The organism is Enterococcus silesiacus (assembly GCF_001886225.1).
In the GTDB taxonomy this organism is placed as follows: Bacteria; Bacillota; Bacilli; order Lactobacillales; family Enterococcaceae; genus Enterococcus_L; species Enterococcus_L silesiacus.
On record NZ_JXLC01000031.1, the window covers coordinates 1 to 45810 of the forward strand.

Below are 45810 nucleotides of genomic sequence, written 5' to 3' on the forward strand. Positions count from 1 at the left end.
ACTTAAAAGGAAATTATAAAATACATTTATCGATATAAGTATAAAATCTATTTTCAGTTTTTAAATCGTATAACAAAACAGGTAGTCTAGAAATTTTCATTTCCAAACTACCTGTTTTGTTGGTTTAAGTATATTTACTTCTGTATCTTAATCAAATCCAAGACATCTCTTGGATTCCCTACATCGACACTAACAACTCTTGCTTGATCTAAAATATTCTGTGTCAGTTGTCTGATTTTCTCTGGATCATTCGCATTTTCTGCCGTCATTTGCCAATGGCTAGGAACAGGATAAACCGTTATCGTTCCATTATGATTACTACTATAAGTGACATTGCCATCCGCCATTGCGGCACCTGAAAGTGAAATAACATCGGTTGGATAACCTACACTCCCCTTATCATAAAAATCAATCGGTGATCCTGCAGCAATTTTATCTATATGTAACTCCGAAGGTTTCACACCGATCAATGTCAGCCATACACGAGCATATTCAATCTGATCATCTGAATAACCAAGCAATAGTTTATCGTCTCCTGTCGCTTGTTCTACGGCTTTATTTGTATCTGCTTTAGCTTTTTCTATTGCTTTATTGACTTCTTCTTCAGCAGCTTTTTGCTGGTGCGTTAAAGCGCTGATCTGACCTTGAGCATCGATCATGGCTTTCATTAAAATTAATTTTGCAGTAAATGTTGTTTTCAGTTCTTCGTTTTTAACCTTTTCAATTTCTTGATTTAAAATATCATAGTCGCTTTGTTGGACCGTTTCTTTTGGTATATTTCCGTCAAAGGATTCATTGAGTAATTTTTTGATTTTCTCTACTTGATCTACTTGCTCTGTGGCATTTTTAAGGATAGAGTCGATAGCTTCGTTCCATTTTCCTTTTAGCTCTTTATTTTCTGAAACTGTATCGTTGACTTCGGTAATTTTTCCTTTCGTCAAGTCTACTGTAATCGGCAGTTCATTTTTGATTTTGTCTCCTTTGATTGCGTGTTCTTTTGAGCTGAACAATTCATTTGTTTCAGTCTGTATCTCTAATTTAGTATTCGCCAAAGTAATCTTTTTCTTTAAATTTTGAATAGTCGTTTCTGCTGTATTGGCGTTTATTTTCTTGTCATATTCACTTTTTAATTTTTCGATTTCTGTTTGTTTCTTTAAAAGCTTATCTTTTATTTCTTTGATCGTCGCTGGTTTTATTTCTTTGCTTAGAAAATCTTCTTTTTCATCAAAAAGTGCAGTGACTTCTTTATAAAGAGCGCCATCTTTTGTTGTTTCTTTTTCAATAGTCGTTATGTTATCTTGAGCTGTGGCGATCTTTTTCTTTTCCTTTGCTTGTTGCTGAAACACAATGACTCCAATAACAATTCCTACAAGTGCTACTACTCCAATAGAAATCCCCAACACTTTTTTCTTCATTTTCTATCCGCTCCTGTTTATTATTTTTTATCCCTATAGTTATTTTAGCATATTTATCTATTCTGTCATTTTAAGTTCAAAAAAAATGTATAGATAATAAAAAATAAGAGCCATCATTAGATGATAACTCTTACTTTAATATAAAATGGATTGCTTATTGCTTAAATTTTATTGTACCTCTTCTTCAAAAGCGATATTACCACTCTTTAACTTGTTCAATGGACCAAACTTTTTTTCTGGAAACATTCTCTTGATATCCTCTTGATAAAACGAACCATCTCTTGGTTCTTCATAATGAATGACTTTGTATCCCTCCTTTTGTTTTTCAAGTGTATAGATCACAGGGAAATTCGAACCGTAAACATCTTGCCCAGATTCATCAAGTCCTAAAACTGTTTGATTGAGATAAACGGTTATACTGTCCTTATCAACATCTTGTCCATAAAAATCTATGACCAATTTAATTTTTTTAACCTCTAGACTAGCTTCTAATGTTTCAGAATTAAAATAGGTTTCTGCTTTCATATAATTAAAGATTGTTTCTCCGTATTTTTTTCGTTCTGATTTGCTAACTGAGTCAACATTGTCAGCTTTGGTTCGAAACATTAAGCCGATTAATACTAGAATAACGCATACCGCTACTTCCCCTATTATCTTTTTCATTGCCTTTTTCTCCTTCGTGTTTTTATCCCTTCATCCTATCCTTTCACTGCCTTTATCCTCAATCTTCGATAATCTGCTTCCCAATGATCCTCGTTCCACAATTTTGACTTCAAATCTCGCTCCATATTCTCAAGAACCTTGTCTTTCTGCTCTCCAGACAATTCCTCCAACTCAGCAGCATAAAATTGTTCCATCCACTCGTTCAAACCAGATTTCCCACCTTTAAGCGGAGTCGGCCGTTCATATTCTAAAATCTCCACAACCTCAAAATGATTCTTTTCTAGCAAAATCCGATAATCCTCAACAGACGTAAAGCAAAACGGCTCCTCAAAAGGTACACCTAATGTATTTAACTCACGCCCAAAAGCTTCTCTAATCATCTGAACATTTCCAACTGCACCAAACTCACAAATCAACTGCCCTTTCATGTTTAGATGTTCACTGATATTTTTCAATAACAACTCTTGATCAGGAATCCAATGAAAAACAGCATTTGAAAAAGCGACATCATACAGTCCAATTTGAGCCGAGGGATTTAAAATATCCTCCTGTAAAAAAATCAAATCAGGATAACTTTCTTTTGCTTGATTGATCATATTTACCGACTGATCAATTCCCGTCACTTCATGCCCAAGTTCCGCCATTTGACTCGTTAATGCTCCCGTCCCACAGCCGATATCCAACACTTTTTTCGATTCTTTCGGCAATAATTCCAACAAGCCAGCACCATATTTAAAAACAAAATCATGTGTCGTATTGTATTTTTTTGCATCCCATTCCATTGATTTCACGCTCCTAACGATGTAATGAAAAGAAGGATGTGGGACAAAAGTAAAAAGCACTTTTGTTTCACACCCTAAATATGAATAAACGGTGGGAGCAGAAGCAACCCCCTCGGAAATAAGCTGAAATTCACAAAAATTTGAAGATCAATTTTCGTGAATTTCTTCTTATTTCCGAGGGGTTAAACACTCCTGTCCCAACCTCACTCTTACTATTTCCTATTGCCAATACGCCGGAATCTTCGCTTCATAAGCCGCAATTTCAGCATCATGCGTCAAACTGATAGCAATATCATCCAATCCATTGACCAACTTATGCTTCCATGTTCCGTCGATCTCAAAAGAATATGTCCCATTTGGCGTGATCACTTGTTGGGCAGGCAAATCGATCGTGATCGTTTCATCCGCTTCAAGACCTGCCAAGGCATCCAACTCATCATGTTTCAACACGATCGGTAGTAAGCCATTTTTCGTGGCATTCATGTAAAAAATATCACTAAAACTTCCTGCAATAACCGCTCTAAACCCATAATCATCCAACGCCCAAGCCGCATGCTCTCTTGATGAGCCTGAACCAAAGTTATCACCAGAAATCAAAATTGTCGCCTCTTTGTATTGTGGTTCATTCAAGGTAAATTCTGGGTTTGGTGTACGGTCTGGCAAGTAGCGCCATTCATCAAATAAAAATTCGCCAAAACCTGTTTTTTCGATTCGTTTTAGAAATGATTTTGGAATGATTTGATCCGTATCGATATTGTCATTCATTAGTGGAACCGTGGTTCCTGTATGTTGTGTAAATGCCTCCATTATGCACCAAGCTCCTCTCTAATGTCTTTAAATGTTCCTTCGATTGCGGCTGTTGCCGCCATCGCTGGGCTGCAAAGATGAGTTCTTGCCCCTTTGCCTTGGCGTCCTTCAAAGTTTCGGTTAGAGGTTGAAGCACAGTGAACGCCTGCTGGTACTTGGTCTGGATTCATGCCTAGACACATCGAGCAACCTGGTTCTCGCCATTCAAAGCCTGCTTCGGTGAAGATTTTATCCAAACCGATTTTCTCTGCTGCTTTTCTTACTGGTCTTGAGCCAGGTACGACGATTGCCGTAATGCCTTCTTTGACTTTTTTGCCTTTTACGATGCGAGCCGCTTCTTCCAAATCAGATAGTCGACCGTTGGTACATGAACCGATAAAGACATAGCCGATTTCGATATCTGATGGACGTTGACCTGGTTTTAGATCCATGTAGTTATACGCACGTTCATCGTTCATATCTTTGATTTCTGGGAAAGTTCCCGTGATCGGGATGCCCATTTCTGGATTCGTGCCCCATGTAATGAAGGGAACCAATTCATCCGCGTTCAATTCTAGATCCACATCATAGGTTGCGTCTGGATCGCTTGGTAGTTTTTTCCAATCAGCGATTGCCGCATCCATATCTTCTGGTGCATATTCTCTGCCACGCACATATTCAAAGGTTTTTTCATCTGGCGCCATCATCCCCATTTTCGCGCCGCCTTCGATGGCCATGTTACAGATGGTCATGCGTTCTTCCATCGTTAGATTTTCAATCGTTTCTCCGTAAAATTCAACCGCATGTCCGACACCAAAATCAACCCCATATTTTGCGATCAAGGCTAAAATAATATCTTTGGCATACACGCCTTTGGCTAGTTTTCCAGTAATTTTAACACCCATTGATTTTGGCTTATTTTGCCAAATGCATTGTGTGGCAAAAACATGTTCCACTTCACTGGTTCCAATACCGAATGCCAAGGCTCCGAATGCGCCGTGAGTTGCTGTATGTGAATCTCCACAAACGATGATTTTTCCAGGTTGGGTTAAGCCAGTTTCAGGACCCACCATATGGACAATTCCTTGTCTATCACTGCCATTATCGCATAACGTTACGCCGAATTCTTCACAGTTTTTCTGTAAGGCTTCGATTTGTTTTTTTGCCACCAAGTCTGTGATGTTAAAGATATCTTGTGTGGGAACGTTATGATCCATTGTCCCAAAGGTTCTATCTGGTCGGCGAACTTTTCGGCCTGCTTCTCTTAGACCTTCAAAAGCTTGTGGCGAGGTGACTTCATGGATCAGATGAAGATTGACGTATAATAGTTGTGGTTCGCCAGCAACGCCTGATACCACATGTTGTTCCCAAAGTTTATCAAATAGTGTTTTTCCCATGTTAAGCACCTCTCAATTCTGTTATTACAGCTTCGGTAAAGTCTGTTGTTGTGGCTTTACCCCCTAAATCTGTTGTTAGGATTCCTTGATTCATGACACGATCACAAGCCTCCTCAATTTTCTTCGCTGAATTTTCTAAGCCAAATGATTGACGTAACATCATCGCAGCGGACAAGATCATCGACATTGGATTGGCGATATTTTGATTGGCGATGTCTGGCGCTGAACCGTGGATTGGTTCGTATAACGAAGGCCCTGATTCACTATGACTGGCGCTTGGCATCATGCCGAGTGATCCTGGAATCACTGATGCTTCGTCACTCAGGATATCGCCGAATAGATTTTCTGTGACGATCACGTCAAAGGCTTTTGGTTTTTGGATCATGACCATTGCCGCTGAATCGACTAATTGGTGTTCTAATGTACAATCTGGAAATTCTTGTGCCACTTCTTCTGCTGTTTGACGCCATAATTTGCTTGTCGCTAGTACGTTGGCTTTATCAACAGATGTGACTTTTTTATTTCTAGTTTGAGCGATTTCAAAAGCTTTTCTGATGATACGTTGGATCTCAGCTTTTGAATAGGTACATAGGTCTGAAGCTTTTGTTTCGCCTAGTTGTTTTTCGCCAAAGTAGATGCCACCTGTTAGTTCACGAACGACTACAAAATCAACGCCTCGAACGTTTTCTTCTTTTAATGGAGATAAATGAACCACTGCATCAGGTACGGAAATTGGACGAATATTGGCAAAAAGTCCTAAGGCTTTTCTTAGACCTAGTAAACCTTGTTCAGGTCGTTTTGGTGCATTGTCCCATTTTGGACCACCGATCGCACCTAGTAAAATTGCATCGGCTTTTTCACAGGCTTTTAAGGTTGAATCTGGTAAAGGCTCCCCTTGTTCATCGATGCCTGCGCCGCCAAAGGCAAAATGTTCAATATCAAAATCCAGATTATCTTGTACCATGATTTCTGCTACAATTTTTAGTGCGCTATCCATAATTTCTGCTCCGATGCCGTCGCCCGGCAATGCTACGATTCGTTTGCTCATTAAGCTTTCCCCACTTCTTTTTGAAATTGTTCACTGGCTTTGACATAGGCTTTCGCTGACGCTTGTAAAACATCAAAATCGATGCCGATGCCGTTGAATTGTTTATTATTTTCTGTATCGGCTAAAGTTACATGGACTTCAGCTTGGGCATCTTCACCGCCTGTAATGGCTTTGATGTAGTACTCTTGTAGTTCAGGTTTTTGGACGAAAATTTTATCGATCGAGTTATAGATTGCTTGGATACTACCAGAGCCGATCGCTGATTCTGTTTTGCTTTCGTCTGCTCCTGTATTGATGGAAACGATCGCTCCTTGGCTGCCGTCAGAAACGTATTGTAATTGGACACGTTCCAAACGATAATCTTCACTACATTCTTGGGATTGTCCAACCATTAGCGCGATCAGATCTTCTTCTGTGACTTGTTTCTTTTTGTCAGCTAGCGATTTGAAGCGTTTGAAGGCATCTTTTAGTTCGTCTTCGGTTAGTTGGTAGCCTAGAGCGTCCATTTTAGTCGCAAACGCATGGCGTCCTGAAAGTTTGCCTAGTGGCAATGAGTTTTCGTTTACCCCAACAAGTGACGGTGTGATGATTTCGTACGTATCTGGATTTTTCAACACGCCATCTTGATGGATGCCTGATTCGTGAGCATAAGCATTCGCTCCAATAATTGCTTTATTTCTTGGGACAGCCACGCCTGATAGACGGCTGACGAGATCGCTGGTTCTTTTGGTTTCATTCAATGTGATATTGCTTTGCGCTTCGTAAAAGTCTTTTCTGATATATAGTGCCAAGGCTACTTCTTCAAGTGCGGTATTGCCAGCTCGTTCGCCAATACCGTTGATTGTTCCTTCTACTCGACGTGCACCATTTTCGATGGCTGCTAAGGCATTGGCCGTCGCCATTCCTAGGTCATCGTGACAATGAGAAGAGAAAATAATTTCTTCGTCGCTTTGAATATTTTCGATTAGAAATTTAAATAGTCCGCCGTATTCTGTTGGGTTGGAATAACCTACTGTATCAGGAACATTGATGATCGTCGCTCCCGCATCGATGGCAGTTTGAACGGCTTTTAGTAGAAATTGTTTGTCAGTTCTCGTTGCATCTTCTGGTGAAAACTGGACTTTATCAAATTTGGTTTTAGCATAGCTGACATGTTCTTTAATAGAAGCAATCACTTCATCTGGTGTCATTTTTAGTTTGAATTCCATGTGAATTGGACTTGTTGCAAGGAACACATGGATTTGTGGGTGCTTGGCATTTTGCAAGGCTTCATGAGCGCGATCGATGTCAGCTTTTTGGCACCGTGCCAGACCTGCAACGGTCATTTTTTCGGCATTTTCTGCGATGGCTTTGACTGCTTCAAAATCACCGACTGATGCGATTGGAAATCCCGCTTCGATCGTATCAATGCCCCATTTTTCTAGTTGTTTTGCGATTTGGACCTTTTCTTTGGTGTTGAAATTTACACCAGGTGTTTGTTCGCCGTCTCTTAGAGTGGTGTCAAAGAATTGGATATTGTTCATTGTTCATACTTCCCTTCAAATTCTTCATTTTTTAATTACATTTAAATTTTTCTATAAAAAAAACACCCCACGATATGGGATGCTTTGTCATCCCGTTCATGCAATGCGAAAACAGGACTCTCAACGTCTGATAAGAAAAAGCTGTGTTACAGCTGGTTTCTAGAAATCAGTGTGATGAGTCCTTCAGTAATAATAAGAATGTAATTGTCGTTGTTTGCTTGTTCATCTTCTTCAACATCCTTTATTGTCAGAATTTTTGAATAATTCAAACTATAGTGTTAAAGATACAGAACTTTTAAATCAAAGTCAATAGTTTTATGAGAATTTTTTTAAGAAAAGCTGAATTTCACCATTCTAGACATAGAACAAAAAAAGAGCCTCAGGCTCTTTTTACCCGAATAAACGGTGGAAGCAGAAGCAATACCTTCTTATTTCTCGGGATTAGACGCTTCCGTCCCAACCTCCTTATGGGTTTAGTTTTCCAAACAAGCAAATTTTTCCAACAAACGAATCATCTGACAGACAAATCCATATTCATTATCATACCAAGCAACGGTCTTAACGAGCTGAACATCCCCAGTTGTTGTTACTTCCGTTTGTGTAGGATCAAAAATCGCACCCGCTGTTGAACCAATCACATCACTAGAAACGATTTGTCGATCATCATAGTTAAATGATGGGTTGTCTACTGTGTGTTTTTGAATAGCTTCATTTACTTGTTCAGCTGTAACGTTTGTTTTTAAAATAGACACTAATTCTGTCAAAGAGCCTGCAACAACCGGCACTCGCTGTGCATGACCTTGTAATCGTCCATTTAGTTCAGGAATAACTAAACCAATGGCCTTCGCTGCACCAGTGGAATGAGGAATCGTATTGACTGCGGCTGAACGAGCAGCACGTAAATCTCCTCCTCTGACTGGGCCATCTAACAACATCTGTGTTGAAGTATAAGCATGAATTGTCGTCATTGTGCCAACTTCGATACCAAATTCATTATTTAGATGATGCGCCATCAATGCTAAACAGTTGGTTGTGCAAGATCCTGCAGAAATAATCGTGTCTTTTGAAGTCAATAGATCATCATTGACATTATAAACAATCGTCTTCATATCTCCTGCAGGAGCCGAAACTAGGACACGTTTTGCCCCAGCGTCTAAATGTGCTTGTGCTTTTATTTCCGAAGTGTAAAACCCTGTGCACTCCAAAACAATATCTACGCCTTGTTCTTTTACCCAATCTAGCTGACGTGCATCTGCTTGTGCGTATATCTTAATTTCTTGACCATCCACGATGATTCCATCTTCTGTTGCATTAACTTTACCATTATATGCTCCATGAGTTGAATCAAACTGTAATAACTGAGCCAACATTTTAGGACTAGTCAGATCATTGATCGCTACTACTTCAATTTGATCCGATACCTCTTTGATTCTGCGAAACGCTAAGCGACCAATACGTCCAAATCCATTGATTCCTACTTTTATTGTCATATTCCTATTCCTCCTCTTTTTCTATTCAATTGCTAATTCAAAAAATTTATAACCAAAACGTTGGATATTTTCTATTATCATTTAGGTTATTTATAATCAAAGCAATTATTACTATAACCAACGAACCTACTAACACAGGTGTAAATAAAAAATTCCAGCCAGTCTGGCTCATCATAACAACTAACGGATCTGCTCCAGCTGGCGGGTGAGTGGTTTTCGTCAGCATCATGCACATTATCGCCAAACCAACAGCTACCGCAATCGAAGCCGCTGAATTGCCAAATAATGTCTGACATGCTAGTCCTATAAACGTTGAAATAAAGTGTCCCCCAATAATGTTTCTTGGCTGAGAAAGTGGCGCATCCCATACACCAAACGCCAAAACACAACTTGCTCCAAATGGGGCCATTATCCAATTCCATTCGGTTTTTTCAGTCAGAATGATTAGACTAAAAATAACAATAAAACCTCCTATAAAACCTAGAATTGCGGCTTTTAAATCCACTTTTAACGGTGAACGTTCAGCTGTGATTATTTTTTTTAATACTCTCAAAAAACTAACCTCCTTTAAAACCAATTATAGGTTAGTCATAACTAACCTGTCAACAACATTTTTATAAGTTAGTTATTAGCATTAATTTTTGACTTATGATAAAATCATATTTAGTTAAAGAGGAGGGAGTCTTTTGTCTCATCATTTTCCAGATGTATCTGATTGTTTGCTATTAGATTTCATCAACACAAAGATTTCAAAAAATGGAAAAATCACTGAATTAATTCACTCAAAAAATGATTTATCCAGCTGGTTTGATCATGAAATTAAAAAAAATAATCATTACTCTTATCAATTAATGTTATTTAAACACTATTTTGAGAAGGTCGATGATATTTCATCAATTATTGCTTTTAGAGATTCGCTTCATGAACAATTATCTACACTGATTATTGGGGAAAACATCCAAGATGAACTGTTACATTTAATTAAATCAACGACAAAAGCTCATCCTTTCAGCGTAGAACTCATAAATGATGCCTTATCATTCACACCAATAACGATCGATCGCCATTCGTTTGAATCACTGATTTTGCTAGATTTAGCTCAGTTTATTTCTAATGGCGATATTCACAAACTAAGTCGCTGTAGTAATCCAGAATGTGTCCTATTATTTGTAGATCGTACCGGACGTAGAAAATGGTGTTCAATGAAAATTTGTGGAAATCGTCATAAAGTGGAAGCATTTGCAAAAAGAAAAAAGCAAGCTTCAAATGAGGCAATATAGCAAAAAAAGTGAGACAAAACGTTTGTTTGTTTTGTCTCACTTTTTTGCTATATTTTTTCTAGTGCCTGCTCTAAGTCTCCCAGAATATCATCAATATTCTCGATTCCGATCGATAAACGAATTAATTCTGGTGAGGTTCCGGAAGCTTCTAATTCTTCTTCACTTAACTGTGAATGTGTTGTTGACGCAGGATGAATGATCAATGATTTTGCATCACCTACATTAGCTAATAGTGAAAATAGCTCCACATGATTGATCAAGTTTTTACCTGCTTCGGCGCCACCCTTGACACCAAATGTGAAAACTGAGCCCGCACCTTTTGGTAAATATTTTTCCGCCAGTTCATGATATTTATTATCTACTAATCCTGGATAATTGACCCATTCGATTTTAGGATGTTTTGCTAAAAATTCAGCAATGGTCAAAGCGTTCTCGACATGACGTTCTAATCGCAACGATAACGTTTCTAAACCTAGAATCAATAAGAAACTATTGAATGGCGAAATTGCTGCTCCTGTATCTCTTAATAATGAGACTCTTAAACGAGTGATATAAGCTGCTGCCCCGACATCTTTTGTATATGAAAGTCCGTGATAACTTGGATCTGGATCCACTAATTTGGGGTATTTTCCATTGGCCCAATTGAACTTGCCTGAATCAATAATGACGCCTCCCAAAGCAACGCCATGCCCGCCAATAAATTTTGTTGCGGAATAAACGACGATATCAGCGCCAAAGTCAAACGGACGGTTTAAATAAGCTGTTGCAAAGGTATTATCGACGATCAATGGCAGCTCATGTTTATGTGCGATTTCAGCAATGGCTTCTAGATCTGCCACATTCGTGATTGGATTCCCAATTGTTTCTACAAAAATCGCTTTGGTATTTGCTTTGATTGCTTCTTCAAAATTACTTAACTGATCTGGATCCACAAAGGTTGTCGTGATCCCAAACTCTGGTAATGTATGAGCAAATAAATTGAACGTCCCACCATATAACGTGGAAGCTGAAATGATATGATCCCCACTACTTGCGAGATTCTGGATTGCATACGTGACAGCTGCCGTTCCAGAAGCTACTGCTACCGCTCCAACACCGCCTTCTAATTCATTCAAACGATCTTCCAACACAGCTGTCGTAGGATTTGTGATCCGTGTGTAGATATTTCCTGCTTTAGATAAAGCAAACTTCTCGGCTGCATCTTGCGTGTCGTCAAATGTGTACGAGGTTGTTTGGTAAATTGGAACAGCTCTTGAATTCGTCTCTTTGTCTGGTGTGTGTCCACCGTGGATTTGGATCGTTTCAAATTGATAGTTAGTGTTTGTCATTATGCTTCATTCCTTTTCTATTTTTTATTTTATTTATTATTTTTGCGTTGCTGACGTACATGTCACCTTCTTGCATAATGACCCCCTCTTTCTATTATTCTCATTAAAAAGGAACAAAAAAAGTCGCCCCCTACTAGCATTATGCTAGCAAAGGGCGACTGTCGCGGTACCACCTTTATTGGAATAAATTTCCATCTCGATCCAAACGCCGAATTGCTTCTTGATTTGGTGCCTTGTTAACGGTAGCAGCCGTAAAAATCAAACTGATTTTTTCCTCTCCAAGATCATTTTCGACAAGGGATCATTGCTTCCTTTCACCAAATGAAAGCTCTCTGCTTCTGGCTGAATCAAAACAATCAGCTAGATTCTAATGTCTGCTTGTGTACTCTTCTTTTCAATGAGTTTTATTATTAAAACCAATATTAGAACATCCTCATTTTTTTGTCAACTTTTTTCTTTTATTTTCATTTTTTCTAAATATTTCTTGGTAATTGAGTGTCCTATTTCTCTTTCTTTCCATTTTTTATTATAATTAGAGAAATTGGAGGTCGATTTAATGTCAACGAATAATGAAAAAGTGGAATTACTTTTGTCTTATCTATCTGAGATTCACACGAAAAGCTTAACGTTATATGATTTAGTCACTAGCCGCCCACGCCCTGAGGATACGCGTATTCTTTTGAATATCAACGAAGTATTCACTTATTATCACAGTGTACGTGTTTTTTACTACAGCAATAGTGAGCTGAATGCATCAGAGGTTCACCCATTTTTTAAAGCCTTTGAAGACTTTTATTTTGAATTAAAACAAGTCTTTTTCCTTGAAGATGAAGATAGCATCCTACTTTATAATAAGTTAACTGCTATGAAAGATTCGTTTGAGCAGTTGACGAATGATTTTAATGTTTTATAATAGAGTAGACAACAGGTAAAGAAGGTGCCCAAATGGATCAAAGCGAAGTTGTAGATCGCTTGCGCGAAGAATTGGAAATTCCATTTTTTAATGGAACAATCGAAGAACGTGAATACACAGAAGCAGAATATCAAAAGATCAAAGCAGATCTTGTTCAGTATTTTGATGATTATGTTCGTAACGTGGAAAATTAACCCAAATGGTTGCAACACAATTTAAAGAGTTAAAACAGAACTTAAACGTTTTGTTTTAACTCTTTTTCGATTGTTTACAACTCTTTTTTTCTTTTTATGTCAATTAACAAATCATTTATTATTTGATAATTATTCGCTAATTGATAAAATAACCTAACAATCGATGCGATACAATTTTATAAAAAATATAATCCAAATAATAGCAATCTTCAATAATAAAAAACAAAAAACCACCGGCTGAAAAGGCCGATGGAAAAGGAGTATTACTCAATAAGAGTAAAATGAAAAATAAAAAGGTTGTTGTTGGTATGAATATATAATACAACACATTTTTTCCTTTGTCTACTAAAAATAACATTAAAATGAAATTAAACATTGCTTTTTTTTGTCATTATTTCATTTATTTTTTTATTTTTTCAATAAAAGATTGCTCATCCGTGTAATTGCGAATGAAATATCATCTGTTGCTTTATCTTGTTTTTCTTCTGAGTTATTGAACAATTCAACATCTATGCCTTTTTCAGGATCTAACGATAGTATCATTTCATTACATCCAGCTAAATATTCAATATATGAACGTTCGAATTTTTTATGAATCCCCATCACGCGTGCTGGCGGGCGTAATTGAGACACTTTTTCCAACATTGTTGTGTATTCTTTCGTTCCATCTTGGAAAATGCGTTGAATTTCAGCAATTCTTTCTGGTGCCAACTCAGTTACTTTTCCTTCATCGATCGCTTTACGAACTTCTTCGTAATAATCGTTCATTTTTTCGCCGACTTCTTCGGTTTCTTTTACAATATCATTGATGTTTTGAACATAATAACCTAAATTTGGTTTCACTGTCTTTCCTACTTTCTTTTAGTAATCACTCAATTTTACACTTTTTCATGGGTGGATGACAAGAAGAATCTGCAAAAGTAGCTTTTTCTGTCAATTTTAAGATAAAAAACGGCAAACATTTTTTCTGTTTGTCGTTTTTTTACCATTTTATTTAATTTCATCACTTGTTTGGATAATTTTAGAAATCATTCCATAATCTTTGGCTTCGTCAGCTGACATCCAGAAATTACGGTCTGTGTCTTTTGAAATTTTTTCATAGGTTTGGCCTGTCGCTTCAGCGATCAAACGGTTTACACGTTCACGCATGCGGATGATTTCTTTGGCTTCAATTTGAATCTCTGTGCTTTGCCCTTGAACGCCGCCAGCAGGTTGATGGATCATATAACGCGTATTTGGCAAGCTGTATCTGTTCTTCGCTTCAGCAGCTAAATAAATCGTAATACCAGCACTTGCAACCCAACCGGTTCCAATTACGATCACTTCTGGTTTCACAAATTTGATCATATCATGGATTGTATCTCCGGCTTCAACATGTCCGCCTTGGCTATTAATGAAAATCTTGATTGGTTCATCTCCCATTGCTGCAAGCAATAGTAATTGAGAAGTAACTTCTCGAGCTAGGTCTTGATTAATTTCACCGTAGATCAAAATTGTTCGTTCTTCAAAAAGCTTTTTCATAAACGCATTAGGTTGTTGTTTTTCTTCTGTTTCTTCATTTTCATCTAAATAGTTCATAATTGATAACCTCCATAGTTTAAAGCTACATATCTATATTAATAATACCGTAATTTGAAAATTTGTCCACTTTTTTGACTTGTTTTGACCTTAAAAAACCGATTTTTTTATTGCCTTGCTCTTCTATTAAAAAAACAGAAATGCATCCGTAGATACACTCCTGTTTTACTCTTATCTAACTTAGCTCTTACCCATTTTACGTTGAACAAATTTTACAATTTCAACGATTGGAATAATCGCAAATGAGGTTCCGGCAACGATAGCCCATTGGTAACCATCTAATGATGTTACGCTGAACAAGTCATTGAATCCTGGAATTAGAATCGTTGCTGCTAGTAACAAGAACGATACTAAGATAGCCCAGTTGAATGATTTGTTTCTGAACAAGCCAACTTTAAAGATTGATTGGTAAATAGATTTCACATTAAATGCGTGGAACAATTGGATCAAGCCTAATGTGGCAAAAGCCATTGTCAAGGCGTCACCGTGTTGTAAATCATACAAGGCTGTTGCAGATAAGTTTGGCATATTTGCTGCTGTATGAGCTGGGAATTCGATCGCCATTTTATATACGATCAGCGTCAACGCACCTTGTGTAATCCCTTGGTAGATCACACTGCTCAAGACACCACCAGAGAAGAAGTTTGATTTCTTCCCACGAGGAGCATGGCTCATGACGTCACGTTCGGCAGGCTCTACACCTAAAGCAATTGCAGGGAAGGTATCCGTTACTAAGTTGATCCATAATAAGTGAACTGGTAGTAAGGTATCCCACGCTAACATTGTTGCGATAAATAGTGTTAAGACTTCTCCTAAGTTGGCAGAAAGTAGATATTGAATCGTTTTTTGGATATTTGAGAAGACTTTACGACCTTCTTCAACGGCTACGATAATTGTTGAGAAATTATCATCTGCTAAGACCATATCAGAGGCACCTTTTGATACTTCTGTCCCAGTGATTCCCATACCAATACCGATGTCAGCTGCTTTCAAGGCTGGTGCATCGTTGACGCCATCACCTGTCATCGCAACAACTTTACCTTCTTGCTGCCACGCTTTAACGATACGTACTTTATGTTCAGGTGAAACACGAGCATAAACGGAATAATGTTCAACAACTTTAGCAAATGCTTCGTCAGATAATTCGTTTAGTTCAGCACCTGTAATCACGGCAGCGTCGTCGCCTTCTTTGATGATGCCAAGACGCGCTGCGATTGCTTCTGCTGTATCTCTGTGGTCACCTGTGATCATGATTGGACGAATACCGGCTTCTTTAGCTACTTTAACGGCTTCGGCTGCTTCTTTACGTTCTGGATCGATCATGCCAACAAGTCCTGCAAATACTAAGTCTTTTTCGACTAAATCAGAATCCATTTCAGCTGGCACTGCATCTACGATTTTGTAGGCCATTCCTAAGACACGTAAGGCTTGTTTTGCTAATTTTGTGTTAGTCGTTAAAATTTCTTGACGTTGTTTGTCATCCATTGCTGGTGTTTGACCATTTAATAAAACTTGTTTACAGCGTTTTAATAATTCATCTGGTGCACCTTTGACAGCAACTAAGAATTTACCATCTGCTAATTGGTGAACAGTTGTCATCAATTTACGATCTGAATCAAATGGAATCTCAGCCACACGAGGTTCAGCTGCCACTTTTTCAGTTACATTGAAATCGTGATCTAAACCGTATTGGACAAGAGCTGTTTCGGTTGGATCACCGATCAATGAACCGTCTTGGGCAATTTTTGTGTCATTTGTATAGTTCATGATTTTTAATGCCATGTTATCCATCGCAACAGCCTCTGTTGCAGGTTTTACTTCATTATCTGTATAAAGAGCTTCAACCGTCATTTGGTTTAATGTTAACGTCCCAGTTTTATCTGAACAGATAATGTCTGTGCTACCTAATGTTTCAACAGCAGGTAGTTTGCGGACGATGGCATTTTTCTTCGCCATTTTTTGTGTACCTAGCGCTAAAATAATTGTAACGATTGCAGGTAATCCTTCTGGAATTGCTGCAACAGCTAATGAGATAGACGTTAATAACATATCGATCCATGTACGACCGTTCATCATACCGACAACGAACATAATCGCTGCAATTATTAAGATAGCAATCGTCAGCATTTTTCCTAATTGGTTTAAGTTTTGTTTTAATGGTGTTTCTGTTTCTTTTTCGTTGGCTAACATGCCAGCGATTTTACCGACTTCTGTGTTCATTCCTGTTCCGACAACCACACCGATTCCGCGGCCATAAGTGACGTTACTGCTTGAATAAGCCATATTGATTCGGTCACCGATCCCAATGTCAGATGCAGTACCTTCTAAAATAGTCGCTTCTTTTTCAACCGGTACAGATTCACCAGTCAAGGCAGCTTCTTCAATTTTCAAGCTGGCTGCTTCCAATAAACGTAAGTCTGCTGGAACAACGTCTCCTGCTTCTAATAAGACGATATCGCCCGGTACTAATTCGTCACTTTTAACCGTTATTACATGACCATCACGACGAATATTGGCATTGGGTGAAGACATCTCTTTCAACGCTTCGATTGCTTGCTCTGCTTTAGCTTCTTGGATCACACCAAAGATCGCATTTAAGATGACCACAAGTAAGATGATGAATGAATCAACAAAATCACCTGAGAAGACCGCGGAAATCACAGCCGCAAATAGCAATACAATGATCATAAAATCTTTAAACTGTTCAAAGAATTTTACAACAATCGATTTCTTTTTCCCTTCATCGAGTGCATTGGCGCCGTAACTCTCTAACCTTTTTTTGGCTTCTTGATCTGATAATCCCTCGACTGTCGTATCAAACTTTTGTAAGACCTCTTCATCTGACTGCGTGTAAAATGCTTCAGATAGTTGAACCTTTTTTTCTTCTGACATGATATCCTCCTCATAATTTACAGCTACTTTAATCTATTTTACTTCATTATAGCGAAACGAACACGTTTTTGAACTTACTGGTTCGCAGCAAAAACGAAAAAAAATAGACCTCTGTATGCTAAATAGAACATACATAAGTCTCACCGTTTAAGACAACACCAGAAATTTCTTTCGGAGTTGGTGATGTTGCCGCAGCTAGCGCCGCCAGTTACTCCCTCATGAAATAATAGTGGTGACAGATTAATATCCTTCACCAATTATCATTGATGAACTAATTATACCTGTTCTTTTAGTGTTTTTCAAATGAAATCGTCTTGATTTTCAGAAAAATTTCTGTTTAGTTTGAAAAAGTTGTAGGTTATATAGATTAGCGTCCATCCTTACTTTCCTTTCTAACACTAACAAATAGAGGCATGCATTAAATTAAACGAAAATACCCCCAGATCATTATAGTATTACTGAACAATCTGGGTGTGGTGATTTTATAATCAAATAATTAGCGTTGTGATGAGGCATACTTGCCATGGTTTGTGAAGATTTCTAACCCCACAGCCACTCCAAATAGGAAAACAAACAGAGAAGCAAATAAAACTCCGCCTCCAAAAACACTAATAGTTCCTACCAAACCCAGCAGACTGATTAACATCGTTTTCACTTTTTCCATAATCACTCACCACTTTTCTAAAATAAGCTATTGCTTGATCTTCACCCCCATACTACCCCCGCTATACTGAAGTGTCAATGGAAAATGAAGCATTTAATTAGTAAACCTCTACTTGATTTTTTTGACTCACACTGTATTCTGCGTAGTCAGTAACTCTTTATATTTTTTCGGCGTATTGCCCCAAAAAGTTAAAAAATTCCGGTTGAAGGTGCGAATCGACTGATAGCCACAGGCTTCAGCGATCTCACTGATCTTTTTAGATGAGCTCAATAAAAGAGAACGGGCAAATAACATTCGATTATATTCTACCAGCGCATTAAAGGTCATTGAAAACTCATCCAAGACGATTTGATCGATTTTAGTTGGACTAGAATAAAAGTATTTAGCTGCAGTTTGAATTGAAATTGGTTCACTATAGTGTTGATTAATATACGTATAAATTTCAAAGGGGAGACTGTTTTGAAAACGAAACGAATTCATTTTTTTATCAGTTGTTCTAATGTTCCTAACTTCTGTAGGTGAATAACCTGTCATAGCCTTAAATTGTTTATTAAAACTAGGAACTGACCGATAGCCGATAAAATCAGCAATAAAAGCGATATCTAGCTCCTCAAACTTTAACATTGCTAAAGCATTGTTGATGCGAACGTCAATCAGATTTTCTACAAATGTTTTTCCCGTTAATTTCTTTAGTCCTCGATTGATCGTTTGCGGTGTACTTTTAAATTTATCTGCTATTTCGTTGAGTAGCAACTCTTCTCTATAATGAAAATGAAGATATAACAAAATTTTGGAGCTGATCTCACGAATTGGTTTTTCACGAGTCCATTGATGTCTTGCCGTTCGTTCAAACCAGACAATTACTTGATATAAATCCGCAAGCAACGATAGATCGTAGAGTCGCTCTTGTTGCTCATATTCTTGCAGTCCATGGGTAAAAATCGTTAATAAATACGTAAAGTCCTTCTCTTCACATTTAAGAACAGGTGTGTCCCAATATTCAAAAAAACTCATATGCTGTTCAACCGAACGGGTAGTCAAGGAGGACAACATTAAAACATTTAAAGAAAGGTCAAAAGTGATGGCTTGGATTTCTTCATAAATTTCAACAAAATGATACACATGATATGAAAATAGCCAAAGTACACTCCCCTTTTCCACTAGGTATTCTTGATTATTGATCTGAACTTTTCCAGAACCGCTTTTTATAAAAAGAAATTGAACAGTCATACGGCTCGTCTTAGCTGTTGCAGTTTTGTACCGTTCGTTTCTTACAATAAAATCAGCTTTTGTTAATTCAAAACCATAGTAACTAGTTCCAGTATAAGGAAGACTTGCTTTCATAACATCACTCCTTTATTCATTTAGGATAAGAATTGTATTTCTCGTGTCCAACATTTCCTTTTCATTACGATTATACTATAGTTGTACATGTGATTCATATCACAAATAGATTTTAGGAGGTTTTACTCATGAGTAAAAAAGTTTTTGTGTTAGGTGGAACTGGTTTTTTAGGGTATTATACAACGGAGGAATTGTTGAAAAGAGGCTATGAAGTCGCTACGATTTCATTACCGCCAATGCCGGCTGAGGATTTATTTTCTAGTGATGTTTCAGTCACTCTGGGAAATATCAATGATATGACGGATGAAGCAATCTTAGCCATGCTTGAAGGTTGTGTTGGTTTTATTTATGCAGCTGGAGCAGACGAACGTGTCGTTCCGAAAAAACCTGCGTCTAAATTTTTCTATGAAGCAAATGTATTGCCTACTCAACGTTTAGCTTACTTAGCTAAAGAAGCTGGTGTGAAAGATTTTGTTGTTTTTGGCTCTTACTTTGCTGAATTCGCTGAGCGTTTGCCTGAATCAAATTTAACACTTGAGGCTTACCCAATGATGCGCTTATTACAAGAGCAAGTAGCTTTTGCAGAAGGTGACGGCAGCATGACTGTAACCTCTTTACGTCTGCCTTATATTTTCGGGACAATGCCAGGCCGTGAACCGCTATGGAAAATGTTTACAGAACAAATCAAAGGACAAGATGTCTTTCCAGCACTAAAAGGTGGTACCACAATGGTGACTGTTGAACAAGTAGCTGAGGCAGCCGTTGGTGCTATGGAGAACGGGACACATCGCAGCACGTATGCAATTGGTGATACCAATATGAAATATCAAGAATTTTATCAAATGATGGTCGACGCTTTAGGGCAAGATACAGCAGTCCCTGTCGTTTCTTATGATGATGTCAAAGCCATTTACGAAGGTATCGATGCTGAGGCGGCAAAAGCCGGTTTGGAACATGGTATTCATTCGACTAAATCAGCGATGATGCAGGAATATGATTTGTATCTAGATCCTAATGATACCTTCCCTACGTTGAATGTAAAACATTATGATGTGATTGCCTCTATTAAGGAAACACTAGCAAAATGCGTCGATCCCTCATAAACACAAAAAGGCCATCTGATAGATATTCAGGTGGTCTTTTTGTGTTTCAATAGTTTGCAGTTCCTGCTATTCTTTGTAGATCAGTTCTTTTTCATATTCGCTTGTTTCATCACCAGTTTCAAAGGTATAAAAAACTGTCACTTTGATTTTATTGCTACCAATTTCTGACAGTTCTTTGGTAAGATCGTATTCGTACACTTCTTTACTTAACACATTGTACGTAATTGAAAGCGAACCTGAAATTTGATCGATCGTCTGCCATTTTCCCTTTTCTTCTATAGAAAAGGTTGTATCAGATTCTATCAATGTCATAATCTTTTCCGAGTGATTCGTAATGAGCAATTTTTTCCCTTTAAATTCAAATTCGACTTGTTTGCTTTCAATTGCTTTAGGGTTTACTTCTTCAGTTTTCGATGGCTCTATTTTCGAACAACCACCAAGTACCAACAAAAACAACACAATAATTTTTTTCATAGTACTCCTTTTTTCACTCAGGTGATAGCAGTGACTTTGTCCAAAAATTTTCAGATGTCCCTTGCTCCAACCCCATGATAAATTTCTCTCGAATATCAGGGTAACTTTGGGCTAACCCACTTACAAAATGTTTGATTTCTTCCCGTTTGGTTTTCTTATCAACAGGACATGGATTGAAAATCACAGGGAGCTCTTCTCTTTGAACAAACTGAATGATCTGTTTTTCTTCTAGATAAAGTAAAGGGCGAATCAAGGTGATATCTGTTTTGGATAAATAGCTCATCGGATCAAAGCTAGCCATTTGACCGTGAAATAGAAAATTCATAAAATACGTTTCGATAGCATCATCTAGGTGATGACCTAAAGCCACTTTATTGCAGCCAACTTCTTTGGCACGCTTATACAAAATTCCTCGACGTAATTTGGCGCAAAGCGAACACGGTGAGCGTTCTTCTCTGATATCAAAGACAACTTGGGCAATATTAGTCGGCACAATGTCCAGCTCATACCCTAATCCTTCCACAAATTCCTGCAAAGGGCTGATATCCATATCAAACCCCATAGCTAATGTGATCGGCACGATTTCGAATTCAAAACCTAAGCGTTTTTGCTTGCTGATCATGTCTAGAAAATACAACAAGCTTGTGCTGTCTTTGCCACCACTCATCCCAATTGCAACTTTATCACCTGGTTGAATCATTTGGTGGTTCAACACGGCACGACGAATCGGATTATAATACGTTTGATTATCTTTCTTTTTAAAGCTCATCGTTTACTCCTTTTCACCTCATTTGTTTCATTTAAAAAAATCTGTTTTTAAGCTATAATTTTCTCCAGAAACAATATCATATTGAATCAAGCGATAGTCTTCGTATAATTCTTCTTGTGCTTTATTTAGAGCAAGTGTTTTACTCCATTGTTTATCCTTATAATAGAAGCTTTTCTCAAAAGCTGGAACTTGTTTTTCTAATTCAGATAGCAATTGATAAAAACCAGTCATTTGCATGCCGCTTTGTTCAAATAATGAAGGCGCAAAGTAAAAAGGACTTGTAACTGCATCATGTATGTTTCTTTCGCTAAGTTTTCCTTGATTGTCATACATTAAGAATTCCGTTTGGTGTATTTTTACTTCATCGTTAGCCGATTTGATCTCATCTGAGTAAATACTAGGCAAATGATCACCCCAAAAAACAACTAATGTCCGTCTTTTGAGCTCCTTCAATGAACTTGTAAATTGTTTCAATGCTTCACTGCTATAGGCAACATCTTGCATGTAGCTATCGATTGCTTTTTTGTTTCCTAAACTTTGTGAAGAGTAATCTGAGCTCTTGTATTTATCGCTATATGGCATATGCGTTTGCATCGTTACCAAATGAACGAATTGCGGCTTTTGATCCTCTTTTAATAAATCGAATACTTCTTTATATGCCGACTCATCAGAAATATAAGGATTATTTTCAAGTGTTTCTGTGTATTTCATCGTATCTTCACTGATAAATTGATCGAAGCCCATCGTCTGATAGACATCTTTACGCTTATACATCGATGTATTATAAGGATGAATCGCGGTTGTTTGATAGTCCTGCTGATTCAATAACGAAACAATCGACGGAACTTCCTTCATTTTAGGGATCAGCATTGTGTATGGCGTTGTCAGTTGAGGATTGAATAATTCCATGGAGAAACTGGTCAGTGCCTCAAATTCAATATTCGCTGTTCCCCCACCATAATTCTGCGAGAGCATTTGACCACTATAGGTTGTTTTTGCAATATCATAATACTCTTTTAAAGGATCTTTATTGACGGTCACACCGTTTAAATTTTGCGGATTTGAAAAACTTTCACTCATCACAAAAATAATATTTGGCTTTTCTTCAGATAAACTGTTTGTTGCTTGAGCTGTTTTTGTGTATTTAGCCGTAATGTCTTCGATAGTCTTTTGGGAGTAGCTTTTTGGTTTGTCCATGGCCTCAACTTTTAAGTTATACAAAAATCCACCCATAAATCCAGTATTGTAATAATTCATTTTTTGACTATAGGGAATCCATAACGCTGTTTTGTTATAGGCTTTTCTTAATAAATTATTTGGGTTGTTAAAATCGCTGACATACAACAATAATGCTACTGTGATAACTATGCCTGAGATTCTTACGATCTGCCATTTTTTCGATAACAGACGGCTTTTATAAATGGCTCTGCCGAAAAAGAACAAACCGATTGCTGCAATCAATATAATAATAACAAAAGGAATCGTTCCAATCATTTCTCTTAATAAACCAAACTCCGTAATCATTTTTAAATCATCTGGATAAATCGGCTCAGTTCGGTAAAACATTTTTTGATAATCGGCAAAGCCTAAAATTCCGATCGTAATTGCATACAGGACACTTCCAAGTATTAGTGAACCTGCCACACTACATAGAAATAGTAAAAATAGCAACAAGACTAGACTACCTAAAATAAATTTTTCAGTATGCCAAGAAAAAGCAAATTTAGCTACTAAATCAAATGATAATTCGTTTTGACACCACTGTAAGTATAAGTTGCTGATAAAAACCAACAAAATCATTCCAACTATGATCAATGAATACTTAATTGGCTTTTTTTTGAATAATTGTAATTTTTTCTTCACAAATGCTCTCCCTTTTCTTCTTCCTAAACTCACTCTTTAATATTCTATGCTTAGTCTAAAAAAAAGTAAAGTACCCTATTTAGGCAACTTTACTTTTAGGATGAAGCTATTTCGTTCATTTGATTCATCTTTTTGCTGCTTTAAAGATTTCTTCGATCAGAACCATCACTTGACGGACTTCTTCATTTTTAACTACGGGTTCTGCTTGTTCTCTAACAACTTTATAAAAATTTTTATAAAACGTATCATATTCTGCAGAAACCTTTGGCAATGGTACTGTCTCGGTTGCTTCTTCTGATGGTGGTGCCATGGTTTTAGTCAAACCAACGCCTGCTTGAATTGGTTTTGGTGCTTGGATATTTTTCTTGCCTGAATCAACGATCATCTCACCAGAAAGATCCCAATCTTGGATGACGGCTGTTCCTTGGGTTCCTTTTAAATACCAGCGAGGTAATTTTGTATAATTAGTTGTCCCAACTTCGATAATTGCTCGGATGCCATTTTCAAAAATAATATACGTGATAAATCCATCATCCACCTCATCGCCAAGAATATAGCTTAAATCGGCAGATACTTTTTCGATTCGGCTATCCACTAAAAATAATAGTTGATCTAATAAATGGACACCCCAATCTAAAAGCATACCACCGCCATGTTTTAACTCATGACGCCAATCACCCGGGATGCCATTCGCTCCTTGAACCCGTGATTCGATTTGGAATAATTCTCCGATTTGTTGTATTTTGTATAATTCTCGTGTGATCAAAAAATCAGGGTCCCAGCGTCGGTTTTGATGAACCATAAAGGTTTGACCTGTCTCTTTAGCGACCTTTAGCACTTCGTCCAATTCTTCTACATTCATGGTGACTGGTTTTTCACAGACAACATGTTTTCCAGCTTTCAATGCTTGGACCGCTAGATCTTTATGTGAATCATTTGGCGTAGCGATCAACACTGCTTCGATCGTTTCATCGGTTAGGACATCTTCTAGTGAATGGTAAATTTTATGCTTGTGTTGACTGGAAATTTTTTGACGTTCGCCTGAAATATCGTAGGTTCCAACGACATGGATTCGTTCGTTTTCATTAGGCATAATATTATGGATATGGTATGATCCCATACCGCCATAGCCGATTACGGCAAAATTGATTGCTGTCATTTTTTGAGTCCTTTCTATAGTAGAATGTGAATGGTCTTGGGTAGTGAAAGAGTAGATTAGAAACAGTTGCGTTCTTCTCTTTGACGTCTAGCTTTGCAGGCTAGACTTTTCGACAGTAGATAAGAAAAATCCGCGATAAAAAGCATCGCTATATTTTTCTCATTCTACTGCTCAAAGTCTGAGCAGCCTACTCAGCTTTTGTTTCATCCAGCTTCACGAAGCAGCTCTCCAGGAAAATAGACAATCTTCATATGGAACAAAAAGCGTTCCACATTCAGATTCCTAATTGCTGTAAAACACAGTGAATGCAATGAACTGATGTTGCTCAGTACCTACTTGGTTTCTTGAGAGCTAAACGCTTCGTTCAGCTTTGCTGTGAACCACGAGGAACACAGTGAGTCGATGTTGAACAGTACAAGGCTACTTATGGAGCGTTGTTTCCTTAATTATACCCACCACATTTCCGCAGGTTGTTTTTTAATCATAATACTTTTCAAATTAGTAATCGCTCTGTTTAAGCCTTCTTCTGTTGACATGATCGGGTCTTCATGTTCAATACTTAAAACATAATCGTATCCATAAATTCTAAGTGCGCTAATAATGTCTGACCAAACTTTTAAATCATGACCGCATCCAACTGAGCGGAACGTCCACGCACGGGTTTTGACATTCCCATATGGCTGCATATCCGTTAACCCGTGCATATTGATATTGTCTTGATCTAAATACGTATCTTTTGCGTGGAAATGATGAATTGCACCCGCTTCACCTAAAATTTTCACTGCTGCAACTGGATCGATGCCTTGCCACCATAAATGACTTGGATCTAAATTACAGCCGATTGCTTTGCCTGTTGCTTCACGGAGTTTTAACATCGTATAAGGTGTATGACATAAGAAACCGCCATGCAATTCGATGCCGATTTTCACTCCAGCATCTTCTGCGATGGTATTGATATTTTTCCAGTAAGGGATCAATTTCTTTTCCCATTGGTAATTGTAGTTATCATCGTATTCTGTCGGCCAAGGTAAAACGGGCCAATTGACTTGTGTGTCGGTTGGGTTTCCTCCTGAGACACCAGAAAAGCCATTGACGACTGATACGTTCATTAAAGAAGCTAGTTTGATCGTTTTTTGCAATAGTTGATCTGCTTCTTGGGCCGTTTCTTTTAGTGGAGAAATAGGATTATTATGACAGCTTAATGCACTGATCGTTAAGCCTTTGTCCTCAAGTTTCGCTAAATACTCTTTTCTCGCATCTGAACTTGCTAATAGTTTATCGATATCTAAATGAGCATTTCCTGGCGAGCCGCCTGTGCCGATTTCAACTGCTTCTAGTCCTGCTTTTGAGACTGTATCGATCATTTCTTCAAAGCTTAAATTATTGAATAATGGAGTAAATACACCTAATTTCATTGTTCATTTCCTTTCTTGTTTGCAATAGATTCTAAAGGTTCATGGTGCCCGTAATTTGGATAAGCATTTTGCGTTGGTTGACACCAGCGGATACCGTTTTTGATTACTTTTTGGATTTCTTTATTATAATAAGAAGGATACGTTTCATGACCTGGCTGAAAATAAAAGATCTTTCCGTTGCCGCGATGGTAGGTACAACCACTGCGAAAGACTTCTCCGCCTGGATACCAACTGATAAAAATCAAGTCATCTGGTGTGGGAATATCAAAATGTTCGCCGTACATTTCTTCTTTTTCAAGCTCTATATACTCACCGATTCCTTCAACAATGGGGTGGCTTGGCGCTACAGTCCAGATGCGGCAATGTTCTTGTGCTTCTCGCCATTTTAAATCGCACGATGTGCCCATTAGTTTCATGAAAATTTTTGACATATGACCTGAATGAAGGACGACTAAGCCCATCCCTTCCAACACACATTGATAGACGCGTTGCACAATCTCATCAGAAACTTCTTGGTGGGCAACATGTCCCCACCAAATCAAGACATCGGTATTTGCTAGAACTTCTTCTGTTAAGCCATGCTCTGGTTCATCTAAGGTAGCGGTTCGTACTGAAAAATCATCTTCTTTTAAAAATTGTGCGATTTGTTGATGAATGCCATCTGGGTAAACCTTTTTTACAGCTTCATCTGTTTTTTCATGACGGAATTCATTCCAGACTGTGACTTGGATCATCGTTTTTTCCCCCTAATTTAAAAGCTGAATGAGCCGTTTAGCATCGACGAAAAATAGGAAAATATGACTGTGATGTTTTTTGTCACATTCATATTTTATCTTTTTTTACGAGATGCTGGCTCATGAAGCTAGATAATCTTGAGTTAATTGAAAAATACAGGTTGATTCGTTTCGGATGCTTTGTAAATTGCTTCAAGAATTTCTGTCACAACCAAGGCTTGTTCTGGTTTAACAACAGGTTCTGTATCATTGATAATTGCATCAATCCATGATTGTGCTTCTAACACTTCCGGCTTGTCGCCGGCTCCATCATAAAAATCAACACCGCCTGGTTCTAATTCGATTTTCTTTTCAAAAAGCGTACTGTGATCTTCTCCGTTGATCGTCAATCCATCATTCATATCAGCTCCGCCCTTCGTACCGTGAAGAGTTGTTTTTGCTTCTTTTACATCCAAACTATTCAATGCCCAGCTAGATTCTAAAAAGATTGTCGCGCCATTTTCCATCATGATAAAGCCGAATGCTGAATCTTCAACAGTGAATTTTTCAGGATTCCAAGAGCCCCAAGCATTGGCTGCATTTTCTGTTTCAGACAATTTATGATACGCTTTTCCTACAACATATTTGGGTTTATAATTGTCCATCATCCATAGCGTCAGATCCAGCGCATGAGTCCCGATATCGATCAACGGTCCGCCACCTTGGGCTTCTTCATCAAGGAAAACACCCCAAGTTGGCACTGCACGACGGCGAATGGCATGGGCTTTCGCAAAGTAAATATCCCCTAACTCGCCTTCATCACAGACTTCATGTAAATAGGTCGCATCTTTTCTAAAACGATTTTGATAACCGATCGTTAATTTTTTTCCTGTTTTATTTGCGGCTTCGATCATACTCCGTGCTTCAGCGGATGTTTTTGCCATTGGTTTTTCGCACATCACATGACAATCCGCTTCCATTGCTGCAATCGATAATTCCGCATGGGTGCTGTTTGGTGTACAAACATGAACAACATCCAAGTCCATTTCTTCAAGCATTTCTTGGTAATTGGTAAATGTCTTAGCTGTTAATGTCCCATAATGCATCTTCGCTTCTTCTGCCCGCTCACTGATTAAATCACAAAAAGCAACTAACTCCACTTCCTTAACCTGTGCAAGTGCTGGTAAATGTTTCCCATTCGCAATCCCGCCGCAACCAATAATTCCTACTTTCAACGTCATCAAAAAACCTCCAGTAATCTACTCATATTATTTTGTGGAAAAATAAAACGGTTCCACTTCTACACTATTACTATACAAAATTATGAAAGAGCTTTCTTCCTAGATTCCAGTTGAAAAGTTCCTGGATATTGCTGTTCATCACTGCGACTGGCTTCGCCAGAGCAGATGATGAACAGTACAAGGCGACTAAAAGGAGCGTTGTCTCCTTACTTGCGAATCACTCGACTGGCTTTGCCAGAGCTGATGTTGAACAGTACAAGGCGACCTAAGGGAGCGAAGTTTCCTTACTTGCGAATCACCAAACGCCTCACATAAAACTGACTTTAGACAGCGCTTAGCAATCTAAAGGAGAAAGGTTTCAATCACTCCAAATTAGCCACACCATAGAAATGGGACAGCTTAAATCAAAACAACTTTACAATCCTAATAATCTCAACAAAAACAAAAAAGCCCTTCCCTTCTATACTAAAAAGGAAGAACTTCATTTTCTCATTCGATTAGTAAAACACTTACCCAACACTACCAGAAGCCATCACTCGATGTCTTTGTTCCCGTTTATATTGCTGAATAATTTTTAATGCGCGTTTTCTTGTTTTTCGGTTCGTACACTTCAATCTTCTGCGTGCACTTGAAAGATCTTGTTTCTCCATCCTATCACCTCTTTGCGTCTATTTGTCGGTTACTAGTTAATCATTACCAGCTTGCTTTGTGTACACCAGGAATTTGTCCTTGATGCGCTAATGTTCTAAAATTGATTCTAGACATACCGAATTTACGCATGTATGCTCTTGGTCGTCCATCGATCAAATCACGGTTTTTCAAGCGATTTGGATTGGAATCTTTTGGTAATTTTGCTAAAGCTGCATAGTCTTTATTTGCTTTTAACTCAATGCGTTGTTCAGCATATTTTTCGATTAATGCTTGTTGCTGTTTTGCTTTGGCGATTTTTGATTTTTTAGCCATTTTTCCTTTCACCTCTTTCTAAATCGTAATCATTACTCTTTGATGGTGATAAGAATAACATCAAATAAAAGAAAATGCAAGTTTTCATCATAAAAAAAAGCCCTCAGTTTCGGGCTCTTCTGTTTGTTCTATTTTATATCTAACATGTATCCTTTAGAACGAACGGTTTTGATGAATCTTGGATTGGTTACACTTATTTCGATTTTATTTCGTAAATGGAACATAATATTGGCGACTCGATAGTTTTTATCTTCAACATTCATTTCAGAATTCCATAATTTTTCTTTAAGCTCATTATAAGAAATCGTTTGTCCTGGACTATTGTATAACATCTCTAATGCATTATATTCTTTTTTAGTCAAAGCCACCTCTATTATTCCATCGATCAGCACACTTAAATTTCTAGGGATTAACTCTATTTCTTTTTGCTTAGATGAGGTCGATGTCTTCGTTGATAGAGGGCTACTTTTATTTGAATAATGGCTAAGTAAATTCGTTAACGTATAGTAAAGTTCCTCTGCTTCCATCTTCATAGAAAAACAGGCTTGTGCTCCTAGTTGTAGATAGACAATGTTTGAACGAGACTCATCGATTGCTGATAATAAATAAATAGGTACGTTTACATTTTTTTTTAGTTCCATTAACCAAAAACAAGCCTCAGACATATTATCTTCACATATAATAATAGCATCAAAATTCTCTTGATACACGAATTGTTCTCTTATATTGATTTCCGATAAACTCCAGCCTTTAGCTGTCAAAAAATTTAAATGAGCATTTACCTCTTGTTCTTTTTCTATCAAGTATCCAATCGTATACATGATTTGCCCTCCCCATTCCTGATAAAATATATTTTTGGTTTAAATAATAACGAAACAACAACTCGAAATTATATTCTTTTTTTACCGATTTTTCATTTCATTATATGTATAATACTCTTAATCAAAGATAAAAAAAACAACAAGAATGCGCTTTCTAATCACAATTATATTTTTTAAAAAAAGACCTAAAGAAATAATTCTCTAGGCTTTTCATGATTTTGTATATTTTATTTTGAAATTGCAATAGCATTGTATTAATGCCCTATCCAAACTGAGATAAATGGATTAATTAAATAAAATATTTCAGTTTCTTTTTTCCAGCAACTCAATTATTACCCTGTTGGCGCGTCAACTATCTGCCATTCAAGCTTTCCAGCATATGCATCTTTATAATTACCAGTGTTCCCCTGTTTATAAAATAACCCCTGCTTGTCATTCCAATCTTTTGATACATCAATCGTACCTGTTGCTGGATCGCTCTTTCCACTTTCGATTGTTTTAAAAGAATTATCAGCTGGAATAGCTACTGTTGATCCAGTTGCTGATTTATAATAGAAACTCCCCGACATTGTTCTCGTTACACTTTTTAGTTCACTAGCTTTAACTTTTAATTGCCATTTGCTATTTAAACGATTATCAAAAATGCTTAGAGTATCTTTACTTGAAATTTTTATTGGTTCATAGTCCAACTCACCTAATTTTAGATCCAAGGATAAATTTTTTGGCACCCCGCTTAGTTTATATTCGCGAAGTTTTGTTTCAAATTCAGTGATATTATTTGGATTTTTATCTGCATTGTCCATCACAACTTGGTAAATTTCACCAGAGTCAACTTTTATTTCTTTAGTCTTTACTGCTAGCCCATCATACAATATTTTGCCACTCTTCTTGTGGATGATTTTGAAGGTATGTCCCGAATATAGTTCAACATTTGTCATATTCTTTTTTTGTGCCTGTAGGTTAAGAAAACCTCTATCAGTAGGATCAAATGGTTTTATAGTTGTTCCATTACTTGTAATTGCTAGATTTATATTACTAGTCAAAGATAAGCTGTCCGTTCCTACAACAAACGATTGTTTATACTGTGCTACCTTACTAATAAAACTTGGGCTTTTATTTTCATTATACGTTAGCTGAGTTTCTCCTATATCAAAGTTTGAAAATGGACCTAAATCAAATAATGGAATGCTGCCAATCAATTGATTTTTATTTAGATAAACCTGCTTTAGTGTAGCTAATTTCTCTAATCCTGGGGGAACCGTTCCACTCAAGTTATTATCACCCAGAGTCAGCGACTCAAGATTTTCTAATTTAGATAACGATCTAGGAATCTCTCCAGAAAAAGTATTACCAAATATTGATAGTTTTTTCAGTTTGGATAGTTGCCCTAATTCTTCTGGTAACGTTCCAATTAGACGTTTACTTCCCAAATCTATTACTTCTAAATTTTTAAGTGAAGCAATTGTTTTTGGAATGTGTTGTCCGTTAAAATCTGCTCCTGTTCGATTGACGATTGATTTAATTTCTAATAAGTCTCGCATATAGAGATTAACATCAATCTTCTTTCCTTTGCTCGCAAATTGTTTATTTATTTCATTAATTAGCCATGCTTGATTTTCAAAATACTCTGAAGTAATTGGTTCAGACACAACAGTCACTTTGGCAATAAATTCCTGCTCTACATTCAATAATGTGCTTTTTAGTATGAATGGAACATCAATTGGGCCTAAAGTATCAAATTTCAGTTGATTATTTTTTACGATTATTTTTGCACTATCATTAGGAAAGTTGCTTGATATATTATCAACAAATTCAGATATACCATAATCACTAATCGTAGAATCTAAGTTTACTTTGCCTTTTAAATCTGTCGCTTTTAGCTCTAAAGGATATGAGACAGTAACATTTTTAAAAAAATCTGCCTCCGTAGATTCAATAATACTTTGATTTGCTGGATTTATACTTTTAGATTTGCTATGAATTGGAAAGACATACTCAAAATTTTTACTATTGGACTGATGATGTGCCATTGTTTGTTTCGTGTTATAATCGATTTTACTAGTAAATTCTATGTTAAGATAACTATTTTTCTTCTCAGCGTCAGCATGATATTTCATTAAGAAAGTGTTACTAAAAATAAATTTCCCATTTTTATATTCATACTCATTGCGATTAATTTTCTTATCTTCGAAAGTAATATCTGGTTCTGTTAAACTTAAATCCGCCGTCTCTTTAGAATAATCTAAAACTAATTCTTGTGGAAAGTAGACATCTAGTGCTTGATACGGTAGATTCTGTTTTATTGTAAAATCTAACTGTCCTTTTTTATTATCAACATATTCCAGTTTAACATTGCTATAACTTTGTGCGCTAAAGTTCTCTACATTCGGATCAAAAAGTAAAAAATTTGTAGCGTACGGTGGATTCTCATCAGGATTATATAGACCGATAGCTATTGATTCACTTGCATCACTATATACACTAATACTGTTAATACTTGCCGGACCTTCACCGCCACCTTTAACATTTTGTTGAACAAAGTGAGTAGCAGAATCAGCTTTACTAGGCTTTCTATACAAACCAGCTAATCCCAAATCCCCTTCCTTCATAATAAATTTTGAATTCGGTGAAAACAAAGTCGCTGATCTATTTTTGCCGTCTGGTATTTTCTTATAACGGTCAGTAATATCAACAGGAAAGAGTACTTTTAATCCTGGTATGTTTTCTTTGGTTATTTGTTCAATCACGTGATAACTAATGTCATATGACTGTTGAATATTATTCGTGACACTATACTCTAATGGAGATATATTACGATCATTCTTTAGCCTCAAAAAAGATCTGTTACTTGCCTCAACCTTCATTACAATTTCTAATGCTTTGCCTTTATAAACACCTATATTTTTTACATGGATTATATCACCTTTATCCAAAGAATAACTACCCCTATCAGGTACTTTCCCAGCCACTGAGACATCTGCAAAAATATCACTTCCAAAATAGCCTAAGGTCACAGCATCACCAATATAAAATTCATCTTTAACCACTTGATTACTTGAATTTAAAATGTAGCCGTTAGCAATCCCATTATTATTCAAAAGATATTCTTTTGTCCTGAGATTATTTTGTGAAAGACCAAAATCATTCCCCCAGCCCCAAATACTTACAGAATCAAGTGCATATGTGTATTCAGGTACGCCAAATAAAAACAACAGATTTAATACAATGCCTATACTATACAAACATATTTTTTTCAAAAAACCACTCCTTTACTAAGCATTGGCAATTATAGGAATGAATGACACGATAAAATTAAATAGTATTCTTCTATCACCATACGTTCTTTTCCGCTTTAAGCTCTTTATAAAAATGAACATCTTAACTAATTTTTTAAATTATAGTCTTTCTACTATTACGGTAAGGAATTAACAATCATTTCATTTATGAATAGATGTAACGATTATTGAATTATTTATCCTCTTGTTTGTTTTCAACGAATCTGTTTATTAATTAAAATGAACTTACTTTTTACGACGCCACAGCAAAAATATAACTATCAACAAGAAAAATAGAACCGAACAAACTAATACAATAATAATTGTTTGGAAATTATTATTTGGCTTAGTCTCAATTTCAACAGCTTCTTCATTTAATCGCATCGCATCTTCTTCTGAAATTCTGAATTTTTTTGTGAATTTCCATTCGCCATTTTTTGAATTTGCACTAATTTCTAATTCATAACTACCTGCTGTCAATTCTTGGTTTTCTAATGAAATTGGAAAATCAAAGTTAGAATTAGGTGCCATCGCCATTTCTGATTTTTCTGCTTCATAGATTACCTTTTTTGACCCATTTTTTCTAATTTTGGCTTTTAGCGTTAATTCACTAACAAAATTAGGCTTAGTGTTTTGGATATTTGCAGTAATTGCTGTGCGATAATTGAATAAATCAGCTTTAACTGCATTTAGTTTGAGTTCGGGTTTAATTTTATCCAAACTCTCTCTTAATTGAATGCCAATCACAACTGAGAAGACATTCTTGATTTGAACATCATTTTTCTTTGATACTGAATCTTCTTTGCTATCGTTTGCTTCATCATATATATTAAAGCCTCCGACTATTTTTCCTTCAAACGCTTTTTTTGGCATTTTCAAACTAAAAGTAACTCTTTTGGTTTCTTTCGGTGCAAGTGAAACTTTTTGCTTTCCAGAAATCAATCTAGTAATTGGGTAAACCAACGTTGAATCATTTTTTTCTGGTTCAATGCTGTACTCTAATTCTCCATTTTGGTTCGTTGTGCCCATATATGGTTCTACCGCTAAATTTAATGTTTCTGAACTGCTACTTTTAAGTTCTAATTCTACATTTTGCTTTTGTCCTGGTGTCATTTTCAAATCAAAATAAGTTTTACTTTTATCAATTTGATTTTCTGGAATAATTGCTTTTGCTGAATAGCCCATGCCATCAGCAGCTGCTGCTTCGCCTACGTAAAAGAATGCAACAAGCAACAGTGCTCCAAAACAGCACTTTATCGTTTTAAAAAATGTCATTAATTACTCTCCATCTAGTTTTCTGTATTTGGAACATCCGCTAATTGCCAAAAAATGGTGGCAGTATAATCTCTTCCAGCCTTGGCTGCACCAGGTAAAACGTCTAATGTTATATAGTCATTTACCATTTTTTCACTTTTCCATCTGGTTGCCCAAACTCCTTGACCAGTGTTTTTATCAGCCGACATTACTTTTTGTTGATATTTATTTAGTGAAACAGAATGACTTTTGGGAGGTGCTGCATATTCAGAGTTGTATTCCTGAATATCACCTTTGTTTAAAGATAAACTAGCTCCACTTAATAAGTATTTTTTTTGATTATCTGTTGTCGGCTCAGAGACAAAATTAGATATTTTTGCATACAATGTCCAACCACCCAGACTTCCCCTTAAGTCTGATATTTGAATATATGGATTAGAATTGATTGCTTTTTCTTCTTGGTACAACCCACTTCTAACAACTTTACCGAAACTAAAATTCGGTACTCGATCAATTTTCAACAACCCAGAACTGTTCGTACCGTTATTGGTTGGATCTTCTGGATCTTGACCAAATAATGGCGGTACAGGATTTTCTTTCCCCTCGATAACTACAGCATCAACATCCGCTTTCAAAGCATCCGTGGTTACTGCTAAACTTGTTTTACCATCGTAGACTATTAATAAGAAAGCACCCGCCAAAGCTACTTTTAAGCATGTTGATTTCACTATTATCTATCCTTCCATATTTGATATAATAATTAAATTTTTCTTCCAATTTAGTTAGGTGTATTTGTTAATCTCCAATTTAATTTTCCAATATAAGATGCTTTACGTGCAGTATTAGGAATAGATAACTGAACCCCAGTCGTTCTCGTTGATTCTTGATTTTCTGCGAAACGTTCGAAAATATTTGTATATCGTCCCATTCCCTTACCCTCATCAGCTTTAAAAACTATGCTAGATAGCTCGCCAGATATAGTTGCTTTTTGTCCAGTTGGCGTATTTTCAGGACGGATCGACGCACTTTTTGATGTAACTTCAGCCGTAGGAATAGTTAATTCCCAGCCTTTTAAATCTTCACCTTCATTTTCTTTATCTTTAATTTTAAATGAATCCATCGATACACTTACATTCCAACCAGTCCCATTTCCCGTTACATCTACAACTTCAATCCCATAAGCTTTATCTTTCGCGATTGTTGCTGATCTTGTTTCACCTAAAGGAACAGAAGGGTAATTAAAATCAGAAACTGCTTTAATAATAAATTCTCCATCTCGTGCTGGTTTTTCTGATATATCTTCTTCTGTCGGCCCTTCTCCTGTTCCTCCTTGAACATTTACAGTTACATCCGATTTTAACTCATCAGCATTGGCTACAGCTGGTAATAAAGCTGCTCCAAAAGTCATTGTTACTACGATACTTGCTATTATTTTTTTATTCATAAAATATTCCTCCAAAATGTTTTTTTCAACAGTTTACTACGATAACTTCCCTCAAAGATAAAGTAGTATTTATTATGTTTTTTTATTTTTTCGTGTATTCTATAAATATGTTAGATTGTATCTTCTAAAGACCAGCTAACAGTACCAGTAAATTGTTTACCGTTTGTTTCTTCTTTTTGACCAGCAGTTACAGCTAATTGTACATTTCTAATTTCAGAAGCAAAACCTTTTTTACCAGGTTTTGTACCAACTAAAATATCTGAACTACCATTTTCGCCAGCTTTAAGAGTTACTTTAGTTACGCCTTTAACTTTTTCTTCAGTGTATTTTGTTAATGCTGGTAAAGCCTCAATAGTATTTGGTAATTTACCAGTTTCTGCATCTCTTTGATCATCTAAACTAAATGTTGAGATATTTGCTGAATTCATTGTCATAGTAGCTTCTAATTTTTTAGTTGCATCAGTTGTACTTACAAGTGGTGATAATTTAGCATTCAATTTCCAGTTTGTTTGATCTTTGTCATCACGATCTTCGTATACTGCGATGTATTGTTTACCTGCAACTTGTTGGTAATAAACAGAGCTAAGTGCGCTTGCTTCATTTTCAGTACCAAATTTGAAAGCAGTTGGCTTGTTGATTAAGCTCAAAGCTTCATCATAAGGTCCAGGGATAATTGTATTAGGATCATCATTGCTAAATCCAATACCTACTCCTGTATTTGCTTCTCTATCTGCAGCTTGTGCAGCTTGTGGTAATAATACCGCCCCAATTGATAAACCTAAAACTAATGTTCCTAATACTTTTTTATTCATGATTTTCTCCTAACGTATTTTATATTTGAGGAAGTTATCATAGTAAACTGTTGAAATAGCATAATGTAATTATGTTAAATTAAAGATGTTTATTTGTTTTTGAATATAGATAAATGCATAAATCATCAAAAGGAAACAGGTAATCGATACAGCTAATAATAGCCAATTTATCAATATTTTTGATTTTTTCAATTTTAATTTTTTTAATAAAATACTGTCTCGATTTAAGGAGAAAAGGAACATTCCTAAAGAAATTGTGCCACATGCTCCTAATATATAAAGCCAAATATAGACTCTCATAAAATTATTCTCCTTCGTTTAAACTCAAGTATCTCTGTTATTTTCAAATTTATTACTCACTGCTCACCTTGATTTGTTTATCTAAAATAATCGCAAAGCTGATTACAATCAGAATCATCCCGCTGATCAATAATGATAACTGCTTCACCGTTTCTCCAGTATTTGGTAATTTAACCCGATTATTGATTGGTTTAGGTTTGTCAGCTGTAAGGGTGTTATCATGTGGGGCTGGCGTATCGTCTTCCATTTTTTTAAACGTGATGCCAACATCTGCTTCACCTGTTTGATTCGCCGATACTGTTGGCGCAAAAAAGGTGGTTAGACTGAAAAAGAGTATTATTGAGATTAATTGTTTTTTTCTTATTTTGTTATGCCCTGGATTCACTAGTTTCACTCCTTCATTTGTCTGTTCTTTTTACTTTTCCCTTGTTCTACTTCCTTTCTTTTCGCTTGTTTTACTTTTCTTCTCTTGGTACGTTCACGAATCATTTTTTTCCAGCGTTTATTTCTAACAGTCAAAATGACAACGACTAATACAAGCGAACTAATCGCTAACCCAACGACATAAGGTAGCCAATCAGGTGATTCTATTTTGAACACTGTTTCTTCATTCATTTTTTTTGCTTTTTCAGCTGAAACACTGAAGTCTTTTTGCCATTTCCAATCTTCTTCATCATTTTGAGCATGAACATTTAAGGTATATTCACCTGGATCAATAGCGTCTACTCCCCAATCTACTGAAAATTCATATGTGCTATTAGGGGCCATCCGAGCGTTTTCTACTGTTTGTTTTTTTAGAACTGTGTCTGAGCCTTTCTTGGTTACCGTCGCTTCAATTTTTAAATTATCAGCTATTTTTGGTTCTGGATTATGTATAACAGCGGCTACTTGTTTACGACCTAATTTCAACCCAAGTTTGGCTGATATCAGTTCTAGTTTTTTAGCATTTTCATATTCTTCCCCTGTTTCAGTTGTAATCAAACCAATTTTGTATTGGTATTTACTAGAGATCGTTTGTGTTTTGGTTTGTTCTTTGTCTTCTACTGTTTGAAAAACAACAGCACCTAGCTTGATTCCTGTATAACTTTCTTTTGGTGGTATCACAGATAATTCAACCACTTTTTCTTGAAAGTTTTCTAATGTGATTTCAGGCTCATCAATTTTGACAAATTCTGTTAATGGATGTTTTAAGCTTTCATCTAAATCTTTTGTCGGTTCGTCATACTCAATATTTCCTGTTGAACCTGTTGTCCCGTTGGCAATAAATGCTTTTATTTTAATAGGATCTTTTTGAGTTGATTTGACTTTGACTTTCAATACTTGTGTCTCATCAGGTTGCGTTTCTATAAAGAAATAAGATTTATTGGTTTCGATTTGAGTATCTGGTCTAATTGCTTGAACAACAAAGCCTAATGGATCTGGTTCTTTATCGGCAGCAACTGAATGAATCGGTGAGAAAACGAACAGAATAAAAGTAACGAAAACATATTTAACGTATTTTTTGATTTTGTTTAATTGCACAATCATTTTAACTTCCTTTCTAAACATAAAAACTACATGGGCTCATTTGATCTTGCATTGAAAAATAGCTTGTTTTTATTTAAGCCGTTCGTATTTGTTTATCAATGAACTCATTCATAGTACAATTACCTAATAACAAATAAAACAACAAGTAAGCGCTACCAAGTTACATTTAACTTTTTTATGTATAAATTTTATTTTTATTCAATCAAAAAATAGCAAGTAAGCGCTATCTCGTTACATATACAGCCTTTTTCATTTTTAATCTATAAAGACCTTTCTTTTTCTATCATTCTATTCTAGAATATATTAAAAATATTTTTAAATTTATTTATTTATTTCAAGGAGGATAATAATGACACATACTACAACAATTTATGTGGTTGAAGATGATAATCTTTATAGGAAACGAATTATTCATTATATTGAAAATTATCATTCAAACACTTTTAACTACAACTTGTCTCCTTTAGATAATCACTTACTTTTTATGGAAGATATTCCAACATTGACTATTTCTGATAATGATATTTTCTTTTTAGATATTGATTTGAAAACACAATATTCGGGGATTGATTTAGCGAAGCAAATTCGAAAAATTAATACAAAATGTACTATTATTTTTCTGACTAGTTTTGAAGACAAAGCAATTTCGATCATCAATAGTGATATTTTTCCACTTGGCTATCTTGTAAAAAATCCAGTCGACTCAACTGAGTTGAAAGCAACCATTGAAACTGTTCTTATGAAGGTTGAAAGTCTAACTAAATCAGCTTGGAGGCAAGATCAAGATATTACAACATTTATGAATGGTTACGAGTCTATTTATATTAATTGTAAGGAAATTTTGTATATTGAATCGTTGAAAGGATTGAAAAGTCGGGTTCTGATCAAAACTCTTTCGGAAGAATTGATCATAGAAGGGAAAATTGGGAAAATCAAAAATAATTTGAAGCAACCTTACTTATTTTCATCGCTTCAGTCGTACATAATCAATCTTGAAAATATCTCAACCATTAACCGGAAAAATGGTACAATCACATTTGCTGGTGATCAGGATCTTTTTGTAGGAACTAGAATCATTGATAAAGTAAAAAAGGGGTTACAGGAGTATCATTATGTTAGATAGACCATTTTTCGTTTCATTACTAGCTCTCAATCTTTTGCAGTTGCTTTGGTTGTTTGCTTATAAAAAAATCCTGTCCTTTAAGGAAACAATGATACTAAGTACTATTTTAGCTATTCAGTTGATTATTGGCCTTTTTACAGATGATCACTTTATTGTCTTACTATTAATTCCTTTTTTTCTTCTACAATTTTTTTTTCACGTAAAGAAACTTCAAAATTGGGTGGTCCCAGCTTTATTTTTAAGTTTTGAGAATTCGATTGTTTTAGCCTCATGGCTTGTAACACTGGATCTTTGGGATATTTTACTTATCAACAATTGGATTTCTATTGAGACCTATTCAACCTATTTAAAGTTTTTTATTTTCCTGCAGCAATTCGTTTTTTATTTCCTATTACTTTACGCTAATTATTTAAATAAACGATTCAAAATAACAGCGACTATTCATTTGCTGCCTAAAAAATATCGTTTACTTTCTATTTTACTTTTATTTTTCTTAGCCATAACGGTTTGCCTACAACAATTGAGTGTTTCAGAAGGTTATTCCGCTCCATTTTTTTACAGTACTTTTATCATTATCTGTTTCACCGCATTTCTCAGCTGGAATATTCTACTTATTGTTAAACGTAAAAATGAGCAACAATATATTCATATTCTTAATGCAAAATACGAACAAGAAAGGGAAAAAATCAACCGTTCAAATGAGTTTCGCCATGATTATAAACAACTGTTGATCGGTCTGACTTCCTATTTAGAAATTAACGATACCCAAGAAGCGCTTCATTTACTCCATACGATTATTGATTATTCAAACTCACAGCTGACACCAAACATGTATAAAACGATTGCGGTGATCCATAATCCACCAATCCAAGGTCTGTTGACTAGTTTTCTCAAACGTTGTTCAGAAACAGATATTCAGTTAAAGATCCAAGTAACGGAAAAATTGACAGATATCGATATGAATATCGTTGACTTCATTCGCTGCTTTTCTATTGTATTAGATAATGCCTATGAAGCTGTTCAGGAGACAGAGCTCAAGCTGATTGAAATAGTGATTACTGGTGACCCGAATTTTGTAAAAATAGTCGTAAAAAATACCTATACCACGGATAAAGATATTTCACTACAATCCTTGCTACAAAATAATTTTTCAACAAAAGAAAACCACCAAGGAAAAGGGTTGCACATTCTAGCTAAACTGATCGATAATTATAAAAAAGCAAGTTACCAAATCGCAAAAAAAGAGCCTTTTTTCATTGTTAGTTTTTCAGTACCAAAGATGTCAGGACAACAGTTTATATCTAAATAAAAATGTAGGAAAATGAGTCTTGCACTCGTATTCCTACATTTTTTGTTTTTATTAGCTATTTAGTTAGAATTTATACCTTTAGTAACTAGTTATAAATTGTGACTTTTTAAACTTTTTGATATGATGAAACAAATTGACTCAAAGGAGTAAACATTTATGGAACCTTATTTAGCAACAGAATTATTTGCTATTAATTATCTCCAAATTGTCTGGGCACTACTTCATAAGAAATATATTGACACAAAACAATCCATTATACTATCTATTCTACTAGCTTCAATCATCTTGATTAGTTTTTTTATTAGAACATCTTTTATCTTTACTACATTATTTATCTTTTATACCGCTTTAGCTATTTTTATAATACGTTTTACAGGTAGTTGGATTTTGATGTCTTTAACACTTTTTTTGATTAAATCATTGGCAATGATTCCTTGGCTTTTTACATATGATCTAGTGAATTTTCTATTTCAACTAAACTATATTGATGTAGGTCAACGCCAAATGCTCGTGCCTTTATCATTAATTGGACAACAAATAATTCTGTTTTTATTGATTTTAATTGTCATAAAAGTTGATAAAACTTACTTGATTAGTGATTCTATTTTACATATTCCCAAAAGCTATAAATTTCAATCAATGATTGCTCTTTTTTTTCTTACAATTTTTTCTTTGCTTAAACAATTAGCAGGACAACATTTTTTTGTGGAGTCATTTCTTTACCTAACGTTTTTATTACTTACATTAAACTTGATTGTCTACACGACTACTTATTCATATAGTAAATACTATCAGCAACAATTAAAAAAGGAAGTACTCTTTGAACAATACAACCAAGAATTGGAAAAAATTACTGTTTCAGACGAATTTAGACATGATTATCGGAATATCTTGCTAAGTTTAGCGGATTATCTCGAACAAGATCAATCGCAAAAAGCGCTAACTTACATTGCCTCCATCACTGATTATTCAAAAGATGTTTTAGAAGAAGATCCGTATGCTGAACTTGGAAATATTTCTATTCCATCGGTTCAAGGACTGTTGCTTTATCTGATCGAGCATTGCGATACTCAACAGATAAAGCTTCGTCTAAATATCCCTAATAACATAGAAGAAAATGAGATCCAAATTCGTTTGATCGACTTTCTTCATTGTTTGTCTGTTCTATCTGAATACGCTATAAAAGAAAGCCAAAAAGGAGAAGAAAAAAATTTATATGTATTGATAAAAAAAGAAGAACATCAGCTTTATATTAATTTGACAAATGCAACTAGGCCTCAAGATAAGTTGAAAAAAACAGCTGAGAAATCAATAAATTCAAAAAAATTCTATAAAAAACATGGACTCACTTCTGTTGTAAAAACGATCCATCAATATGAGGGTGCTATTTTTTCCCTTCAATTTAATGAAGGCTATTTTTCAGTGATACTTGCTATACCAATTTTCCATCAAAAGACAGCAAGTAGAGTAAAATGACTTACTCTACTTGCTGTCTTTTATTCTATAATCATCTTCTGATACTTCAACGGTGAAATCCCCACCTGCTCTTTAAACACATGATGAAAGGTCTTCACACTAGCAAAACCAGATTTTTCAGCGACTTCGATCATAGGAACTTTTTCATTGGCTAAAATAAACTTTGCTTGATTAATACGATACTCAGTCAAAAAACTCATAAAAGTCGTACCCGTATTGGCTTTAAAAAAGCGTGTAAAATAATAAGAGCTAAACCCACTGTATTTTGCTATCTCCTCTAACGTAATTGATTCTTCATAATGATTTTCTACATAAGTAAAGATACGATCTAACTGTTCTAAGTTTTCTTTATACTTCATGGTAGAAGCTTTAGCACCTTTTTTGACTTCCATTTTCGTTTGAGGTAGTCTTCTATAGAATGTTGTGACCAGTTCAAACAACAAGCTAAACAGGGCATAACTCTTCCCAAGATGTTGATTCCCGTATTCCTCAAATAATTGCTGTAATAACTTCTTGATGTCTATCGCTAAAGATTTCGACCAGTTTGAACTGTGTTTTTCTCCTGTTTCAAATAATTCGATCAACGAACAATCATCCGCTGATTTTAACTGTTTCTCATTAAATATACTCAAATCAAACTGATAAACAATTCGTTCACTATCTGACGAAGCTAAAAAATAATGCGGTTCGCCACTGGCAAAAAAATAAATCTCTCCTTCTGCTACATGAACGATTTCGTCCCCAACGCCGATATTGACTGTTCCACGGATCGAGTATATGATTTCGATTTCTTTATGCCAATGAGGATAAACGATCGTCATCCCATCATTGATAAACGCTCTGAAAAGCAGGTTTTCTTCAAATTCTGGTCGTTCTAAATACACACTCATCTTTTGCCTCCGGTTAAACGTACTACTTCCACTTTACCAAATTTTTCTATTTTTACAATAAAAAATACACTGAATCATGGAGTGTTTAACCGCTTTAGAATCCTGTCAGATCATTCACTGGCAGAAGCCTTATCTTGATCACGCCAATAATATTCCGGGTCGCAATTAAGCCATAATGACGACTATCTGTCGCATAAGGGCGGTTATCGCCCAACACAAGACAGTACCCTTTGGGAATTGTTTTCGATCCATTCAACTCACCACTGAAAAAATTTTCTGTATAGTTTTTTCCGTTATACTGGCTTTCATTGATTTCGTCGACAATAAATTTTTCATCGACTGGCTTTCCATTGACTAATAAAAGATCTTTATTATATTGGATCGTCTCGTCAGGTAAGCCGATTACTCGTCGAACTTGCTGCTTTTCCCCAATTTTAAAAACGATTAAATCAAAACGTTTGGGTTGTTTCGTTCTTTTAGCCACAACTAAATCTCCATTGTGCAAAGCAGGCATCATCGCATAGCCTTGGACTCTTGTTCCTTTAAACCGAATCAGACTGACTATTAAAAGCAGTAATAACACACATAAACAGGCAATTAAAAGATCTTTGGTATAAGAAGAATTTGTTGTTTTTTTATTTTTTTTCATGTAAATCCCTACTTATTGCTCTTTACTTAATGCGGACTCATTCACTTTATAATAACTAAATGCGGCTTTTTCATAGGTTTCACTTTTCTTTATGTCTTCTAAAAAAGCATCGACTAATTGGGCATTTCCATAAAAATTATTGGTTTGTGTACTCGCGTTCATCCCTAGTTGTTTGACAACATTATAGTAGCGATTCAAGATCAGCTGGCCTTCTTCGGTATTGATCTTACTGGCTTTTTTTGTTCCTTGACTGGTCATAGAAGTAGCTAAATAGCGGATGTTTTGCTGAATTTTTGCTTCTTCTTCTTCGCCTGCTTTTGCTGTGATCAATTCTTTTTCAAAATCTCTGATTAAATAGTAACATTTGACCAGTGTATCAGAATCATCTGACGTAAGATTCATTGATTGATAATACGTAAGATAACTCGCACCACTGACCAATAAAACGGCTGAAATTAAAGAGATACTTAAGGAAATAAGTTGTTTTTTTCTAAACTTTTTTAGGTAGAGACGCTTTTGCGTAATGCGTCTATTTTTCTTTTTATTTTTACTTTTTCTTTTTGGCAGTTTTGTCAGCTTTTTTTGGGTTCTAATCGACTGAAACAAAAAATAACAAGCTAGGAAAAATAAAACGATTGCCACAGATATGCCACCAATAAATAGCTGATCTAAAATAGTCATTCTTTTCAGCCCCTAACGATCTTTTCGTTTATTTTTGGATTTATTTGGCAACTTCTTTCCATTTTGTCTTTTTTTTGAAGGAGTATTTGAATTTTTTGCCATTTTTCGTTTGCGCATCATGACAAGCACAATAAAAATCAACGCAATTCCTACTAGCAAGCCACCTGCAATTAACGCAATCAGCTGCCAGTTTATTCCTTTTTCTTGAACTAACCCGACATCTCGTTCATTAAATTTATCTGCCTCTTTTTGATCGATTGTAAATTCTTTATCCCACGCCCATTTTTCATTTCCAGACGTCACTAAGATTTTCGCTTTGTATTTGCCTGCGACCATTTTTTCACCATTCATACTAACTGGAAAATTGATAAATGTATTGGGTGCCATGCGCATTGCTGTTTGTTTGCGCTCATAAAGAATATTTTCTTTGTTTTTTTCGGTCACTTGTACTTCTACGGTCATGTCATTTAAATACGCTGCCTCTACATTTGAAAAATTGACGAAAATAGCATTACGCGCATTATCTTGATTGGCTTTCACACTGTTTAATGCTAAATTAGGTGAAGGAAGTTGGTCGTTTTCTTGTAATAACAAGCCAATGACATAGGCATACTGATTGATGATTTGTGAACCGCCTTTTTGATCTGCTTCTGCTCCCTGATTTGCCCGCATCAGCTGAATACCACCTGCAATAGTTCCCTCATACGTCGTTTCTGGCATCTGAATCGTCAGTTCAAGATCTTTTGTTTCTCCTGGATTTAGCTCAACTGTTTTGGGTCCTGTTACAATCTCTTTAAAATCAAATTTTAGCGAGGCATCATTTTCAATAGAAGAATCGCCATATTCGATCACGCCATTTTGATTGGTTTTTGCGCCATTCAAACTAACGTCGACCGTTAGTTTTTCTTTACCAGGATTGGATAAGGCAATTTTAATTACTTGATGATCATTAGGAGCCATTTTCAATTTGTAAAATCCGATATTTTCTTCTATTTGATTGTCAGGGAAAGAAACCTTATATGTAAACCCCGTTGCGCCACCTGGATCTTTTTCATTTGCATGTACTTTCTGAAGATTGCCTAAAAACATCATAGATATCAAGCTTAGTAGGCCTAAAAATAGAAGCCATTTTCTTTTTTTCATAATTCACCTCATAAAAATTTTCATTAATTGTTTCAGTATGTATACGAACTTCTAGCATTGCATCGAACATGGAAAAACAGTGATTGGGACATAACTCTACGAGTTACGA

General features: G+C 35.9%; 44 protein-coding genes. 8 read left to right on the forward strand and 36 right to left on the reverse strand.

Features of this window, described 5'->3' with window-relative positions; genetic code table 11:
• Positions 1–134: 134 nt before the first annotated feature.
• From RV15_RS16235 to RV15_RS16275, 9 genes are all read right to left on the reverse strand, one after another.
• Complete coding sequence (locus RV15_RS16235) at positions 135–1415, reverse strand: hypothetical protein (protein ID WP_071879056.1); 1281 nt, start codon at positions 1413–1415, stop codon at positions 135–137.
• A gap of 168 nt (positions 1416–1583) precedes the next feature.
• A complete protein-coding gene (locus RV15_RS16240; protein ID WP_071879057.1) occupies positions 1584–2078 on the reverse strand; it encodes a hypothetical protein in 495 nt (164 codons plus the stop codon).
• A gap of 35 nt (positions 2079–2113) precedes the next feature.
• Entirely contained in the window at positions 2114–2860 is a 747-nt protein-coding gene (locus RV15_RS16245; RefSeq protein ID WP_071879058.1) for a class I SAM-dependent methyltransferase, read from the reverse strand.
• A gap of 219 nt (positions 2861–3079) precedes the next feature.
• A complete protein-coding gene (leuD, locus tag RV15_RS16250) occupies positions 3080–3667 on the reverse strand; it encodes a 3-isopropylmalate dehydratase small subunit (RefSeq protein WP_071879059.1) in 588 nt (195 codons plus the stop codon).
• A complete protein-coding gene (gene leuC / locus RV15_RS16255; RefSeq protein ID WP_071879060.1) occupies positions 3667–5043 on the reverse strand; it encodes a 3-isopropylmalate dehydratase large subunit in 1377 nt (458 codons plus the stop codon). The genes leuD and leuC overlap by 1 nt, the downstream gene beginning before the upstream one ends.
• Position 5044: 1 nt before the next feature.
• Positions 5045–6091 carry a 3-isopropylmalate dehydrogenase gene (leuB, locus tag RV15_RS16260; protein WP_071879061.1) on the reverse strand — a complete coding sequence of 349 codons (1047 nt, stop codon included), beginning with the start codon at positions 6089–6091 and terminating at the stop codon, positions 5045–5047.
• Positions 6091–7614, reverse strand: a complete 1524-nt coding sequence (locus RV15_RS16265) for a 2-isopropylmalate synthase (protein ID WP_071879062.1) — start codon at positions 7612–7614, stop codon at positions 6091–6093. Before RV15_RS16265 ends, leuB begins: the two co-directional genes overlap by 1 nt.
• 473 nt (positions 7615–8087) lie before the next feature.
• Complete coding sequence (gap, locus tag RV15_RS16270) at positions 8088–9104, reverse strand: type I glyceraldehyde-3-phosphate dehydrogenase (RefSeq protein ID WP_071879063.1); 1017 nt, start codon at positions 9102–9104, stop codon at positions 8088–8090.
• 46 nt (positions 9105–9150) lie between these two features.
• Positions 9151–9657 (reverse strand): HPP family protein, encoded by a 507-nt coding sequence (locus RV15_RS16275; protein ID WP_245791411.1) that lies wholly within the window; start codon positions 9655–9657, stop codon positions 9151–9153.
• A gap of 133 nt (positions 9658–9790) precedes the next feature.
• Here RV15_RS16275 and RV15_RS16280 point away from each other — a divergent pair, with 133 nt between their 5' ends.
• Positions 9791–10384 carry a CGNR zinc finger domain-containing protein gene (locus tag RV15_RS16280; protein ID WP_071879065.1) on the forward strand — a complete coding sequence of 198 codons (594 nt, stop codon included), beginning with the start codon at positions 9791–9793 and terminating at the stop codon, positions 10382–10384.
• A gap of 47 nt (positions 10385–10431) precedes the next feature.
• On the opposite strand, the gene RV15_RS16285 is transcribed toward RV15_RS16280, so the two are convergent.
• Entirely contained in the window at positions 10432–11712 is a 1281-nt protein-coding gene (locus RV15_RS16285) for an O-acetylhomoserine aminocarboxypropyltransferase/cysteine synthase family protein (protein ID WP_071879066.1), read from the reverse strand.
• A gap of 556 nt (positions 11713–12268) precedes the next feature.
• Between RV15_RS16285 and RV15_RS16290 the strand changes: the two genes are divergently transcribed.
• Together RV15_RS16290 and RV15_RS18785 are read left to right on the forward strand one after the other, a co-directional pair.
• Positions 12269–12625: a hypothetical protein gene (locus tag RV15_RS16290; RefSeq protein ID WP_071879067.1), complete on the forward strand. Its 357-nt coding sequence runs from the start codon at positions 12269–12271 to the stop codon at positions 12623–12625.
• 32 nt (positions 12626–12657) lie between these two features.
• The gene (locus RV15_RS18785) at positions 12658–12819 is read left to right on the forward strand and encodes a hypothetical protein (protein ID WP_086312285.1); all 162 of its coding nucleotides are present in this window, start codon (positions 12658–12660) and stop codon (positions 12817–12819) included.
• Between the two features lie 408 nt (positions 12820–13227).
• Here the strand turns inward: RV15_RS18785 and RV15_RS16295 are convergent, their stop codons facing one another.
• The 5 genes from RV15_RS16295 to RV15_RS16310 form a co-directional block, all read right to left on the reverse strand.
• Complete coding sequence (locus tag RV15_RS16295; protein ID WP_071879068.1) at positions 13228–13662, reverse strand: hypothetical protein; 435 nt, start codon at positions 13660–13662, stop codon at positions 13228–13230.
• 147 nt (positions 13663–13809) lie between these two features.
• Entirely contained in the window at positions 13810–14397 is a 588-nt protein-coding gene (locus RV15_RS16300; RefSeq protein ID WP_071879069.1) for an ATP-dependent Clp protease proteolytic subunit, read from the reverse strand.
• A gap of 180 nt (positions 14398–14577) precedes the next feature.
• A complete protein-coding gene (locus RV15_RS16305; RefSeq protein ID WP_071879070.1) occupies positions 14578–17289 on the reverse strand; it encodes a cation-translocating P-type ATPase in 2712 nt (903 codons plus the stop codon).
• 496 nt (positions 17290–17785) lie between these two features.
• On the reverse strand, positions 17786–17953 hold the full coding sequence (locus RV15_RS18790; protein ID WP_167364114.1) for a hypothetical protein: 168 nt from the start codon (positions 17951–17953) through the stop codon (positions 17786–17788).
• Between the two features lie 126 nt (positions 17954–18079).
• Positions 18080–19297, reverse strand: a complete 1218-nt coding sequence (locus RV15_RS16310; RefSeq protein WP_071879071.1) for an AraC family transcriptional regulator — start codon at positions 19295–19297, stop codon at positions 18080–18082.
• Positions 19298–19425: 128 nt separating this feature from the next.
• Here RV15_RS16310 and RV15_RS16315 point away from each other — a divergent pair, with 128 nt between their 5' ends.
• Positions 19426–20400 carry an NAD-dependent epimerase/dehydratase family protein gene (locus tag RV15_RS16315; protein ID WP_071879072.1) on the forward strand — a complete coding sequence of 325 codons (975 nt, stop codon included), beginning with the start codon at positions 19426–19428 and terminating at the stop codon, positions 20398–20400.
• 66 nt (positions 20401–20466) lie between these two features.
• Here RV15_RS16315 and RV15_RS16320 read toward each other — a convergent pair whose 3' ends face one another.
• The 7 genes from RV15_RS16320 to RV15_RS16350 form a co-directional block, all read right to left on the reverse strand.
• Positions 20467–20874, reverse strand: coding sequence for a hypothetical protein (locus RV15_RS16320; protein ID WP_071879073.1), 408 nt, complete (start codon positions 20872–20874; stop codon positions 20467–20469).
• Between the two features lie 13 nt (positions 20875–20887).
• Positions 20888–21643, reverse strand: coding sequence for a tRNA 2-thiocytidine biosynthesis TtcA family protein (locus tag RV15_RS16325; RefSeq protein WP_071879074.1), 756 nt, complete (start codon positions 21641–21643; stop codon positions 20888–20890).
• 27 nt (positions 21644–21670) lie between these two features.
• Complete coding sequence (locus tag RV15_RS16330) at positions 21671–23506, reverse strand: LTA synthase family protein (RefSeq protein ID WP_071879075.1); 1836 nt, start codon at positions 23504–23506, stop codon at positions 21671–21673.
• Between the two features lie 124 nt (positions 23507–23630).
• Positions 23631–24665 (reverse strand): Gfo/Idh/MocA family protein, encoded by a 1035-nt coding sequence (locus tag RV15_RS16335; RefSeq protein WP_071879076.1) that lies wholly within the window; start codon positions 24663–24665, stop codon positions 23631–23633.
• Positions 24666–25111: 446 nt separating this feature from the next.
• Positions 25112–26080 carry a sugar phosphate isomerase/epimerase family protein gene (locus RV15_RS16340; RefSeq protein ID WP_071879077.1) on the reverse strand — a complete coding sequence of 323 codons (969 nt, stop codon included), beginning with the start codon at positions 26078–26080 and terminating at the stop codon, positions 25112–25114.
• A complete protein-coding gene (locus RV15_RS16345; protein ID WP_071879078.1) occupies positions 26077–26814 on the reverse strand; it encodes a ThuA domain-containing protein in 738 nt (245 codons plus the stop codon). The genes RV15_RS16340 and RV15_RS16345 overlap by 4 nt, the downstream gene beginning before the upstream one ends.
• Before the next feature lie 143 nt (positions 26815–26957).
• Positions 26958–28034 carry a Gfo/Idh/MocA family protein gene (locus tag RV15_RS16350; protein ID WP_071879079.1) on the reverse strand — a complete coding sequence of 359 codons (1077 nt, stop codon included), beginning with the start codon at positions 28032–28034 and terminating at the stop codon, positions 26958–26960.
• 165 nt (positions 28035–28199) lie between these two features.
• Here RV15_RS16350 and RV15_RS18895 point away from each other — a divergent pair, with 165 nt between their 5' ends.
• Entirely contained in the window at positions 28200–28349 is a 150-nt protein-coding gene (locus RV15_RS18895; RefSeq protein ID WP_217265835.1) for a hypothetical protein, read from the forward strand.
• A gap of 194 nt (positions 28350–28543) precedes the next feature.
• Here the strand turns inward: RV15_RS18895 and RV15_RS18795 are convergent, their stop codons facing one another.
• From RV15_RS18795 to RV15_RS16400, 10 genes are all read right to left on the reverse strand, one after another.
• Complete coding sequence (locus RV15_RS18795; RefSeq protein ID WP_167351787.1) at positions 28544–28684, reverse strand: putative metal homeostasis protein; 141 nt, start codon at positions 28682–28684, stop codon at positions 28544–28546.
• Positions 28685–28727: 43 nt separating this feature from the next.
• Positions 28728–28997 (reverse strand): 30S ribosomal protein S14, encoded by a 270-nt coding sequence (gene rpsN, locus RV15_RS16355; RefSeq protein ID WP_071879080.1) that lies wholly within the window; start codon positions 28995–28997, stop codon positions 28728–28730.
• Between the two features lie 128 nt (positions 28998–29125).
• On the reverse strand, positions 29126–29818 hold the full coding sequence (locus RV15_RS16360) for a winged helix-turn-helix domain-containing protein (protein WP_071879081.1): 693 nt from the start codon (positions 29816–29818) through the stop codon (positions 29126–29128).
• Positions 29819–30150: 332 nt separating this feature from the next.
• Positions 30151–33075 carry a leucine-rich repeat domain-containing protein gene (locus RV15_RS16365; RefSeq protein WP_071879082.1) on the reverse strand — a complete coding sequence of 975 codons (2925 nt, stop codon included), beginning with the start codon at positions 33073–33075 and terminating at the stop codon, positions 30151–30153.
• Between the two features lie 264 nt (positions 33076–33339).
• A complete protein-coding gene (locus RV15_RS16370; protein WP_071879083.1) occupies positions 33340–34368 on the reverse strand; it encodes a WxLIP family cell surface protein in 1029 nt (342 codons plus the stop codon).
• Between the two features lie 14 nt (positions 34369–34382).
• The gene (locus RV15_RS16375) at positions 34383–35075 is read right to left on the reverse strand and encodes a WxL domain-containing protein (protein WP_071879084.1); all 693 of its coding nucleotides are present in this window, start codon (positions 35073–35075) and stop codon (positions 34383–34385) included.
• A 50-nt stretch (positions 35076–35125) separates the two neighbouring features.
• A complete protein-coding gene (locus RV15_RS16380) occupies positions 35126–35791 on the reverse strand; it encodes a WxL domain-containing protein (RefSeq protein WP_071879085.1) in 666 nt (221 codons plus the stop codon).
• Positions 35792–35901: 110 nt separating this feature from the next.
• The gene (locus RV15_RS16385) at positions 35902–36603 is read right to left on the reverse strand and encodes a hypothetical protein (RefSeq protein WP_071879086.1); all 702 of its coding nucleotides are present in this window, start codon (positions 36601–36603) and stop codon (positions 35902–35904) included.
• 352 nt (positions 36604–36955) lie between these two features.
• The gene (locus RV15_RS16395; RefSeq protein WP_071879088.1) at positions 36956–37288 is read right to left on the reverse strand and encodes an EF2685/EF0750 family sortase-dependent surface protein; all 333 of its coding nucleotides are present in this window, start codon (positions 37286–37288) and stop codon (positions 36956–36958) included.
• Positions 37289–37293: 5 nt separating this feature from the next.
• On the reverse strand, positions 37294–38451 hold the full coding sequence (locus RV15_RS16400; protein WP_245791413.1) for a WxLIP family cell surface protein: 1158 nt from the start codon (positions 38449–38451) through the stop codon (positions 37294–37296).
• 328 nt (positions 38452–38779) lie between these two features.
• Between RV15_RS16400 and RV15_RS16405 the strand changes: the two genes are divergently transcribed.
• From RV15_RS16405 to RV15_RS16415, 3 genes are all read left to right on the forward strand, one after another.
• Complete coding sequence (locus RV15_RS16405) at positions 38780–39553, forward strand: LytR/AlgR family response regulator transcription factor (RefSeq protein WP_071879090.1); 774 nt, start codon at positions 38780–38782, stop codon at positions 39551–39553.
• Entirely contained in the window at positions 39543–40862 is a 1320-nt protein-coding gene (locus RV15_RS16410; RefSeq protein WP_071879091.1) for a sensor histidine kinase, read from the forward strand. Before RV15_RS16405 ends, RV15_RS16410 begins: the two co-directional genes overlap by 11 nt.
• A gap of 156 nt (positions 40863–41018) precedes the next feature.
• Positions 41019–42338, forward strand: a complete 1320-nt coding sequence (locus RV15_RS16415; protein ID WP_071879092.1) for an ATP-binding protein — start codon at positions 41019–41021, stop codon at positions 42336–42338.
• A gap of 20 nt (positions 42339–42358) precedes the next feature.
• Here the strand turns inward: RV15_RS16415 and RV15_RS16420 are convergent, their stop codons facing one another.
• From RV15_RS16420 to RV15_RS16435, 4 genes are all read right to left on the reverse strand, one after another.
• On the reverse strand, positions 42359–43228 hold the full coding sequence (locus RV15_RS16420) for an AraC family transcriptional regulator (RefSeq protein ID WP_071879093.1): 870 nt from the start codon (positions 43226–43228) through the stop codon (positions 42359–42361).
• Between the two features lie 94 nt (positions 43229–43322).
• Entirely contained in the window at positions 43323–43877 is a 555-nt protein-coding gene (lepB, locus tag RV15_RS16425) for a signal peptidase I (protein WP_071879094.1), read from the reverse strand.
• Between the two features lie 12 nt (positions 43878–43889).
• Positions 43890–44558, reverse strand: coding sequence for a hypothetical protein (locus RV15_RS16430; RefSeq protein ID WP_071879095.1), 669 nt, complete (start codon positions 44556–44558; stop codon positions 43890–43892).
• Between the two features lie 12 nt (positions 44559–44570).
• A complete protein-coding gene (locus RV15_RS16435; RefSeq protein WP_071879096.1) occupies positions 44571–45701 on the reverse strand; it encodes a WxLIP family cell surface protein in 1131 nt (376 codons plus the stop codon).
• Positions 45702–45810 lie beyond the last annotated feature (109 nt).

Bases quoted from the DNA above. Each gene is read 5' to 3' on its own strand.
- RV15_RS16420 (WP_071879093.1), bottom strand. From the start codon at position 43,228: ATGAGTGTGTATTTAGAACGACCAGAATTTGAAGAAAACCTGCTTTTC.
- leuD (WP_071879059.1), bottom strand. From the start codon at position 3,667: ATGGAGGCATTTACACAACATACAGGAACCACGGTTCCACTAATGAAT.
- RV15_RS16350 (WP_071879079.1), bottom strand. From the start codon at position 28,034: ATGACGTTGAAAGTAGGAATTATTGGTTGCGGCGGGATTGCGAATGGG.
- RV15_RS16430 (WP_071879095.1), bottom strand. From the start codon at position 44,558: ATGACTATTTTAGATCAGCTATTTATTGGTGGCATATCTGTGGCAATC.
- RV15_RS16385 (WP_071879086.1), bottom strand. From the start codon at position 36,603: ATGAATAAAAAAGTATTAGGAACATTAGTTTTAGGTTTATCAATTGGG.
- RV15_RS16240 (WP_071879057.1), bottom strand. From the start codon at position 2,078: ATGAAAAAGATAATAGGGGAAGTAGCGGTATGCGTTATTCTAGTATTA.
- RV15_RS16415 (WP_071879092.1), top strand. From the start codon at position 41,019: ATGGAACCTTATTTAGCAACAGAATTATTTGCTATTAATTATCTCCAA.
- RV15_RS16235 (WP_071879056.1), bottom strand. From the start codon at position 1,415: ATGAAGAAAAAAGTGTTGGGGATTTCTATTGGAGTAGTAGCACTTGTA.
- RV15_RS16340 (WP_071879077.1), bottom strand. From the start codon at position 26,080: ATGAAATTAGGTGTATTTACTCCATTATTCAATAATTTAAGCTTTGAA.
- RV15_RS16310 (WP_071879071.1), bottom strand. From the start codon at position 19,297: ATGAAAGCAAGTCTTCCTTATACTGGAACTAGTTACTATGGTTTTGAA.
- RV15_RS16265 (WP_071879062.1), bottom strand. From the start codon at position 7,614: ATGAACAATATCCAATTCTTTGACACCACTCTAAGAGACGGCGAACAA.
- RV15_RS16410 (WP_071879091.1), top strand. From the start codon at position 39,543: ATGTTAGATAGACCATTTTTCGTTTCATTACTAGCTCTCAATCTTTTG.
- gap (WP_071879063.1), bottom strand. From the start codon at position 9,104: ATGACAATAAAAGTAGGAATCAATGGATTTGGACGTATTGGTCGCTTA.
- RV15_RS16345 (WP_071879078.1), bottom strand. From the start codon at position 26,814: ATGATCCAAGTCACAGTCTGGAATGAATTCCGTCATGAAAAAACAGAT.
- RV15_RS18785 (WP_086312285.1), top strand. From the start codon at position 12,658: ATGGATCAAAGCGAAGTTGTAGATCGCTTGCGCGAAGAATTGGAAATT.
- lepB (WP_071879094.1), bottom strand. From the start codon at position 43,877: ATGAAAAAAAATAAAAAAACAACAAATTCTTCTTATACCAAAGATCTT.
- RV15_RS16245 (WP_071879058.1), bottom strand. From the start codon at position 2,860: ATGGAATGGGATGCAAAAAAATACAATACGACACATGATTTTGTTTTT.
- RV15_RS16290 (WP_071879067.1), top strand. From the start codon at position 12,269: ATGTCAACGAATAATGAAAAAGTGGAATTACTTTTGTCTTATCTATCT.
- RV15_RS16380 (WP_071879085.1), bottom strand. From the start codon at position 35,791: ATGAATAAAAAAATAATAGCAAGTATCGTAGTAACAATGACTTTTGGA.
- RV15_RS16370 (WP_071879083.1), bottom strand. From the start codon at position 34,368: ATGACATTTTTTAAAACGATAAAGTGCTGTTTTGGAGCACTGTTGCTT.
- RV15_RS16320 (WP_071879073.1), bottom strand. From the start codon at position 20,874: ATGAAAAAAATTATTGTGTTGTTTTTGTTGGTACTTGGTGGTTGTTCG.
- RV15_RS16305 (WP_071879070.1), bottom strand. From the start codon at position 17,289: ATGTCAGAAGAAAAAAAGGTTCAACTATCTGAAGCATTTTACACGCAG.
- RV15_RS16315 (WP_071879072.1), top strand. From the start codon at position 19,426: ATGAGTAAAAAAGTTTTTGTGTTAGGTGGAACTGGTTTTTTAGGGTAT.
- RV15_RS16285 (WP_071879066.1), bottom strand. From the start codon at position 11,712: ATGACAAACACTAACTATCAATTTGAAACGATCCAAATCCACGGTGGA.
- RV15_RS16360 (WP_071879081.1), bottom strand. From the start codon at position 29,818: ATGTATACGATTGGATACTTGATAGAAAAAGAACAAGAGGTAAATGCT.
- RV15_RS16300 (WP_071879069.1), bottom strand. From the start codon at position 14,397: ATGAACTATTTAGATGAAAATGAAGAAACAGAAGAAAAACAACAACCT.
- RV15_RS16400 (WP_245791413.1), bottom strand. From the start codon at position 38,451: ATGTTTAGAAAGGAAGTTAAAATGATTGTGCAATTAAACAAAATCAAA.
- RV15_RS16325 (WP_071879074.1), bottom strand. From the start codon at position 21,643: ATGAGCTTTAAAAAGAAAGATAATCAAACGTATTATAATCCGATTCGT.
- RV15_RS18795 (WP_167351787.1), bottom strand. From the start codon at position 28,684: ATGGAGAAACAAGATCTTTCAAGTGCACGCAGAAGATTGAAGTGTACG.
- rpsN (WP_071879080.1), bottom strand. From the start codon at position 28,997: ATGGCTAAAAAATCAAAAATCGCCAAAGCAAAACAGCAACAAGCATTA.
- RV15_RS16335 (WP_071879076.1), bottom strand. From the start codon at position 24,665: ATGACAGCAATCAATTTTGCCGTAATCGGCTATGGCGGTATGGGATCA.
- RV15_RS18895 (WP_217265835.1), top strand. From the start codon at position 28,200: ATGATGAACAGTACAAGGCGACTAAAAGGAGCGTTGTCTCCTTACTTG.
- leuC (WP_071879060.1), bottom strand. From the start codon at position 5,043: ATGGGAAAAACACTATTTGATAAACTTTGGGAACAACATGTGGTATCA.
- RV15_RS16435 (WP_071879096.1), bottom strand. From the start codon at position 45,701: ATGAAAAAAAGAAAATGGCTTCTATTTTTAGGCCTACTAAGCTTGATA.
- RV15_RS16405 (WP_071879090.1), top strand. From the start codon at position 38,780: ATGACACATACTACAACAATTTATGTGGTTGAAGATGATAATCTTTAT.
- RV15_RS18790 (WP_167364114.1), bottom strand. From the start codon at position 17,953: ATGGAAAAAGTGAAAACGATGTTAATCAGTCTGCTGGGTTTGGTAGGA.
- leuB (WP_071879061.1), bottom strand. From the start codon at position 6,091: ATGAGCAAACGAATCGTAGCATTGCCGGGCGACGGCATCGGAGCAGAA.